The sequence below is a fragment of the Mycobacteroides franklinii genome (genome assembly GCF_001853795.1).
Taxonomy (GTDB): Bacteria; Actinomycetota; Actinomycetes; order Mycobacteriales; family Mycobacteriaceae; genus Mycobacterium; species Mycobacterium franklinii.
This window is the reverse complement of record NZ_MLIK01000019.1, coordinates 396,443-453,084: the sequence shown is the minus strand read 5'-3', so window position 1 is coordinate 453,084 and position 56,642 is coordinate 396,443. Positions and strand designations below refer to the sequence as shown.

Sequence of the window (56,642 nt, the reverse complement as noted above, 5' to 3'; positions counted from 1 at the left end):
AACGCGCCGTCCGATCCGGCCGTGCCGTACTCCAGTTGCAGTGTCTGTCCGGACAATTCGCCCTTGACATTCTTGGCGGCGATGGTTCCGGCGGCCGTCACCACGATCAGTGGATGTGCCGGGTCAGGCGCGGGCAGCCGATACCAGTCGGAGGTCACCTTGGCCTGCTGTTGCGGGCCCACGCGGTAGGAGCCCACGATCGGTACCCGCGCGGGATCGAGCCCGTAGGGCAGGCGCACCGTGGAACCGTTGATGCCCGCGGTGGTGAGGCGGTCCTTGGAATCCCAGTCGTAGTCGGTTCCGGGCCGCGAGTCGTTCATCCGGATGGATTCGGCCACAATCTTGTCGGGTACCCCGTCGGCGGTGAAGCCGGAGGGATCGGTGCCACCCAGCGGCCCCAGCGGGCCGGTGGGCCCCCCGGCGGGGGGCAACAAACCGGCATTGGCGTCGGGCTCGACGAGAACATCGTCAGCCAGCCCGCATCCGCCGGCGAGCTCGCGAATGTTGGCCCAGCCGTTGGAATACGAGGGGTATTGGCGAACCACACCGATCGCCAGCTGGCAGATTGAGGTGAGCACCATGAATCCGGCGGCCCAGGCCACCGGCGCGGAGGTGATGGACCTCGTAATGCGATTGTCCTCATGCCGAGGGGAGAAATGCAGCCATGCGGCATAGCTCACGGCGAGCGCGAAAAGCGCGAAAAATATTGTGCTGACGCTGATTCCGGCGACTTTGGGCATGCTGCTGTTGAACGGAATGCCGAAACTGGAGACGTACCACCATCCCGCGGCACTGGCCCAGCTCAGGGCCAAGACAAAGAGCACCGTCGCCACCACCGCCATCCGGTTACGGCTCCACCGCAGCACCGGAGGCGACACCAGCACCGTGGCGAGCGCGGCCACGGCGGCGCCCAGGGCGGCGAACAGTCCGAAGTGGTGCACCCACTTTGTCGGCGCGAACATCAAAAAGAAGATGGTGCCGAAGACCACGCCCAACACACGCCAGGCCGGCCCGCGTGCCACGCCGGGAACACGCTTGCGGCGCAACAGGATGAACATCGAGATGAACAGGCACGCCGCGATCAACAGGAAGCCGAAGCGCCGTGATACCGAACCGTCGACCGTCGGCAGGAACATGTAGTAGTACCGCAGGTTGTCGGTGTACCAGGCCTGTGACGGGCCGATGGCGGTGCGAATTCTGGTCGCCTCGAACACTGTTGCCAGGGTTTGATCGGAGAACACCACGGGCAGGATCACGGTTCCGGCGGCCAGCATGGGCGCGACCAGCGGCCAGGTACCCACCTGGCGATGCTTCGTGACGATAATGCGCAGAATGGGCCGCCCACCGGCGAGCAGTGCGGCGACGGCGATCAGGCCCGTGGGCTGGATCCCGAGGGTGAAGGCCGCGGTGATGGTCGCCAGTGCCGCGGGGGTCAGTCGGCGCGAGGTGATGGCGCGCTCGATGAGCACCCAGGTGATCAGCGATCCGACGGCGATCTGCCCCTCGGGGCGCAGGCCGTTGTTGAACGGGAACCACGACGCCAGTAGTACGAAGCCGGCGGCCCAGGCTGCGGGCTTGCTACGCGCCACGGCAGGGCCCAAGCGGGGCAGCACTTCCCGGCTGATCAGCAGCCAGCAGACCAGTGAGGCGATCAGATCGGGCAGCCGGATCCACAGGCTGATATCGCTGAACTTGGTCATGATGGCCAGCACGTTGTAGTACCAGCCGAACGGATCTTCTGGGCTACCGAACCAGCGGAAGTAGTTGGCCATGTACCCGGCGTGCTCAGCGGTACGCGCCATGCCCATCTGATAGCCGTCGTCGGATGATCCGGCGCCGATCACGTACCAGAGCACCAGGGCGCTCATGATGACGGTGTCCGTCATATCGAAACGGCGCCAACGGGTCGGAATGACTCGCTGCATGCGGTGGCCGTCGGTCTGGTCGATCCGCCAGAGCGCGATCAGCGCGATGATGGTGGAGATGATTGCGCCAACCATTGCGGCGAGCTTGAGAAGCGTTGGACTGGAAGAGAATCGGGTGTCGACATGGGCGGTGAGGCTCAATCCGGTGGGGGCCGGGCCGCTGAGCTGGGTGAAGATCCCGACAATCTGCGGGCGCAGGTTGGGGTCGGGGAACCCGCTCGTGAGTTCCTTGCCCGTCTTGTCGTCCTTCAGGCCCTCGAACGTCGCGAAGGTGCCCTTGTCCGACGACGTGATGACGATCTGCCGACAGTCGGGCGAGGCCACCTTGGTGCGCGGAACACTGGCGATCACCACATTGCGGTCGGTGATGTCGAGGCGTTCCTTGGAGACCCGAACAAAAAGACTTTGTAGCGCAGCCTCTTTACCCTCGGGAGGCGCGGTACCCAGGATGACTGTTGCCTCGGCCGGGGCGGCGTTGACCACGGCGCAGGGCACGGTGACCGTCATGTCCATGGGCGTCTGGGAAATCAGCGGCGCGGTGACATTGGTGAGCTGTCCCTGCTGTGGCCAGTCGAGGGTCGCGGTGGACACCTTGACCGGCAGCAGCGGGATGGAGACGCTCAGCACAAACCCAAGCAGACCGAAAACGGTTGCCGTCCATCGCGCGATATTCAGCTTGCGGGCCTCAGGGGAGGTGTCTGTCACGGAATTCTCTGTCATGGCAGGGCTCGAATCGGTCCTTTGCGGGTCCAGCCGTTCACGACGACAGTGCCCTCGGTGAGTTGTGCGGTGGGTGCCAGATTCGGAGCCACGATGGGCTCGTACTTCTCGATCGAGCCCCAGTCGCGGTACCAGTCATTGCGCAGATAGGTGGGAACCGAGGAGGTCCGCAGCAGCGCGGTGGTGAACATGAACGGTCCGCCGTCCTCTGCCGACATCCACATGTTCGACGACGTCGCTACCTGCTTGTGCTCGGGCATCACCCGGAACTTGGGCAGCTCGGCCACTCCGAGGCGCTCGCTGAACGGCCGTTGGCAGGGAAAGTTCTGTGCCACGGCCATATCCAGCAGCACCGGAGTATCGGAGCCCATCAGATCCTGCGCGGTCTTCAGGGCAGGCACCCGCGGCGGTGTGAACGCCAGCCACTGGTCGCTGGACAGGTTTGGATCGTCGGCGATGATCCGAACCACGTTGGCCCCGGGTGGTGCGGTCTTCATGGGGAACCGCAGGTTGCGCCAGACCGTTTGCGGGCCAATATCAATGGGGTAGTCCTGGCGAAGTGCCTTAAACCCACCGGGGCTCTGCGGATCGCGCACACCCCACTCCAGCTTGAGCTGCTGACCGTAGTTGATCTCGGGACTGAAGGTGCCATCCTGTTGGTACGACCAGATCGCACCCGCCGCCGACATCACCACCAGAGGGCGGTCCGGGCTTGGGGGCGGGAGCTCGTACCAGGACGACTTGAGGTGCGCGGCAATCGTATTCTGGCCGTAACTGCCCATGACCGGGGTGCGGGCCGGGTCCAGTCCGAATGGCAGTAGCGCACTGGAGCCGTTGATGCCGATGGGGCCGGTACCGCCGGTGGTCCCGGCCGCGTCGCTCACCTCCATGATGGGCGCGTTGGGTGACGCATCGGAGTTCACCAGACCCGGCTTGCCGATGACGGGTAGCGACGTCATGTCGATGCGCACCCCGTCGGGGGTGAAGGCGACGGGATCTATGCCGCCGAGCGGGCCGTACTTGCCTGCCTGCTGTCCCGGAACCGGTTGCAGCAGGCCTTCGTTGGCGTCCGGTTCGACCAGCACGTCTCGCGCCATGGCGCAGGGATCGCTGCCGGTCAGCGCCAACAGGTTGGCCTTTCCGGTGGTGTAGGTGTCGCTGCGCGCGTAGACGGCCTTGGCCATCGAGGTGACTTCGAGAATCACCATGATGGCGGCGACCACCATCAGCGGGGTGGACGCGAGCAGCCGGTTGCGTCGGGTGTTCTCGACCTCGGTGTGCCCGGCGTAGTCCAGACGGAAGTGCAGCCAACCGGCGATCAGTGCCGTGATGATGGACAGGGCCAGGAACATCGTGGTGACGGGGTGGCTGGCGATGACCGGCTGCTTGTCGAACCAGGGCACGCCATAGTTGCCGACGTAGAACCAGCCGTTGATGCCCGAGGTTGCCCACGCGAGGATGAACAGTAGTGCCGTCACATACAGCGCCAGGTTGCGCCGCGAATGCAGGCCCACCCGGGCGAAGGTGAACGCCGCGACCGCCCCGAGGGCACCGGACAGCCCGGCGAAGATGCCGAACTGGATGGCCCACTTGGTGGGGGTGAAGGTAAGTAGCAGCAGCCCGATCGCGGTACTGCCGAGAAGTCGCCACACCGGCCCGCTGGCCAAGCCCGGTAGCACCCCGCGGCGAAGCAGCACCGCGAGCGTTCCGAAGAGGCAGAGCAGCAGGATGAATACCGCGATGCGACGCGTCAGTGAGCCGTCGACATTGGATTCCACGGTGAGGAAGTAGTAGCGCAGGAACTCCTGGTACCAAGCGATTGTCGGGCCGACCACGTATTTGATGCGCGCGGATTCGGCGACGGTGGCCAAAGTCTGGTCCCGGAAGGTGAAGGCGAACACCCCCGCGACCGATGCCACCAAGACCGCGATCGGGGCGAATCGTCCGTACCGCAGGCGCCGCACGGCGACGATGCGGGCGATGGCGCGCCCGCCGGCCAGCAGCGGTCCCAGCGCGATGAGTCCCTGGGGAGCGATTGTCGCGGAGAGGAGCGCCACGATGATCGCCAGTGCGGCGGGGGACAGGCGGCGGGTGGCGATGGAGCGCTCCACCAGAGTCCAGGTGAGCACGGTGCCGAACACAATGATGGGTTCGGGCCGCAGTCCGTTGTTGAACGGCAGCCAGGCGGTGAGGAAGACCAGTGCCGCGGTCCAGACGGCGGTGCGGCTCTTGGCGAGCTGCTCGCCCAATCGGGGCAGCATCTTCTTGCGCAGGATGTACCAGGTGCCGATGCCCGCCAGGGTGGCCGGTACCCGCATCCACACACCGACGGTGCTCACCTGCGTGAGCCAGCTCAAAAGGGTTGCGTACCAATCGAATGGGGAGGCGGTGGCGCCGAAGTAGCGGTAGTACTCGGTGACGTAACCGGCCTGATGGGCGACGCGTGCCTCAACCAGGACATTGCCGTCGTCGGAGGTGATGGCGCCGATGACATGCCAAAGCAGAAGTGTGCCAACCACTCCGATGTCGGCGACGCCGTTGGTGAGCAGGGTCGCGCGATCCCGAGGACGGAGAACGTTACTGAAGGTTCTCAGCGGGAGCGTGCGGCCGCCGCGTTCCAGTACGACGAGCGCCGCGATGGCGATCGCCACTGCGGCAATACCGAGCACCATGGCCACCAGCTTCAAAGCGGTTGGGCTGCTGATGAACCGGGTGTCGACGACCACGTGGGCGGTCGGCCGGGATTGGAGGTCGCCGGCCGCGGGCACCTTGAGATCGGTGAACAGGCCGGTGACCAGGGGCTTGTTCTCGATGGCCAGAGTTCCGTGGGCGTTGGGCAGTCCGGCGAAGTTGGCGCCCACGCCGCCGGCGTTGGCCCAGATGTCCAACGAGGTACAGCCGCCCGATTCGACCGCCTTGCGCGGTGCGACGGTCGCGACGTTATCGCGGAAGGCGACAACCACCAGATCCGAGGTCGCGCGGACGAACAAGGCATGCCGGCTTGCCTCGAGGCCGCCGTCGGGGCTGGTGGACAGCACCACTCCGCCGCTCGCGGGCAGAGTCGCGATGGCGGTACACGGAATGTGTGCCTCGAAAGAGAGCGGTGCGCCCGATACCAACGGTGCCGTGATGCTGGCGATGTTCCCGTCGGCAGTGGCTCCCTGGGGCCAGTTGATGTCGACGGTGGACTGACGGACCGGCAGCAGGGGGACGAGCACGCACAACAGCACACCGACGGTGGCCGCAGCCAAAGAAATCAGACGTGCCCGCTGGGCTGTACCTGCTGTCGCGGACTTTGAAAGCGGCGAAGGCACGAGGGCGATGGTATGTGACGAAGCGTCACGCACCGGAACGCAGCGCGCTCGTTTGGCCGGATTGAGACCTCAAAAGCTTGATACCAATAGATACCTCTATGAAAGTATCGAAAAGTATCCGCGATGTCGGCGTCGCCTGATACCTATTGATACAGCGCGGAAAAGTATCAAGTAAGGATTCGGTATGCAGCCCAGCCCGTACACGCCTGGCCAGGTGGCACGTGAAGTAGTCGGTCGCGCCGAACAGCTCGCCGAGATCGGTGAGCGGCTGATGTACATGGCGGAGCTCGGACGGCTGATCGGCCGCATCCGCGTCGACACCGGGCCGCGGGGTGTGGGAAAAACCTCACTACTGCGCGAGGTCCAGCGTGAGGCCGAGGCGCGTGGCGTGGTGACGGTGTGGGTTACCGCGGGCGGGGACGAGCCGCTCGCGGCGGCGATTGCCACCCAGATCCGCGCACGCACCGCGGGGTGGAAGAAGAAGTCACGCGGACGACTGCTGCGCGCCATCGATCAGGTCAGTATTACCGCGGGCGTGCCGGGCGTGGCTCAGCTCGGTGCGACGGTCAAACCGGCTCACAGTGCGGCGCCCTCGGTGTCGGAACCCTCGTTCAAGGAACTGATCATCGAGACCGTCACGGCGGCGCGCGACGAGGGTCACCGTGGTCTGGTGCTGTTGATCGACGAAGTCCAGGACGCCGACCGGCAGGGGTTGCGCACGCTGGCCGTCACCTGGCAGGACCTGCAGGCCGAAGCCGACGCGTTACCCGCCGGAGTGTTCGCGGCAGGACTGCCGCAGACGCCGGAGATCATCAGTGCCGCAGCCACATTCAGTGAGCGGTTCGCGTACCGCACGTTGCACCGGCTGGGTCCCGACGCGTCCCGGGTGGCGTTGGTCAAACCGGCCAGTCAGGTCGGAGTCCACTGGGCCCAGGACGCGCTCGAGGCGGTCATCGCGCAGACCAGCGGATATCCCCACACGCTGCAGCTATACGCCGACTCCGCGTGGGCGCGCGCCGGCTATCCGGACCCGGGTGGCCAGATTCGGATAGCCGATGTCGAGCATGCCGCCCGCCAGGTCGCCGCGGACATGGACGCGCTTTTTCGTGCGCGCTGGAACAACGCGACCCCGGTGCAGCGGCGATTCATGTCGGCGATGGCGCGGGCGCTGACCGATGACCGGGTGGCGAGCCGGTCCGATATCGCCGCCGTCATGGGCCGCGATTCACGGGCGATCAGCGCCGCTCGCGCCGGCCTCATCGACAAGGGATTCATCGCTGTCGCAGGTCATGGTCTGCTGGAGTTCACCATTCCCGGATTCGCGGAATTCGTTCGCGTACAGGAGGACTAGCCACCCCCGCCGACACGCCGTGTTCTGCGTTTCGCTCCGGGGAAATGCGTCGGAAACCGTAGTCTCGGCAGCTGGTCAGTCGTTGTGCGGAGACTTCTCGCGGATCGCTCCGGAGCGTTCGCACTTCGGATCGATCTTGACCGGGTGGTGCGGACAGGGCTCGTCGTCCTGTGGTTTCGCGTGGCTGGGGAATGCAGTCACCAGCCACGACGCCAGGGACGCGGTCACCAGGAATTGCCAGGCGATTTGTCGCAGCATGGGCCGCACCTTCCTCTGGGATGTCTTTACTGACAACCCCATTGAAGTCGGCGGTCGCGCTACGAGCTTCCGATAAAATGCCAGCTTTTATCGTAAATCAGCCAGCCACCTGTGGCGGGTGCTAACGGCTCTTGCGTAGCGGTCCGGGTGTCCAGAGCCCGCTGTGTATGGCAGTGCCGAGCTGCAGCTGTGCCTCGGTGGCGTTCCGGTAGTACGGCGTGAACCGTTGCAGCGCACCCCAATCGCGGAACCAGTCGTTCTGCAGATAGGTCGGCACCGGGGTGGCTTTCAGTAACAGTTCGGTGATGCCCAGCGGGCCGCCGCCGAGATAGTCCATCACCGGTGAGTTGGCTTCCGCGCCGAAGCGATCGGGCAGGATGCGCCACTTCGGAATCTCGATGACACCGTTCTTGTGGTCGAACGGTCGCTGGCACGGGAAAGCAAGGCCTACAAGCCAATCCAGAAATACCGGATCGGAGCCGACGACCGACTGCAGCGGGCGCAGCGACGGGACCCGGGGCGGGGTGACCGCGACCCAGTGCTGGGGGGCCAGGTCGTCGTCGGTGACCAGCAGCCGAATGCGAGTGGCCTGAGTGGGGATGGCATCGCGGGACATCCGCAGGTTCCGCCACGCCGGGGATGGTCCCAGGTCGGCAAATGAGATGGCGCCCAGTACCTTTCCGTCCTCGGCGGCGAACTGCACCTGCAGCTCGACGGGGTCGAAACGGCCCGCGGCCGCCAGCACCACCAGCGGCTTGGTGGCGTCCTTGGGGGGCAGGCGGTACCACGCCGACTGCAAGCGGGCCGGGCGTTGCGGGCCAACCTGGTAGCTGCCCATGACGGGCGTGGTCTCGGGCTTCAGGTCGAAGGGCAACCGCGCCCGCGAGCCGTTGACGCCGGCGGCGACGGTGGTGCCGCCCTCGGTGTCCTGACTGCCGTTGGCGTTGCCGCTCTTGTCGCGCTCGACGAAGCTGTTGGAGGCCTGGGGGTTGTTCTCCTCGTCGGCCGACACATCCGACGGAATTCCGTTGGGATCGAACATGATGTTGGTATCGGCGGCCAGTGCCTGCCCGATCGGGGCGTCGATCGGCTGCAGCATCCCGGCGTTGGGGTCTTCTTCGACCAACACATCGTTGGCCAGCCCACAGCCGTTGCCGCGTAACGCGTCGAAGTTGGAACGTCCGACCGACCAGGCCGGGTACTGGTTGATCATGCCTGCGGTGAGGGAGAAGATCGACCAAATCACCACGATCCAGGTGCCGACGGCCAGCGGCGATTCGGCGATACGCGCCAGCACCGGATGTACGGGTGTGCGGCCGGGATGGTCGCGGCCGGTGAAATGCATCCACGCCGCGAGCAGAATGGCAAGCACCGAGAGTCCAAAGAACACGGTGCTGATTCCGAAGTGCCACTGTGGGAACGAATTTGACCACGGAACGCCGAAATTGGAGACGTACCACCAGCCGTTCACGCTGGAGAACGACAGCGACAGGACGAACAGCACGATCGCGGCGTACAGCGTGCGGTTGCGCGGGGAGCGCATTGCCGCGGCGGTCACGGCCACCGCGGCCAGCGCGCCGAGCGAGCCGGCGAGGCCGGCGAACACGCCAAAGTGGTGGGTCCACTTGGTGGGGGTGAACATGATCGCGACGAACGAGATCAGGGTGATGCCGATGATCCGGCGGCTGGGGCCGCCGGCGGTGCCGGGGATCTTGTTCTTGCGCAACGTCATTGCCACGGCCACGCCGAGCGCGATGATCAGGGCCAGCACCGGGAATCGGCGCGAGATGGCGCCGTCGGTGGTGGGCAGCAGCAGGCGCTCGTACCTGACGTGTTCCTCGAACCAGTTGAGCGATGGCCCGACGGCAGACTTGAGTGCGTTGGCCTGGATCTCCCCGATGAGGGTTTGATCGCGGAAGATCACCACCAGCGTGACCAGCCCGGCCGCCAGGATCGGTGCCAGCAGCGCGGCATAGCCGAAACGTTTCGCGCGCTTGGACACGATGGTGCGTAGCGGCCCGATCGCGACCAGCAGTGCGCCGATCGACGCGATACCCGTCGGTCCGGAGAACAAGGTGAGCGCGCCGACAACGCAGGCAACGGCGGCCGGCAGCAGCCGGTTGGTGGCGATAGACCGTTCGACCGAGCACCAGGTCAGCAGGATGCCCAGGGCGATGATCGGTTCGGGCCGCAGGCCGTTGTTGAACGGCAGCCAGAAGGCCAGGAACATCGCCGCGGCGGTCCACGGCACCACCAGATTGGTGCGGGCGGCGTGGCCCAGCCGGGGAATCACCTCGCGGCTGATGACCGCCCAGCACAGCAGGCCCATGGCCAGGGTGGGCAGCCGCATCCAGACACTAGCGGTGCTGACATGAGCCCAGATGGTCAGCAGGTCGTAGTACCAGCCGAACGGCGACTCGGGGGTGCCGAACCAGCGGTAGTAATTGGCCATGTAGCCCGAGTGCTCCGCAACCCGGGCCATGGTGAGGATGTAGCCGTCATCGGAGGTGTTGGCGCCGACGAAATGCCACCACACCAGCACCACTCCGACGAGTGCGTCGAGCGGGCGCGGCTTCCACCAGCCTTCGGGCATGAAGCGTTTGTGTCTGCGCCCGTCGGCCGCGTCGAGGGTGTGCAGGGCGATCAGCGAGATGGCGGTCAGCAGGACACCGAGGATCATCGCGATGAACTTGAGGGCGGTGGGCGAGCTGCTGTAGCGGGTGTCGACGGTGGCCGAGAGCTGCAGGCCCGCGGGAGCGGGGCCGGACAGGTCCGTGAAGATGCCGACGATCTGCGGCCGGAAGTCATACCCGCCGCGTTCCCCGGCGCGTGGCTGTCCGGGCCTGGCGTCCTTGGGTCCTTGAGTCAGGCCGACGAACGTGCCGGTCACCTTGTCCGAGTGCGCGGTGACTTCGAGACGCTGGCAGTTGGGGCCGAGAACTTCGGAGAGGGGCGCGGAGACCACCGGCACATTGCGCACGATCACCACGAGGTCGCCGCCGATGCGCTGGATCAGCATGCCGCGGTCTACCGCGTTCGGGGCCTGCTTGGGCACGGTGGACAGCAGCACGTTGTTGTGACCGTCGAGGGCCTTGGCGGCCGAGCACGGCACCGTGATGGTGAGGTCGGTGGGGACGTATCCGATGAGGGGAGCATCGACGCTGGCGAGGGTGTCGTTCTGCGGCCAGTTCAGCTGCGCGGTGTCCTGCCGGACCGGCAGCAGCGGAGTGGCGATGGCCAGTAGTGCGCCGAGAAATCCGGTGACGATGGCGATCAGTCGGGCCCTGCGGTAATCGCCGTCGCCTTCGCTGGCGACCTCTGGCGTCGCACGTTCCTGAACCGTCACGGAGGAAGATGTTAGTTGGCTCGCAAAAAGCCCCTTGCGCGAAGAGCGCTAAGCGTGCGCGGGGACCCGCACAACCAGCACGAAGGGCCCGATGGTGCGGACGGTGAACCGCGGGTCAGCGAACAGTTGCTTGTTCAGCGTGACGGTGTAGCGCTTCACGTTCGGCTGGTTGGGGTAGACGTCCTTGGCGAGCCGCAGGGAGTAGTTGTCGCCGGATTGGCGCAGCAATAGGACGGTGGGCGCCCGCCACGGCAGAGCGTCGAGCGCACGGATCATCTCGTCGGCGGTGTGCAGGTCTTCCCAGCTCTTGATCGCGGCCGCGCGCTTGTCGAACTGGGCCAGCGGGTTGGCGTAGTGCGGGGTGAGTCCCTGGAAGCCGTAGTACGGGTAAAACGCCAGGAAGCTGTAGTCGGCGGTCAGCACCACGGTCTCATCGCGCGGCTTGCCGGTGATCTCGGTGATCGCCTTGTCGATGGCGCCGTAATGACTTTCCGGGCCGGGTGGGCGGCGGTCGGCGCGCTGCCCGGCGCCGTCGGTATCGGCGTAGGCGATCACGATGTCGGAGCGCAGCACATTGGGAATGTCCTGGCTGAAGGCCAGTGCACCTGCCAGGCCGATGACCGTGGCCACGATCGTGGCGTGCTTGCTGCGTTGGGCCGCCCAGGCGGCGACCTCGATGAACGCGAACACACCCGCGGCGGCGAGCAGCACCGTGAGGGTGGGCACCAGCCGGAACGACAGCAGGGTGGTCTTGGCGAGGGTGGCCAGCATGGAGAGCAGCGACCACAGATATACGGATCCCACACCGATGGCGAGCGCGCCGGCGCGCACCGAGCTGCGAGCACGTGCCACCAGCCACACCGTGCCGATCAGGCACAGGCCACCCAGCATGGTGGGTTGCAGCATTGGGAAGGACAGTTCGGCACCGTCATTGGGCAGGTAGTGCTGTGCGGACGCCGCCTTCTCCAAGGAGGCATGGGAGGCGGCGATCAGGTAGGGGCCCCAGAACACCAGGGCCACGGCGATCGCGATACCCGCGATGGCGAGCCAGCGCAGCAGCGGCTCCTTGATGGCGGGCCACCAGCCGTCCCGCCGGACGCGACTGATCGCCACCACCGTGGCGGCGATGGTGATGGCCAGCGCGCCGAACGCGGTGAGGAGCGTGTAGAACAATGCCGCGAATCCCAGGAAGACACCCGTCCCGCCGATGGCCGCCCAGCCGGCGCCACGATCCGCGCGCAGCGCGCTGTAACCCAGCACCAGCACGGGCGGCAGCAACACCGTGACGATTGCGCCGTACGGTTCGGTGGAGGCGTAGGCGAGCGTGACAGCGGCGGTGGCAGTGCTCACGATGAGCGCGTGCTCGAAGCGAATCATCTTGTTCCACAAGATGAATGCCGCACAAACCGCGATGGCCAGGGAGGTGATGGCCCACGGTTTGTACATCTCCCACCCGGTGGTTCCGGTGAGCGCCGCGAGGCGCCCGCCGATCCAGAACCAGCCGGCCGGATAGAACGGCGGCATGTCCGGGTAGGTCATATCGTGCAGCGCGGGGGAGTCGGCGAACCGCGTCAGATACTCGGTGCGGAACTGTTGGTCCACCGAAATCCCGAACAGATAGAGCTTGGTGGCCCCCAGCGGCATACCGACGGTCACCACGGTGAATACCGAGAGAAACAGCAGGGAAAGCATTTTCGCGATGAGTTGGCGGCCGCGACGCCACAGAACCCCGGCCAGCACCAACCCGGCGATCGCGCCGAATTGGCCGACCGTGGTCAGCGCGTGCAGCTGATTGGATGACCCGAAGGCGGGCCACTGGACCCGCGCTATCGCCACGAGCGCGATGACGCTCACCGCGGCGGCCGTGACGACAGCGAGCGTCAGGTCCTTGGTGGTGTCCAGTACGTGCCGACGCGACTCCGATGTCATCTGGGCTGTCATCTCGACGTGGTTACACGGGCAACTTGCGGAAAATGGGGCGCGGAACGTGACGCAGCACAGACATCACGAAGCGCCACTGACCCGGTGCCCAGATCAGCTCCTTGCCCGCGGCGGCCGACCGCACCACCAGTTCGGCGATCTCTTCCTTGTCGACCGTGAACGGTGCCTCCTTGGCGCCGGTGGCCTGCCAATGCTCGATGGTCGTGGTGGTGCGCACCTGGCCGGGACGGACGACGAGCACGCGAACTCCGAACTCGCGCAACGCCTCTCCGAGGCCGAGGTAGAACCCGTCGAGACCGGCCTTGGTGGAGCCGTAGACGAAGTTGGACCGGCGCACCCGCTCGCCGGCGACCGAGGACATCGCGATGACCTGGCCGAAGCCCTGGGCCTTCATCTTCTGGCCGATCAGCACACCGACGGAGACGGCGGCGGTGTAGTTGACCTGCGCGCTCAGTACCGCCTTGGCCTGGTCCTGCCACAGTTCCTCGGCATCCCCGAGAATGCCGAAGGCAACGATGGCGACATCCACATCGCCCTGCGCCCAAGCGGATTCGATGAGCGCGGGGTGGCTTTTCGTGTCGACGGCGTCGAAGTCCAAGTACTCGACGGACTTGGCTCCGGCGGCCTTGATCTGTTCGATGGCCGCCTCACGCTTGGGTGCGTTGGGCAGGTCGGCCAGGATGACGCGCGCCTTGGCGTTCCTGAGGTAGCGCTCGACGATGGCCAGGCCGATCTCCGAGGTGCCGCCGAGCAGCAGGATGGTCTGGGGGTTACCCGTGGCATCAATCATGTTGTCTTCCTTGTGAATTCTTAAAGCAGTTCGAGTCGGCGGGCCATATCGGAGGCGAACACGCCGTGCGGGTCGGCCTTGCGTCGGGTGGCAATCCACTCGTCGACCCGCGGATACATCTTGTGGAATTTCTCCGCGCTCACCCGGGAATCCTTGGCGGTGTAGACCCGTCCGCCGAACTCCATGGCGCGGTTATCGAGCTCGTTGAGGAACTCGTTGACACCGGGCTTGTTCGGGAAGTCCATCGCGACGTTCCAGCCCTTCATCGGGAAGCTCAGCGGCGCTTTGTTTCCCGGGCCGAACAGCTTGAAGACGTTCAGGGCCGAGTACTGGCCTTGGGTCTGGATCCAGCGGATGATGCCCTTGAACTCTTCCAGCGCATCGGGCGGAACCAGGAACTGGTGCTGTGCGAAACCGGCTGGGCCGTAGGCATATTGCCAGCCGGTCGTGATGTCGAGCATGTGATAGAACTGCGTCAGATTGACGATCTTGCCCTGGTAGTTCCCGCTCATCCGGTAGAACGCCTCACCGATCGCCATGAGCGAGGGCTTGATCATGAAGTTGACCGGGAAGAGATCGGGGAACCCGGGTAGTTGGGGTGCGCTGAACTTCAGCGGGTCCTTGGCCAGCTTCGGGGGTAATTGGTCCAGTCTCGCAAGACTTCCCCGGCTGACCGCCGCGCGGCCCAGCTTGGGCGCCGGATTGATCAGGTCGAACCAGGCGCTCGAATACGTGTACTGGTCCTCGCTGCCGTCCTGGTGCACCGCGATGGTTTCGTCCAGATCGCGCGTGGCGACCCCGTCGGCGATGAAGTACGCGGTCTCGGTGCGCGTCATCGCGATGCGGGCGCGCACCACGATGCCGGTCAGGCCGTTGCCGCCGACGGTGGCCCAGAAGAGCTCGCTGTCGGGGCCGTCCGGGGTGATGGTGTGTACCTCACCGTCGGCCATCAGCAGATCCAGGGACAGCACGTGGTTGCCGAAGCTGCCCGCACTGTGGTGGTTCTTGCCGTGGATATCCGAGCCGATGGCACCGCCCACGGTGACCTGCCGGGTGCCCGGCAGTACCGGCACCCACAGTCCGAACGGCAGCGCGGCCTTCATCAGCTGATCCAGGCTCACACCCGCGTCCACATCGGCGATGGCGGTTTCGGCGCTGATGGAGTGCACCCTGTTCAGCGGCGTCATATCGACGACAATGCCGCCGCCGTTGCACGCGTGGTCGCCGTAGGAGCGGCCCAGGCCACGCGCGACGATGCCGCGGCGCAGATGGGCGGGGCTGCTGGAGCTCGCGTCGGCCACCCGGCGCACGGCCTCGGCTATGACGTCGACATCGGGGGTGGAGAGCACATGCGCCACGGTGGGTGCGGTGCGGCCGAACCCGGTGAGGGCGCGAGGAGTGAGAGGTAGCTCGGACTTCGGAGTTGTCATCGGTAATTGAGCGTAGCGGCTCAGCGGATCCGGAAGATCACCGCGCGCTGGACGATGAAGTTGATGACCGTCGCCGTCCCCTGCGCGATGACGAAGGCCACCGGCACCCGCCAGGGCTTGTCCTCAAACTGCATGTAGAAGACGTAGTTGATGCCGACCTGGACGGCGTAGGTCAGGCCGTAGAGAGCCATCACCGCGATGAACCTGGCACGGCTGGGTTCTGCCTGGAAGGTCCAGCGCCGGTTGATCAGGTAGGCGGTGGTGGTTCCCGCCACGAAACTGAGGGATTTGGCGACGTTGACCTGGAGTCCGAAGTGCAGGAACAGCACATACAGGCCGAAGTCGACGATGGCAGAAAGCCCGCCGGTGATCACGAAACGGGCCGCCTGCGTGGTCAGCGACAGCGGCGCCTGTTCGGCTGAGGCATCTGACACGGGCCAGAGCCTATGTCAGGTCTCTGTGTGGAACGCCAGTCGCCGGAGCACGGGCGCTACCTTCCGCACACAGGTAGGGTCGCAACGGATTCTGTAATGGGATTGCTGGAACATCGACGTATGAGGGGCAGCTATGACGACTCCGCAGCAGGGACGGCACGAACGGGCCGAGGGTGAGGGCATCGATCCGCTGATCGACCTGTCACGTGATCCGAACCCGGGCGTCGCCGACCACGCCAAGGAAGACGAGTAAGTCGCTGTAGCTTTCCGTCGAGTGTGAGCCATACGGTTGCCGCATGGTCCCCTCGCGGAACTTCCTGAACGCTACGGAGCGGTTCATCCCGGATGCGTTGCGCGGCCTGGTCGCGGCTGCCGCCGACCTCCGGTGGAACTCTGAACACGGGTACCTGATCCGGGATTCGCCGCTGCGGCCCGGCCACGTGGCCATCGTGTCCGGTGGAGGCTCGGGTCACGAGCCCCTGCACGCGGGATTCATCGGGCGCGGCATGCTCACCGCCGCCTGCCCCGGCCTGATCTTCACCTCCCCGAACGCCCTGCAGATCGCCGGTGCCACCATCGCGGCAGACGCCGGTGGTGGCGTGCTGCATGTAGTGAAGAACTACACCGGCGACGTGATGAACTTCTCCATCGCCCGCCAGATTGCCGAGGAATCCTCGGTACGCACCGACGTGGTTCTGGTCGACGACGACATCGCGACAGAGGTGGCTGATTCCGAAAGACCCGGCCGGCGTGGCACCGCCGCCACCGTGGTGGTCGAAAAGCTGTGTGGTGCTGCCGCTGAACGCGGCGACGACCTGGCCACGGTGGCCGCGGTTGGCCGCCGGGTCGCGGCGGCGGCACGCAGCATGGCGGTGGCGCTGGCGCCGTGCACCGTTCCGGGCGCCTCGGTCCCGTCGTTCGACCTGCCCGCCGGTCAGATGGAGATCGGCATCGGAATCCACGGGGAGCGCGGTGTCGACCGGGCACCGGTCGCCGCGGCATCGGACATCGTGGCGGCGCTACTGGCCCGCATCCTGCCGGCGGCACAGGTGAGGGACGGCGACGAGGTGATCGTCGTCGTCAACGGGCTCGGGGCCACGCACTCGCTGGAACTCAATCTGCTCTTCGGTGAGGTGGCCGCTCAGCTTGCGGCCGCGGGAATCCAGATCGCCCGCAGCCTGGTCGGCAGCTTCGTGACGGCGCTGGACATGGCGGGTGTGTCGGTGACCGTGGTGCGTGCCGATCCGGAGATGCTCGAGCTGTGGGACGCGCCCACTACGGCGCCGGCCTGGCCGGTGGTGACGGGCCCGCCCGTCGGCGAACTCACCGATGGGGCAATCGTCGAACCCGATGATCGTGCCGACGGCGGGCCGGAAAACCCTTGGCTGTCCGCATTCGTGGGACGCGTACGCGAGTCGGTGGGCGCGCTCACCGAGCTCGACCGGCGGGCCGGAGACGGTGACTTCGGCACCAATATGGCCGCGGCGTTGCGGCACTACGCGCTACCGCTGCGGGGAACGGACGCCGAGGTGCTGCTCGCCCTGTCGACCTCGTACTTCGTGCGTGCCGGGGGCACCTCCGGGGCCGTGTTCGGGACGTTCTTCCGTGCGCTGTACGCCGGGCTTGGCGACGAGCGCTGGTCCACCGAGCTGGTGGCCCGTGCGGTGCGGCAGGCGCTGGATCAGATCCAGGCCCTGGGCGGAGCACGGGTGGGGGACAAGACCGTTGTCGATGCGGTGTCACCGGCCGCGGATGCACTGGATGATGCTGCGCGACGGGACATCCCGCTCGCCGTGGCCCTTCAGTCCGCGGCGGATGCCGCGGCCGCCGGCGTACAGGCCACCAAAGACTCGAGGGCCGCACGCGGACGGGCCAGTTACGTGGGTGACGCGGCCCGCGGCGTCGAAGATCCCGGCGCCCTGGTCATGTCCTGGTTCTTCGAAGCCGCGGCCGGCCGCTGACACCCACTCACACGCGCTGGCCGACGAATGCCTCGATCTCGCGCACCATCAGCTCGGGCTGGTCCTCGCTGACGAAGGTGTAGCTGTCGGGTACCTCGACGAGTTTTGCGTCGGGTAGCAGGCGCAGCCAGCGTTCGGCGTGGGCGAACGGGAAGAACGGCAGCTTGCGCGGCCACAGCAGCAGCACCGGTCGCGGGAAGCTACGCAGTGTCTCGGCGGCGGCCAGCGTGTCGCGGTTGTCGATGCCCCGCAGGAATGCCCGCACATCGCGCCGGATGGCCTGCTGCGCGAGCACGGGGGCCACCCAGTCGCCCAGCACCTCGTCGGGAATGGAGTGTTTGGCAAGCGCATTGCCGAGAGCGGCGCGCGCCGCCCGCAACCTGAACGGGCGCAGCACGAAATCAGTGCCGGGGACCTGTGCCCAGTATTGGAAGATGCGAATCGATTTCGGCAGGAAGTTGTCGAAGGAATCACAGGGGGTCAACACCACGCGGCCGATCCGGTCGTAGCCGTCGGTCAGCAGCAGCTGGGTGATGGCACCGCCGGTGTCGGTCGCGACGACGGTGACATCCTCGAGGTCGAGGCGTTCGATGAGTTCACGGATCAGCCCGGCCACCGCGCGCGGATGAAGTTCTGCGCCCGGCTTCATCGGGATCTTGTGCGCACCGAGTGGCAGGTCCGGGGCGATGCAGCGGAAGCGTTGACTCAGCGGTTCGACGATCTTGCGCCACATGGTGCCGGTGACGAAGAGGCCGTGCACAAAGACGATGGGCGGACCGACTCCGCTATCGCGGTAGTGGATGGGACCAGCGGTGGACTCGAAGATAGGCATGCTTCGACCATCGGCCTGACCTGCTGCCACGACGAGGCATGGCACTGCCAGACGGTGCCATCGGGGTTCTACAGGCCGGTGGCGGCGAGCACCCCGCACAGGGCGTCGACGGCCGGGCCGAATCCGTGATCGGCCGGTGTGCCGAAGCTGACCACCACGCCGTCCGGATCAGGAACGTGGGGACCGGCCAGCGGGTGACGGAGCCGGGACAGTCCGGCCAGCGCCACGCCCGCCTCTGCGGCGCGGTACAGCACATCGGGTTCGGCGCCGTCGGGCAGCGTCAGCAGCAGGTGTAGTCCGGCCGACAGGCCCCGGACGCCGACGTTGTAGTCGGCGAGACGTTCCACGAGCAGGTCGCGCCGCCGCCGGTATCGGCCGCGCATGCGCCGAATGTGCCGGTCGTAGTGGCCGCCCGCGATGAAGTCCGCCATGGTCAGCTGTGAGATCGCGTCGACGTACCACTGACCGCCGCCCGCGGCCGCCACCGCGGCATCCACCAGCTCCGGAGGCAGCACCATCCAGCCCAGGCGCAGCACGGGAGCAAGACTCTTGCTTGCCGAACCGAGATACACGACGTGATCCGGATCGAGGCTCTGCAGCGCGCCGACGGGTTGACGGTCGTAGCGGAACTCGCCGTCGTAGTCGTCTTCCAGTACATAGGAGTCGGTGCGCCGTGCCCAGTCCACCACCGCGGTGCGCCGGGCGGGGTGCAGCGGCAACCCGTGCGGGAAATGGTGGGCGGGGGTGATCAGCGCGGCGCGCACGTCGAGGGCATCCAGATCGCTGACGACGGCGCCCTCGTCGTCGAAGCCGATCGGCGTGCTGGATCCGCCCGTCGCCTCGATGCAATCGCGAAAGATGAAGAGTCCGTATGCCTCTACGGCTATCGGCCGGGTCAGGCCGTACATCCGGGTCAGGATCTCCACGGCGTGGCGAGTGCCCGCACAGATGACAACCGAATCGGGTGTGGTTCGCACACCGCGCACCCGTGCTACGTATTCGGCAACGGCAGAACGTAATTCGTGGCGTCCTCGGGGATCACCGGCACGAAGCGCCTCGTGTGGGGCGTTACTGAGGGCGCGGCGAGCGGACGCGAGCCAGTCGGTCCGTGGGAACGCGGTGACGTCTCCGGAGCCGGGCATCAGGTTGTGCGGTGGGGGTGAGCCCGCTCCGCGCGGCCGCGGCGGCAGTTGGTTCTGGCCGCGGTTGACCACCCGGGTTCCCGAGCCCTGCCGCGATTCGAGCCAGCCCTCGGCCACGAGTTCGGCATAGGCCTCCGCGACGGTGTTGCGCGCTAGGCCCAGGTCGGCGGCCAGGGTGCGGGAGGGCGGCAGCATCGCCCCGACGGTGAGGCGCCCGGACCTGACGGCCTCGCGCAGGGCGGACGTCAGTAGTTCACGCACTCCCCGGGCTCCGGGAGTGATGGTCTGGTGCAGGTCGAGATGCAGGTCGTGGCTCAGCGGGCGTGGTTCGGACGTCTGCGAATTGGCCCACGAACTCATACGGAAATTGAACCATGAAAATGGGCCTATTGGGCTCTAGCGTTGTGGCATGACCAGCACACTGAATGCCCCGACACACCAGCCCCGCATCCGCATGGACAAGGTCTCGCCCGAGGTTTACGAGGCCATGATGGCGCTGAGCATCGCCTCGGCGAAGGACGTCGAGGCGAGCCTCGCCGAACTCATCAAGATCCGTGCTTCCCAGCTCAACCACTGCGCGTTCTGTCTCGATATGCACACCCACGATGCCCGCAAACAAGGCGAGACCGAGCAGCGCATCTACCTGCTGAACGCCTGGGCCGAGGCCGGCGACATCTACACCGAACGGGAGAAGGCCGCGCTGGCACTGACCGAGGAGGCCACCGTGCTTTCCGCTGGTGAGCACGTGTCCGATGCCACCTATGCCCGGGCCGCGGCGCAGTTCACCGAGCGTGAGCTGGGACAGATCATCGGGATGATCCTGACGATCAATGCCTGGAATCGCATCGCTGTCACTACCCGCAACGCACCGCCGCGGCGCGGCTAGATTTGCCACAATCTTTGCCGTCGGCGTGACAGGAGCGTGATCGTTTCGTAATCTGACCACGTGATCTTGGCGAGATGGCGTGCGAAGGACGGTGAGAAGAGGCCCGCGGTGCCGCTGTCCCGCGTCGCGGGTCTTGCCCTGTCACTCGTTGCCGGTGCCGCCGTGATGGGGATCGTGAGCGAAGTCGAGAAGCCCCACGTTCAGCTTTCGATCAAGCCCCCACAGAATGCGATCGCACTCATCGCCGAGCTGCCGCGGGCACAGCGGGACCGCCGCTATATCTCCGGTGAAGCGCTGGCCATGGAGGCCAGAGCCAGGGCCATCAAGCCGTGCTCGACGGTGCTGGCGGGGGCCCAACCGGCGGTGGCCCAGGCGGGGAACTTCTTGAAGGGGATGTTCGGCATCGGTGACATCGGCGGTGCGATCGGCCGCGGTGGCGGCGGCGACCATGGCCGCGGACTGGCGCTGGATTTCATGACCAGCTCGTATTCGACCGGTACCGCTCTCGCTAATTTCGTTCTGGCCAACCGCGATCGGTTGGGCGTCACCTACGTGATCTGGCAACAGCGATACAACGACGGCAATGGTTGGTCGGCGATGGAGAACCGCGGCAGCCCGACCGCCAATCACATGGATCACGTGCACGTGTCCTTCCGGGCCGGCGCGAATCCTCCCGCTGTCAGCTGCTGACGGATCGCCACCACCCGCGCCCTGTGCGGGATATGTTGGGCTGCATGGGTTTCTTGCCGTCACGGAATTCTCTTCGAGGTTTGCGCCAGATTGGTGATGGTCTGGGGACCCTTGACCGCGAGGTTTTCGACGCCATCGCGGAGTCGCCGAGCCCACTGCTGGATGCCGTCATGCCGCGCCTCACCCGCGCTGCCGACCACTCGAAGTTGTGGATCGGGATTGGCGCCGGTCTGGCGATGTTCGGCAAGCCCGCCGCGCAGCGGGGTGCCACGCGCGGACTGCTGACGTTGGCGGTGACAAGCGCCGTCACGAATCAGGTGGCCAAGCGGCTGCGGCGGAGGGAGCGCCCGAACTATCTCTCGGTGCCGCTGATACGCCGCAGCAGACGGGTGCCCACGTCGTCCTCATTGCCTTCGGGACATTCGGCGAGTGCGGCGGCTTTCGCGGTGGGGGTCGGTCTCGAGAATGCGCCGCTGGGCTTTGGGCTCTCGCTGTTGGCGGGCTTGGTGGGCCTGTCACGGGTGGCCACGGGCGTGCACTACCCGGGCGATGTATTCGCGGGTTTTGGGATCGGCGCTGGATTAGCGGTATTGGGCGCGCGCGTGGTGCCGCCGATTGTGACGACGGCTGTCTCCGCGGCGGACCCGCTGCGGGTGGAGACCGTCGCGCGGCCAGAGGGCGAGGGTGTGGTGCTGGTCGTCAATCCTGCGTCCGGCGACGGCACCGGGCAGCGGATCCTGGATCAGGTGCGAAAAGCGCTGCCCCGCACCGAGATTGTCGAACTGAACAAGGGTGATGACGTCGTTGAGGTAATGCGCGGTGCGGCGAGCCGCGCCGAGGTGCTCGCGGTGGGAGGTGGCGACGGCACGGTGGCATGTGCGGCGGGTGTCGCGGCCGAGAGCGATACCCCGCTGGCGGTGTTTCCCGGTGGCACTTTCAATCACTTCGCCAAGGACATCGGCTGTGTCAGCGTGGCCAAGACGGTCGATGCGATTCGCCGAGGCGCGGTCAGCCGAGTGGATCTGGTTTATCTGAACGAGAGCCAGGTGGTGATCAACACCGCGAGCATCGGCTCATACCCCAAGTTCGTACAGATCCGCGAGAAGCTCGAGCATCGGATAGGTAAGCCGCTGGCGAGTGTGTATTCGATGCTGCACACGCTGCGACGCGATCACCCGGTACGTATCCGTTTCGATAACAAGACGATCCAGACCTCATTGTTCTTCTTGGGTAATTCTGTCTATTTGCCTTCGGGTTTCGCTCCGTCCGTGCGCAGCCGTATGGACGACGGCTTGATCGATATACGGATCCTGGAGACCGGTCGCAAGTTCAGCACCGTGCGAATCTTGACCGCGTTGGCGTTGGGCCGGCTGCAACGCAGCCCGCTCTACCACGAGCTGCAGGTACCCGAATTCTCCTTTACCGCAGTGGACGGCCCCACGGTGCTGGCTCGCGACGGCGAGGCCGGCGACAAGTACACCGAGGCCAGATTCACAGTGCGGTATCGGGCATTGGCGGTGTTCCGGCCGCTGACCTGACGGGCCACGGCGGCAGTACCAGTAGGCACGCGATGAAGTACGCGTACCCCAGCGCCCACCCCGCCAGCACATCGGAGGGGTGATGGACGTTGAGCAGAACCCGCCCGATACCGATCGTGACAATCAGTGCCGCGCCGAGCACCCAGAGCCAGGGACGGAGCGCCGCAGTTACTTTCGGTGTCACCACGGCCAGTAGCGCCAGTACGCACACGACGATGCCCATGGCGTGGCCGGATGGGAAGGACGACGCATACGCGCTCACCAGCGCGGTCGGCGGTCGGGGCCGCTGCACCAGCGCCTTGGCCAGTTCGTTGACCACTCCGCTGAGTTCCACCGTCACCACGAGAAATACCGCTGGGCGCGGCCGACGCCGCCAGAAAAGCGCGACCACGAGCACCGCCACGGCGAGACGGAATGCGTTGGGGCCCAGGATGGTGCAGAACCAGTCCCAGGCACTGACCCAGCCGGAGTGGGCGGCGCCATACGCATGTGCGGGGTTTAGTGCGGCATCGTCGAGACGGGACAGCCATTCCCAGCGCTGCGCATAGCCGATCCAGAGCAATGCGTAGACGGCGAGGGCGAAGCCGGCCGAGGCCACCAACCATCCGCGAGGGCGGTGTGTTGCGTCTTCCATGACTAGACCCAGTAGGGAACCCTGGCCCGATACTGGCGCATCACCAGAATCGCCACGGTCCAACCGACGACCGTGATCACGATCGCGATGATCCAGTGGTGCAGCTGCTGATCGAGCCCTAATAGCGGGTCGCGGATGATGGCCAGGAAGTGCACAAAGGGGTTGAGCTGCACCACGGTGGCCAACTTGCCCACCCGCTGGTTGAGCATGTTCTCGTTCCAGATGATGGGCGTCATGAAGAACAGCAGCTGCACCAGGCTGCCCAGCAGTGGCGAGATATCCCGATAGCGGGTGGCGAGTACGCCGAAAACCAGTGAGACCCACACGCAATTCAATGCGATCAGCACCAGCGCGGGGATGAAACTGAGATCGGTGTAATTCCAGTGCGGCGTGTACACCGCGACGACGATCACGAAGATGATGATGTTGTGCGCGAACAGCAGCAGCTGTCGCCACACCAGTCGGTAGACATGCACGCTCAGCGGCGTCGGCAACTGTTTGATCAAGCCCTCGTTCGCGACGAAGACGTCCGAACCCTCAAGAATGGCAGCGTTGAAGAGGTTCCAGACGATCAAACCGATTGTCACGTAGGGCAGGTGTTCGGCCAGGGGAAGCTTGAACAGCTGCGAGTACAGAATGCCCATCGCCAGGGCCGTCGACCCGGTGGCGATGGTGATCCAGAACGGTCCCAGCACCGAGCGCCGGTAGCGCTGCTTGATGTCCTGCCAGCCCAGTTGCAGCCACAGCTGCCGATGCTCGAAACCTTCGGACAGGTCACGCCACGCGCGCTTGAAGGTCCGGGAGTCCGAGGACAGTTCCAGCAGTTCGTTCGTCATTTCTCAGTCTCCTGTACCGAAGGAGTCGGGTTACCCGGCCGGCCGAACTGCTCGCGTCGGCCCAAGCGCCGCAACGTAATCCATTCACGCAGCCCCGACAGGTCGCGCCGGGTGATCAGGAAATACCAACCGAAACGCACCCATTCCTGCGGCAGTAGCTTGCGCATGCCGGGCTGGGACATCAGATAGCCGCGGTTGCGGTAGGTGAAATACCGCTTGGTGGCGTCGTCGGGGTACTGCGTGTGCATACGCCCGCCCAGAATCGGTTTGAACTCGGCGGCGCCGTTGGGATGCAGGTACGTCGCGTCCAGGCAGGTGCCGAACGGCAGGCCCGAGCGCACGAGCCTGCGGTGTACGTCCACCTCGTCGCCTCGCACGAACAAGCGCAGATCGGGAACGCCCACAGCCTCAAGGGTTTCGGCGCGAAAAAGTGCGCCGTTGAAGAGCGAGGCGATGCCCGGCAGTAGATCCTGGCTCGCCTCGGTGCGTAGTTCTTCGACCCGGCGGCGCCATACCAGTCCGCGCCGCAGCGGAAAGGCCAACCGGCCCGGATCGTCGATATCGCACACCATGGGCGATACCTCCGCGAGGCGATACTTACGGGCGCAGGCCAGCAGCGTCTCCAAAACCTCGGTGCCGCCCGGGCGGCCGTCGTCGTCGGCAAGCCACACCCAGTCGGCGCCGAGGGTGAGCGCATGCAGCATGCCGAGAGCGAATCCTCCTGCACCCCCGAGGTTTCGAGTCGACCCCAGATATGTGCTGGCAATGGGTTGACCGTCGACCAGTGCCTTGACGGCGGGGTCGTTGTCGTTGTCGACCACGATAAGATGGTCCGGGGCGATGGTCTGTGCCGCCACGATTTGCAGCGACTGCGCCAACTCCGCCGCACGCCGGTAGGTGACGACGACGGCGACAACCTTGTCAGGCATGCCGGTTGTCTTCGGCGAGGATCTGGGCCACGTGATCGCCGGCCTCGTCACCTTCGTAGGCACGGACTACTTCCTCGATGCCGCCACTCATCTTGACGGTGCCGTGGTCTATCCACATCGCCGTGTTGCACAGGCGGGCCAGGAATTCGTTGGAGTGGCTGGCGAAGACGAGCATGCCGGAGCGTTCCACCAACTGCTGCAGCCGGATTCGCGCCTTCTTCATGAACTCCGCGTCGACAGCGCCGATGCCCTCGTCGAGCAGCAGGATCTCCGGATCGATGCTGGTGACCACGCCCATGGCCAGGCGCACGCGCATACCGGTGGAGTACGTGCGCAGCGGCATGGACAGGTACTCGCCCAACTCGGTGAAGTCGGCGATTTCGTCGACCTTGGCCTGCATTTGTTTACGGGTCTGCCCCAGGAACATGCCGCGGATGATGATGTTCTCGTACCCGGAGATCTCCGGGTCCATGCCCACCCCGAGGTCGAAGACGGGCGCAACCCGGCCCTGGATGTACGAGCTGCCCCGCGTGGGTTCGTAGATTCCCGAAAGAAGCCGCAGCAGAGTCGATTTACCGGCCCCGTTGTGGCCGACGAGCCCGACCCGATCGCCCTCCTTGAGAGACAAGGTGATGTCACGCAGCGCCTCGATGACTACGACATTGGAGGCGTTGCGCCCGATGGTGCCGCCGGCCTTGCCCAGGAACGCCTTCTTCAGCGAGCGTGATTTGGCATCGAATATCGGGAACTCCACCCACGCTTCGTGGGTCTGGATACTGACCATGGTGTCGCGGCCTACAGGTACTGGCCGGTGCCGCTGCCGCCGCCCTGCGCGGGTACCGAAAGGCCCGGAGGCAGCGCCCCCGTGCGCATCTGCTGAAGCTGCGCGCGCGCCGCCATCTGCTGAGCGAAGAGCGCGGTCTGGATGCCGTGGAACAGCCCCTCCAGCCAGCCCACCAGCTGCGCCTGTGCGATGCGCAGCTCGGCATCCGACGGGATGGTGTCCTCGTTGAACGGCAGCGCCAGGCGTTCCAGCTCCTCGCGGAGCTCGGGGGCCAGCCCCTCTTCCAACTCGCGGATGGAGGTGGCGTGGATCTCGCGTAGCCGGGAGCGGCTGGCGTCATCGAGCGGGGCCGCACGCACTTCCTCGAGCAGCTGCTTGATCATGGTTCCGATACGCATCACCTTGGCGGGCTGTTCGACAAGATCGGTGACCGACAGGTCATCATCGGCGGCGCTGTCCGCGTCGCGATCCTGTGCGCCCAGAATGATCACCTGGTCGTCGTCCTCGTCATGACCGGGATGGGTCATTTGTCACCTTCCGCATCTGATTTCCCGTCGCCAACCCATTCGTAGATCTGGGCGGCGCCGTTGTCGTACAGCTTTCTCCATGATCGGGATATGTCCAACGACCTTAGTCCGTCGGGAACTTTGAATCCCTGGACCACGGGCGTGCTGGTCATGACATAGCGGATGTTCAGCGCATGCACAGCTTCTGTCACACGCCTGTCGGTATCGGCGTCATCGGCATAGGCCCAGAAGATGTACCGGTGGTAGCCCGGCCCCTGCTGCTGCGGGAAGTCGTAATGCGTCCATAGCGGGTGTAGCCCCGCGACCGCGTACATCCAGCCCGAGCCGTCCACGTTTCCGTCGCCGATGATGCCGTCCTTGGCGCCGGGCAGCGTCGCCAGGTAGGCGAAGGCATCCAGCTTCTTGGGGCCGACCATCACCTGGTCGTATTTGGCGCCGACGAGGTACTTGTGCGGCAGGAAGTAGTGCCTGGCGGAGAAGCTGCAGACGACGGCCAGTGCGATCGCCGTGGCCACCAGGGCCCAGCGCGCATCGGTGTGTGCCTTGCGTGCCCGGCGCAGCGCAGCCAGCGCCGCGGCGGCCAGAGTGAACAGACCGATACCGGCGGCCGGGGCCAACAGCAGGCAGACGATGGCGGACAGGCGGCGCGGGTCGCTGTAGAAGGCGTCCGAGAAGAGTGCCACCGCGTGCCCGACGAAACCGCCAAAGGGCTTGGACGAGTGGATAATCGCGACAATCAGCAGCAGCCAGATGGCGACCGGCCAGTACACCCGCTTCACCACCAGCACGACCGCGCCGAGAAGCGCGAGCCACAGCAGCGCGGACTGCACCGGGTAGTCGGCAAGGTGGCGGGTGTGCTGTGTGAGGGCGTCCAGCAGGGCACGTTTCTTACCCCATGGCGTGGTGAACTGGTGGCCCGCGATGATCTCGGACAGCTGTATCAGCGTGCTCAGCTGTGGATAGAGCAACACCAACGAACCCACGCCGGCGATGGCCAAGGGCGCGAATCCGTTTCCGAAGCGGCGTTTGGCCTTTGGCTCCTTGCCCCGATACCGGGACAGCGGTGCGAGCGCCCACCAAGCGGCCACGAAGACAACGGCCACGATGGCGCCGGAGGTATGCACGGAGGCGATTCCCACGAACGCCAGGATGGCCACCGGTACGCGGCTGCGATCGGCGACGACGCTGGTGATCGCGATCACTGCCGGACCCACCAGGGCGAAGGACATCAGGTTGGGGATGGCCGAGACGTAGAACTCGACGTAGGGCAGCGCACTGAACGACGCCGACAGCGCGGCCGCGGTGGCAGCGGACCCCGCCTGGAAGGTGCGGGTGGTGCGGCCGCGCAGCATCTGCCATGTCAGCGCCGCGGCGCCCAACGGGAAGAGCAGAGACCCGGCGACGGAGTAGAGCGTGTAGCTCGTGGTGGGGGCGGCTCCGGTCAGTTGGCAGAGCACCGCGGCCAGCCCGTGGAGAGCCGACGGGTAATACAGGGTGGCGTGTGTCTCCACGTTGCGGAGGTCACCCATGCGGGTCGACGATGCTTGCCCGGTCTCGAGGATGTAGCGGATGGTGTTGCCGTGCCACATCGAGTCCCAGGTGCTCGGGATCGATTGCCAGTTGGTCAGCCCGCGCAGGAACGCGTAGAAGATGAGCGCCGTCCCGATTGCGATGCCGAACGCGACGGCGATGAGCGCCGCGCGGTTTTGTGGCGGGGATTGTTCGGCGTGATCTTTTGGCCGCAGCCAGCGCCACAACAGCCGTGCGGTGACGATCGCGCCGAGAAGCGCAAACCCTGCGGAGAGTGAGTTCCACGGTATGCCAATTGAGCCGAAGACGACGATGCAGAGTCCAACTAGCCCGTACGTCAATGTAGGTGCGGTGACAACGGCCGAATGTGTTGGTAGCCCAAAGGCTCGGCCAATCAGCCAGCCTGGGATGAACAGCAACAGCAGTGCCGCAGCCACCCCGAAAGCAAACGACATTGTTCTAGTATGACTACACGAGATGGCGCCGTTGACCGTCGTCCGTCGGGGCATGGTGCAACGACGGGTTCAGCGCCGTGACCTGTGGTGAGCATCTAAGGTGTCTGGCATGGCATATGACGTCGCCCGGGTGCGTGGTTTGCACCCGACCCTCGGCGACGGGTGGGTACATTTCGATACCCAGGCCGGGATGTTGATCCCGGATGCGGTTGCTACGACTGTATCCACAGCTTTCCGAGGATCCTTTTCCGACACGCGGGGTCCCCACCCCAGCGCGCGGCGCAGCGCCGCGGTTCTGGAGGCCGCCCGACACGCCGCCGCCGACCTGGTGGGTGCCGACCCACGCGGGGTGGTGTTGGGCAGCGACCGTGCGATCCTGCTCAACTCTCTGGCCGAGGGATCGTCGTCCAAGGCGGGGCTCGGCTACGAGCTGGTGGTGTCCAGGCTCGACGAAGAGGCCAATGTGCAGCCGTGGCTGCGGTCGGCCAATCGGTACGGAGCCAAGGTCAAATGGGCCGAGGTGGACATCGAGTCCGGCGATCTGCCGTCCTGGCAGTGGGAATCTTTGATCACCAAGCCGACCCGTCTGGTAGCGGTGACGGCGGCCTCGTCGACATTGGGCACGGTGCCGGATCTGCAGCAGGCCACCAAGCTTGCGCATGCGGTCGGTGGTCTGGTGGTGATGGACTGTTCCAGCCTGGTGCCCTATCGCGCCTTCGACGTCGATGATCTGGACGCCGATGTTGTGGCCTTCAACGCGACGGCGTGGGGTGGACCGCCGGTGGGCGCTTTGGTGTTCCGTGACCCGGCGCTGCTGGATTCGATCAGTTCGATTTCGCTCAATCCCTTGGCCACTGGTCCGGCGCGGCTGGAACTCGGCGGACATCAGTTCGCGATGCTGGCGGGCCTGGTGGCCAGCGTGGAGTACCTGGCCGGTTTGGACGAGTCCGCGTCCGGCACCCGGCGGGAGCGGTTGTTGACGTCCCTGAACTCTGCGGGCGCGTATCTGGACTGGTTGTTCAGGTACCTGGTGAGTGCGCTGCGGACGCTGCCGCGTGTCATGGTCATCGGTGCCCCAGAGGACCGGATTCCGGCGCTCAGCTTCACCGTGATCGGGATTCCCGCGGACCGTGTGGTGCAGCGCCTGGCCGACAACGGGGTGTGTGCGATCGCCAACACCAGCTCGCGGGTGCTCGACGCGATCGGGGTGAACGAGATCGGCGGTGCGATCACGGTGGGGTTGGGGCACTACTCGACAGCCGCCGAGGTCGATCAGCTGGTGCGCGCGGTCGCCTCGCTGGGCTGATCCGTCCGGCGCGCGCTGGGCTCAGCGCGTCAGCAGCACCTTTCCCACCACCTCGCCGTTCTCCAGCAGACGATGCGCGTCGGCGGCCCGGCTCATCGGGATCTCGGCGCCGACGACGGGCCTGACCTTGCCCTCCTCGATGAGTGGCCACAGGTTCTGCGCGACGGATTCGACGATCGCGGCTTTGCCGGAGGGCCCGTCGATGGGGCGGGCGCGCAGCGTGGTGGCAGTCAGGGAGCCGCGCTTGGCGATCAGCTTGGCGATGTTCAGTTCGGCGGCCACGCCACCCTGCATACCGATGATGACGAGGTGTCCATCGTTGCCAAGGGCATCGATGTTCCGGCCCAGATACTTCGCTCCCATGATGTCCAGAATCCGATCGACACCCTCGCCGCCGGTAAAACTGTGAACAGCCTGAACAAAATCTGTATCGCGGTAGTTGATGGTGAGATCTGCGCCAAGATCACGGCAGGCGTCAAGTTTGTCCGGTGTTCCGGCGGTGACCGCCACTCGTAGGCCGAGCGCCTTGGCGACCTGGATGGCGTGGGTGCCGATGCCGCTGGCGCCGCCATGGATCAGGATGGATTGCCCCGCAGTCATTTTCGTCTTCATCATCATGTTGGACCACACTGTGCACGCGACTTCGGGAAGCGCGGCGGCGACGTCAATTTGGACGTTTCGGGGAATCGGCAGCAACTGGCTAGCGGGCGCAACCACTTTTTCCGCGTACCCACCGCCGGAAAGTAGGGCGCAAACAGGTTGTCCCACAGACCATTGCGTAACGTTGGCGCCGAGTGAGGCAATGGTGCCGGAACACTCCAGGCCTAAAATGGAGCTTGCTCCGGGTGGCGGGTTGTACAGACCCTGACGTTGCAGCAGATCAGCACGATTAGCTGCGGCAGCGGTCACCTCGATCAAGATCTCGTCGGGGCCCGGGATTGGATCGGGAACTTCCGTCCAGCACAGCGCTTCTGGCCCACCCGGATTGTCAACGGTGATAGCGTGCATGGCATCCAGACTATGCCGAGCAATCGGCCGGTGGGTTGTTGGACGCAGCGGGCGGAGGCGCGGTCTAGACCACAGTGTGGTCGGTGGGAAGGGGGATGGCGTATGAGTACGCGTTCGGAGAGTGAAGTTCCGGGACTTGATCTCGCGGAATTTCGTTCATGGCAAAACTTTTGGGTGGCAACGAATCGGCTGAATTTTCTGCTGAATCGCAAGATGGTTGCATCGCACGGTATTTCGCTCACCGATTTTCATGTGTTGCAGCAGTTGTTGCGATCTGCCAACGGTAGTTGCCGGATGGGGGACATTGCCAACAGCCTGCTGGCCTCGCGTAGCCGGATCACACACCAGGTGCGGCGGCTGGAGGAGCAGGGCCTGGTGAAGCGGGGGTCGATGCCGCAGGACCGCCGGGCGGTGTTGGCGGCGCTCACCGAACAGGGGCGCACGCTGGGTGAGGCGGCGATGCGAACGTACTCCGAGTGTGTGCGTGAGCACTATCTGATGCGTCTGACCCGGCCGCAGCAGGCGGCCATCGCCGAAAGCTTCCGGCGGGTGGGTGAGGGGGCTGAAGAGGCCCTCCACGACTCCGAGGGACGCGGCGGGGAGTAAACCGTTGGACAGAGCCGCTAGGCTTGCCGACGGTGGCGTGGCAGAGCGGCCTAATGCACTCGCCTTGAAAGCGAGAGACGGCTAACACCGTCCGGGGGTTCAAATCCCTCCGCCACCGCTCTTATCGCCGCTGTTCCCCTACCCCGGCGGGATCGATGGGGCGCCGCCCGCTACGCCGGGTCAGCTCCGCCGCACGTCGTGGGCAATCGCGACGGCTTGGGGGGAGTCCGTAGCGGCATGGTTGAGTAGCACACGGCTGCGGGTCGGTGTCAGGGTGATCGTCAGATAGTGGTGAGGTGTGCCACCGGAGTAGGCCAGGCGGTTGATGCGAATAAGTGCCGAGGACACCGGCACCTCAAGTAGGCGAGCATTGACCGGCCCCGCGAGTTCCGCGGTGAGTTCCGAGTCGATTCGACCGAGTTCCACCCCGGTCTGGCCGAGTAGGTCGTAGAGCGCGGATTCGCGCAACGCGGCAGGGGTGATGCGGTCGGCCAGTTCGGGCGGTAGCCAGGCCTCGGTGATCATCAACGGCTCATGCGTTCGGCGTTCCCGCCGTAGTCGTACGACATGCAGTTTCTCGCCCGGCCCGAGTGCTTCGCCAATCAGCGGAGGTGCGGTACGTAGCCCGAGGTCGATGACCTCGACGGCGGTTTCGAACTGCGCCTGTCGCAGCCCGTCGAGGTGACTGCCGACGGGCCGCGACTTCGTCGGCAGATCCTCGCGGACAAACGATCCCACGCCCTGCCGGCGCTCGATCAAACCTTCCTCGGCGAGGTCGGCGAGGGCACGACGCACCGTGATCCGCGAGACGCCGAACTGTTCGCACAATGATTGTTCGGTCGGCAGGGCATCACCCGGTTGCATTGTGCCGCGCGAGATTTCGTCGTGCAGCACCAGGAAAAGCTGCCGGTGCAGCGGTACGCCGACCCCAGGAGTCACGACTGTGGGCTGCGCTGGCTGCTCTGTGGGCACGCGGTCAATGTTGGCATATCGGCGGTTGCCGATGAATACTAGTTGTTATATAACTATGACAACTAGTGAAAGGGGGTGCCATGCCTGACATTCAGCAGAGCCCGACCGACCCGGCGGGCCCAACCGGCCAGCTGGTCACCTGGGTTCACGGGTTGACGTTGGGCGACGTGCCTGCCCACGTCGTCGACCGCGCCAAGCACCTGCTGCTCGATGGGCTCGGTTGCGCACTTATAGGCGCGCAGCTCCCGTGGTCCCGGGTAGCCACTGATGCGGTACTCGCGTTGGAGCCCGCCGGATCGGCTGCGGTTATCGGGACCGGCCGCGCCACAGCGCCGGCCGCCGCGGCGGTGCTCAACGGCACGTTTATCCAGGGATTCGAGCTCGACGACTTCCATCCCGTTGCGCCGTTACACAGCTGCTCGCTGTTGTTGCCCGCCTTGCTGTCAACCGCCGCCCTGACCCCGCGATCCCGCGGTGATGCGCTGCTGTTGGCCGCCATCGTCGGATTCGAAGTGGGCCCGCGCGTCGGATACACGTTGCACGGGTCGCAGATGCTGGATCGTGGTTGGCATTCAGGTTCGGTGTTCGGTACCCACTCGGCAGCGATGGCGGCAGGCAAGCTACGCGGTCTGACGCCTGGCCAGCTCGAAGACGCACTCGGGTTGGCAGGTACTCAATCCGCGGGACTCATGGCGGCGCAGTTCGAGGCCATGTCCAAACGGATGCATCACGGGTTGGCCTCGCGGAATGGCTTCTATGCCGCGGGTCTGGCGCAGGCGGGTTACACCGGCATTAAGCGAGTCTTCGAGCGTGAATACGGCGGCTTCCTGAGTGTTTTCGGCGAGGGACATGACCCTGATGCCGCGGCACTGGTCGGCGGGCTCGGCCGGCAATGGGAGACCGAGACCATCATGGTGAAGTCATACGCGGCGATGGGCGGGCTGCACGGGGCGATCGACGCCGCACGCGAACTGCGCACGCAATGCGATACCGCCGATATCACCCGCATCGATATCACCGTCGGGGAAACCATTTACAAGCACGGCTGGTGGATACCGGAGCGTCCGCTGACTCCCATTGGTGCCCAAATGAACATCGGCTACGCCACGGCGGCGGCGTTGCTCGACGGCAACGTCTTGCCGGAACAATTCACGCCGCAACGCCTGAACGCGCCGGATATCTGGCGATTGATCGAGCGGACCAACGTGCATCTTGACGAGTCTCTCGCCACGGCCCCACTCGCACAGCGCTTCCGCACCGACGTGGTGGTGACGACAGCGGACGGTGCCGTGTATCGGTCCCGCGTCGCACTACCGCACGGCGCCCCCGGAGACCCGGTTACCAACGATGAGCTGGTCGCCAAGTTCCATGCTCTCGCCGACCGGGTCACCGACTTCGCTCGCGCCGAAGCGATCGAGCACGCCGTACTCGGGCTCGAAAACCTTGAGGACATTGGCACTCTCGTCGACCTGCTCGCGGCCCCGGTCTCCGGCGTACTGGATTGAGAGGATCCTGCTGATGGCTACCACTGCTGCCCGAAAAGCGCTGCGAGAGTTGCTTGATCGCGGCGATCTGATTGTGGCGCCCGGCGTTTTCGACGGTATTTCTGCCCAGCTGACCAAACGCACCGGACATCACGCGGCGTACCTCACCGGCGCCGGGATCGCCGCCTCGGGGTTTGGCCTGCCCGATATCGGCCTGGTCACGCAGACAGAGATGGTGGAGCGCGCGCGGATGATTGTCGAGGCGTTGGACGCTGTCCCGCTGATCGCCGACGCAGACACCGGCTATGGTGCGCCGCTGAATGTGGTGCGGACGGTGCGGCAGTACGAGCAGGCGGGTGTGGCCGCTATCCAGTTGGAAGACCAGGCTTTTCCGAAGCGCTGCGGGCACCTGCCCGACAAACATGTGGTCCCGGCCGCCGAATTCGAACGGACGTTGGCCGCCGCACTCGATACTCGATCCGACGACGGACTGTTGATCGTGGCCCGCACCGACGCCCGTGCACCACTGGGGCTTGATGCCGCCATCGACCGCGCCAACACCTATGCCGCCGCGGGAGCCGACATCGTCTTCATCGAGGCGCCGCAAGGTGCCGATGAGATCGAACGCATAGCACGAGAAGTGCACGCTCCCTTGCTGATCAATCTGGTGCTTGGCGGGCTCACACCGCTGGAGTCGGCGCAGCGGCTCACCGAGCTCGGCTATGCCATCGCGATCCACCCGAGCGACCCGTTGGGCCGCGCGGTATTCGCGATGCTGCAGGGGCTGTGCGAGCTGAACGGCACAGACCCGACCGCGTTGATCCCGGCCTCGCCGGTGGAATTCTTCAACCTCGTAGGGCTGTCGGAGTGGTCGGACATCGACCAGGCGCTCGCGAATCGAAAGGTTGCATCATGAGCATGACCATTATCGAGAGAATTCTGGCGCGAAAGTCCGGACGTGACAGCGTGTCCGTCGGTGACACCGTGGTGGTAGACGTCGATATGACCGTCTTGATCGACCTGCAGTTCGCCACGATGTGGATACCGCCGCTGAAGATCAACGATCCCGAGAAGCTGGCCATTGTTATGGACCACGCGGTTCCGGCACCCACACTGAAGGACGCAGCAGGCGGTCCGCATGCCCGCAGATTCGCGGCCGACTTCGGCATCACACGTTTCTACGACGTTGGACGCCATGGAATCTGCCATCAGGTCATCGCCGAGAACGGCCTGGCCCGACCTGGAGAAGTCTTGGCATGCACCGACTCTCACACCTGCGCGGCGGGGGCTTACAACACCGCCGCCAGAGGTCTCGGCCCTGCCGAGATCTACTCGATCATGTGCACCGGCTCCACCTGGTATCACGTGGCACCCACCGTCCGGTATGAACTCACCGGCGCTAAACCGGCCGAGGTCAGCGGCAAGGACATCTTCCTTTACCTCGCCAATGAGTACGGAGATGCGGCCAATATGAACCTCGAATTCGGTGGTCCGGGGCTGTCCTCAGTTCCCATGCACGACAGGCGCACCATCGCCACGCAATGCGCCGAAGTCTCCGCCGACTTCAGCACATTCGAGTATGACGACGTGCTGGAAGCATTTCTGTCCGACCACTGCGCCTCTGGCTATCGGGCGGCTCATCCCGATCGCGATGCGCGCTACCACGAGGTGCGGAACATCGATCTAGACCGACTGGAACCTTATGTGGCCAAGCCAGGCACGGTCTCGCGCAACGGCGTCCCGGTTTCGGAGCTGCCGCGCACTCGGATAGACCAGGCATTCATCGGCTCGTGCGCCAACGGTCAGCTTGAAGACCTCGAGATCGCCGCAAAGGTCTTGCGCGGCAAGACCGTGGCATCAGGCGTCCGGCTACTCGTGACTCCCGCGTCGCAGGCGGTGTACCGCGAGGCGATGCGCCGCGGCTACCTGCAGGACATCGCCGACGCGGGCGGGGTTGTCACCAACTCCACATGCGGCGCATGTTTCGGCTACCACATGGGCGTGATTGGCCCGGGCGAAGTCTGTTTGACATCGAGTACCCGCAACTTCACCGGCCGGATGGGCAGCACCGAGGCCGATATCTACATGGCGTCGCCGGCCACCGTCGCCGCATCGGCGATCAGTGGCTACATTTCCGATCCGAGGAGCGTGACCGCATGAAATTCAATGGCAGAGTGTGGGTTTTCGGCGACGCGCTGAATACCGATGCCATGTATCCGGCATTCGCCATGAAAATGGAGCCCTCGGAGGCTGCCAAGCACGTTTTCTACGAGGTACGACCGGGCTGGACCGACCACGTGGCACCCGGGGATATCGTGGTGGCAGGACGCAATTTTGGTGTCGGTTCCTCGCGCCCCGTCGCATCGCTGTTCGTCGAGCTCGGCGTGTCAGGACTGGTGGCTGAGGAATTCAACTCGCTGTTCTTCCGCAATGCCGTCAATGCCGGGTTGCCTGCCTTTACGTTGCCGAATGCCACGGCGATGTTCACCGAAGGTGACTGTGGCACATTCGATCTGACCTCCGGTGAATGGTGCAATGACACCACAGGTAAATCCGGTTCGGTGCCCGCGTTGCCTAGCCTGCTCTTGGAGATCCTGGCCAGCGGAGGTGTGATGCCGCGATTGGCTGCGCAAGGCTATCTGCCTTCCGAACTGGGCGATCTGCTGCGTTCAAGCACCGTAGCGATGCGCAGTGCCGGGAGCGGGGCATGACGACGCTTGTGGGCCGTGTGCTGCGCCCCCTGCGTGCAGATCCTCTGCGAAGTCCGCTTGCACGTGCGGAATTGACCGCTGGCCAAGAGATCATCCTGACCAGTCCCGACTTCTCTGACGGGACCTCCATACCCAGCGCGGCGGCGGGTCCAGGGGTCGGCGACAACATCTCCCCAACCTTGAAATGGCGGCAAGTGCCCACCACCACAGCGCAACTCGTGCTGCTGCTGGACGACATCGATGTCCCGTTACGCACACCGCTGATGCACACCGCCGCGGTGCTGCCACCGACGGCTACGGGGATTGCGGCGGGAGCGCTGCGACGCGGGGAAGCCGGTGTGTGGATTATCCCTACTCGGCTGGCCAAAGACGGGTACTCGGGTCCCCGCCCGATTCGCGGGCACGGCCCGCACCGTTACCGGTTCCACCTGCTGGCGTCGGATACCCCGATCCCGCAGGATGTCGGCACCGTGCGGACACTGCTGTCGACGCTGTCCGGGCACGTGATCGCGCGGGGCCAGCTGACGGGGACGTACGAGCGCCGATAGCGGTGCGCTAGTTCCGGGTCTGGGTGACCAGCGTGGTGTGCACCGGGGTAGAGCCGGTGGTCAGATCCAGTACCGGGCAGTGGGCGTCGACGGCCTCCTGGAGTTCGCGGTACCGCTCGTCGCTGTCCGGGCCGGCGACCGTCACGGTGACACGGATCTGCTGAAAGCCGGGCCGGATGGTGTCGTCCAGGCCGAAGAAGCCACGCACATCGAGGTCGCCCTCGGCGCTGGCGCTCAGTGAATCAACCTGAATCCCAAGCCTTTCAGCCCAGAATCGATAGGTCACTACCTGGCATGACAACAGCGAGGCGAGGTAGTACTCGACAGGGTTGGGTGCGGTGTTCTGCCCACCGAGGCTTGGCGGCTCGTCGACGTGCACGCGGTACTTACCCAGGGTGATCTCACTGCCGACCGTGCCCTCGGGTTGAGCGGATGCCTTGAAGACCACCGTCGCCGCGGCGGGTTTGTCGGCAACGGCCGCCCGGGTCGCATCGGTAATCGCATTGAGAGAGGTTGTCGAGGCAGTCACGGGTAACAACGGTAGTGGCATCGACATCGCGGGTGGAGGGTTGCGTCCGCGGTGAATTCAACCCGGCCCGGCTAGCGCGCCGAGCGCATACCTAGCGCAGAACATTTCACCGAAACTGCTGCGTGCGGTATGCGCCCGACGAGCGCTGCCCTAGGCCTTGGGGCCGCCGCTTTCCGCGAGCCGCCGCACGGCGTCGATGAAGACGTCGATCTCGTCGAAGGTGTTGTAGAACGCGAATGACGGCCGCACCGTCTGCTCCAGCCCCAGCCGGCGCAGGATCGGCTGCGCGCAGTGGTGCCCGGCACGCACCGCGATGCCGTCGGCGTTCAGTGCCTTGCCGACCTCCACCGGATCATGCCCGTCGAGGACGAACGACAGCACGGACGCCTTGTGATCGGCCGTCCCCACCAGCGTCACGCCGGGGATCGCGGCCAGCTGTGGTGTCGCGTACTCAAGCAGGGCGTGTTCGTATTCGGCGATCCGGTCGATGCCGATGCGTTCGACATACCGCAGTGCCTCACCCAGCCCGACGGCGTCGGCGATGTTGCCGGTGCCTGCCTCGAACTTGTTGGGGGGACCCTGGAACACTGCGCGCTGCAGGGTCACATCGGCGATCATGTTGCCGCCGCCCTGCCACGGCGGAGTCTCCGCCAGCGCGTCCTCGCTGCCGTACAGCACGCCGATTCCCGTGGGGCCGTAGATCTTGTGGCCCGAGAAGACGAAGAAATCGGCGCCGAGCTCCTGCAGGTTGACGGCCAGGTGCGGTACCGACTGCGCACCGTCGATGAGCACGCGTGCGCCATAGCGGTGCGCGATATCGACGATCTGCTTAGCGGGTGTCACAGTGCCCAACGCATTGGAAACCTGGGTGGCCGCAACCAGTTTGGTGCGCGGACCGACGAGGTCCTCCAGCTCGGACAGCAGCAGGTTACCGGCGTCGTCCACCGGGGCCACCTTGATGATGGCGCCGGTCTTCTGCGCAATCAATTGCCACGGAACGATATTGGCGTGATGCTCGAGGTGGGTGATGACGATCTCGTCGCCGTGTCCCAGGTTCTTGCCGCCCCAGGCGTGTGCCACCAGGTTGATGGCCTCGGTGGCCCCGCGCACGAAGATGATGTTCTCGTCCGCCTCGGCGCCCAGGAACTTACGCACCGCACCGCGGGCGTCCTCGTAGGCATCAGTGGCGCGCGCCGCCAATTCATGTGCGGCACGGTGGATATTCGAGTTCTCGTGCTGATAGAAGTGCACCAGGCGATCGATCACCGACTGCGGCTTCTGGGTGGTTGCCGCGTTGTCGAACCAGATCAGCGGCTTGCCGTTGACGGTCTCGGACAGGATCGGAAAGTCTGCCCGAATCGAGGCGACGTCGAAGGCGCGCGCGTCTTCATGGATCGGTGCCGCAGCCGGTGCGCCGCCCAGGAAGTAGTAGTTCGACTCATCGCCGCCCGTCGGTGCTGCCGGACTCGCCCAACCCAGGTCCGGCACGGCCGGTGCCTGGGAGTAGGGAGCCACCCGGGGTGACGTGGTGGCGGGGGCCACCGAGTTCACCGAGGGGGTGGCGAGCACCCCGGGGATCGTCGGTACCAGCCCGGCAGGAACCGCGAAGTCGGCCAGCCCTGTCGTCGGATGAGCCGGATAACCCGTTGCCGCGGTATGCGCCGCAGATGTGCCCGAGCTCAGGTCGCCGCCGCCACCACGCGGAGCCACCGGTACCGCACCGGGAACGCCGTCGGGCGCGGCCGAGCTGAGGGCCGCGACCGGTGGGGCGACCGTGGCGGTCGATAGTGCGTCTGCCACGGGTGCCGGTGCGTACGGACTGGCCAAGGAGCCTGCCGTGGCCGCCGCTGAGGATCCGGCCGTCGCGTCCGGGACATTGCCCCGGGGTGCGACGGGTACCGCCGGGCCCGGCGTGTCGATGCCCGGAGCGCCGGTAGGTGTTGCTTCCCAGAACAATTGGGTCGCCAACGCCGACAGCTCCGCCGCGGACGGGAAGCCAGGTGGGCTGTCGGTTACGGGGATCGCGTCACTTGTAGACATGGAACTTGTCCACCTGCACGTCGTCGAGAACGGCCAGTGCGTCATCAGTCAGCACAGCCAGCGACGAATACAGGGTGACGAGGTACGAGGCGATGGCCGACCGGTTGATTCCGGTGAACCGCACCGACAGACCCGGTGCCTGCTCGCCGACCAGGCCGGGCTGGAACAGGCCGACGACGCCCTGACGCTCCTCGCCGGTGCGCACCAGCAGGAACTTGGTCTTGGCGTCCTTCACGGGAACCTTGTCCGACGGGATGATGGGGATGCCGCGCCAGGTGATGAACTGGGCGCCGAACAGGCTGACGACCACGGGCGGCACGCCGCGGCGGGTGGCCTCACGGCCGAACGCTGCCACGCCCAGGGGGTGCGTCAAGAAGAAGCCGGGGGTCTTCCAGACCTTGGTGATCAGGGCATCCAGGTCATCCGGGGTGGGGGCGCCACCGAGGGTCTTGATGGTCTGCTCCGGGGTCGCCTGGGCCAGCAGGCCGTACTCGGCGTTGTTGATGAGCTCGCTTTCCTGGCGTTCCTTGATGGACTCGATGGTCAGGCGCAGCTGCTGGGCGATCTGGTCGTGCGGGCTGGAGTAGAGGTCAGAGACCCGGGTGTTGATATCGAGCAGCGTCGAGATGGTCCGCAGTGTGTACTCGCGCGGGTTGGTCTCGTAGTCGACGTAGGTCTGCGGCAGCGGGGCCTCACCCTCGCCCTGCTCTTCGCTGTGGATCGCGACCTTGTCGGGGTTGATCACGCGGTTTACCCGGTAGATACCGGCCTCGACGGGGACCCAGTTGAGGAGATGAAGCAGCCAGCGCGGGGTGATCGTCGAGAGCTGCGGGACGGTCTTGGTGGCATTGGCTAGCTGCCGTGCGGCGAGATCGCCGAGGGCCTGGGATTCATTCTTGGCAGCGGGCACAGCGGTTTCCTCCTCGGCTAATGGGGATCAAGACCTGACTGCTGAAATCCTAATCGCGATTGGGGCGGCGCATCAGGTAACGAACCCCCGTGCGCCAAACTCGCCCGGGCCGGCTTTTGTCGACACGCCGCCTTGCGGCGGATCGGTATCTGGCGTAGGTGCCGGGAGTCGTCGGCTTGTCGACGGACACCCGTCATACCGCGATGCGTACGTAGACTGGATGCATGCAGCACGTCGCACCGTCGCACCGACTCCGGGCGATCCGCGGGCTGCGCGCCGACATCTTCGGGGCGCGCAGCGCCGCCGTGTGTTGCTGTTGTTGTTGATTCCCTAACCCCGCCCCTGGCATCCCGGCTCGTCGTTTTTCGACGTTATCGAGCTATTGGGCTGCAATCCGCCGGCATAAGGATCAACCAACCCATGACCACTCATTCTTTGCTATCGCTCGTCGAATGGCCATCCGCCCGCATCACTGGCAGGCGCCGGGGTCATAACGTCGGGGTGCTCCCTCAGCGCCTGACGAGGTACCGCGGTGGCACCTATTCGTCCACGGTGGACGAGGTTGTGTTCACTGACGGAACTTCTGCTCGCACAGATTTAATTCGCCTCAACCCCACCATCGCGGCGTACTCGCTCGATATCGCCGGCATCGCCCCCAATCTGCCGTCCGGCTATGCGGTGGCGGATTGGCTGTCGGTGGCTAATCTGCGGGCGCGCACTCGTGAATCGCAGGTCGCATGGATCTTGGCCAACTCCTTCCCGGCGCTGTCCACGGCACAGCTGAGCCGCCGGTTGCGCGAGGCCGGATACCTGGGCGAGGCCAACATCAAGGACCACGAGGCCATCGCCGGAACTCAGGCGGCCATCTGGTTCCTCACGAACGGGGTGGAGCTGGACACCGCGGCACGCAACGTGCCCACTGCTACCCGTAAGTCGCCGTCCTTCATCGAGTTTGAATTCAAGGAACGGCCGCAGCTGGGCGGTCTGGCGGTGCGTACCGGCGCGGGGCAGCAGCCTGCCAGCGTTCGGCTGCACGCATCCGTCAACGGCGCCCTCTGGCGCGAGGTGTCGTCCTCGGAGCTGAGCTTCGCAGCAGGCGAGGCGCGATACGTCAAGACGCTCGGCGTGGGCGCGACGGTTGCCGAAACCCAGTACGGCGCACCGGATCTCGGGTACCGGTTCTATCGCCTGTATGTACAGGGCGGCACCGCTGACGTCGAGAATGTCGAATTCTGGTTGCACGATGCGCGCAACCACCGCAACGCCGACCGCGTCGTGCGGCTGTACCAGTACCTGCTGGAGCAATCGTTGCTCTCCACCGGCCAGGCGGAGCATGCCCCCACGATCGACGACTCGCAGGCGGTCATGGCGGCCGGTCTCATGGGCCCGTTCGTGGTGGATTCACAACGCCCGGTTCTGCTTTCGATCTCCGAGGGAGCCAAGGCGATGGATATCTCCGGCGCTGAGCTCACCGGGCCGGTGCAACCGGGTACCCGGTTCTATGTGCGTCCCGCGGAGTGCGTTGCGGCGGTGACGGTCTCGGTGATCGATCCAGCAGCGTCCGCGCGTGTGCTCACCGGGGTGGCCGAGGGGCCGTTGACCCCGCTGGCCTTGGTGCACCCGGGTGCACAGGACGTCGTCGAACTGACCGTCGAGTGGGCCGCGGCCGCGGAACTGTCGCGGGTGAGCTAACGCCAGGAGCGCGCGAACTTCAAGAACGCGTCATTTTCGTCCGGCGCCCCGACGGTGACCCGAACGCCATCGGTTCCGAAGGGACGCACGATGATCCGAGCCTCCGCTGAGGCCTGCGCGAATTCGGTCGAGCGTTCGCCCAGCGGGAGCCACACGAAGTTCGCCTGCGAGGGCGGCACGTCGTACCCCGCCTCCCGCAGTGCGCCGGTTACCCGGGTGCGTTCGGCGACAACGTCGTTGGTTCGTACGAGCAGCTCCTCCGCGGCACCGAGCGAGGCCACCGCGGCGGCCTGCGCCAGGCTGGACGCGCTGAACGGCACGTACACCTTGCCCAGCGTAGTGATCACGTCGGGATCGCCGACCGCATAGCCCACGCGCAGTCCCGCCAGGCCATACGCCTTCGAGAAGGTGCGCAACACAACCACATTGGCGTGTTCACGAACCAGGGCGAGGCTGTCGGTAAAGTCCTCGCGCACGTACTCGATGTAGGCCTCGTCGATCGCGATGAGGATATGGGGCGGCACCGACTCGACGAACCGTCGCAGATCGGCCGGCGCCACCACAGTGCCGGTCGGATTGTTCGGGTTGCACACAAAGATCAGCCGGGTGGCATCGGTCACCGCGGCGGCCATGGCATCGAGGTCGTAGGTGTAGTCGGTCAGCGGTACCTGTACCGGAGTGGCCCCGGCTACCCGCACCACCAACGGGTAGGTCTCGAAGGACCGCCAGCCGAATAACACCTCGTCGCCCACGGTCGCGGTGATCTGGACCAGCTGCTGGCACAGGCTCACCGACCCGCAGCCCACCGCAATGTGCTCCGGTGGCATGTCCACGTGCTTGGCCAGGTGCGAGCGCAGCTCGGTGTATCCGTTGTCGGGGTACCGGTTGATCAGCGAGGCGGCATCGGCGATGGCCGCGCGCACGCTCGGCAGGGGCTCCTGCACGGTTTCGTTACTGGCGAGTTTGATGGCGCCGGGGACGCTGCGGCCCGGGGTGTAGGCCGGTACATCGGTCAGCTCGGGGCGAAGTCGCGCAGGCACGCCACCAGACTATCGGGGCACGTGAGGCCGGATGACGACCAACGGCTTTGCCTTTCAGGCGCGAGGGCCTGTACTCTGTGCCCTCGGCGGTTCGGGATCCATTTCGATGGGTTCGGAGTACCGCTCGGGAAGTTCAGGAGGCGTGCCAGAGCGGCCGAATGGGACTCACTGCTAATGAGTTGTCCCCTTTACGGGGGACCGGAGGTTCAAATCCTCTCGCCTCCGCGTCGGTCTGCAGGCCAAACCTGTTGACCTGCAACAATTGAATAGCAAGCGCCCGTAGCTCAACGGATAGAGCATCTGACTACGGATCAGAAGGTTAGGGGTTCGAATCCCTTCGGGCGCACATATCCGCAGGACGGAGAAGATGACTCGGGTTGAGCGTTATTTCCCGCATCCTCCGCGACGTGTGTGGGACGCGATACTCAATCCGAACAGCTGGTGGGAGTCACCCGACAAACCCACCGAGATTGCCGTCGGCGTCACGTTCGAGATGAAGACGATCCCGGTGATGGGGACTCGATTCAGCGGCCTCTTCCAGATCGAGATTCTCGACGTGGCTCCCTGCGAACGACTGACGACAAGTCTGGTGGCGCTGGTCCATCACGGTGAGCCGGCCCGCTGGGAGCGCCAGACGACATTCCACGAGCACGAGGGTGGCACCCTGCTGACCATCGTCAACGCGGGCGTGGACATCAGTGATTCCGGCGAACGACTACTGCTGCGCGCCGTCAAAGATCTGCAGGAGTGGGAGCTGCACGGTGTGGCCGAGCTCCTGGACCGGACCCACCCCTAACCCTTCACGAGACTGTCCACGGGCACGGTCAGGCCAATCCGTCACGGAGCCGCTGAAAACCCTGGGCGACAAGCGCTCCGGGATCTTTCGAGAGCGTGGAACCGGAAACCGCGAGTTGGATGACCGTGGCGAGGACCGCATAGGCGGCGTTGCAGACCAGCCGCGGATACAGGTCAATATCGGGATCCAACCCGGCACGCCGGCTGACCTCCGTGAGCACGACGGTTCCTACGTCGTCGGACCGTGCGGCGTCGTGTGCCGCCAAGCTCGGATTCTGTGCCGATAGCCGGGTGACCGCCACGGTCGTGCTGAAGGACTCGGAAGTCGCCAGATCCAGCATGACGGCCTCCAGGGAATCGACGACATGCTCGTCGGTGGGGCGCTCACACAGCAGCGCGACGGCGTGGTCCTCGATGCCGCGCAGCGAGAACAGCACCGCGTCTTCCTTGCTGGTGAAGTAGTTGCGAAACGTGCGGGGAGTGACACGCACCGCGTCGGCGATGTCGTCCACCGTGACCGCGGCCAGGTCTCCCCGCTCCAGCGCGAGCTCGACGGCGGCGCGGCTCAACGCCGACTTGGTCTCTGACTTCTTCTGCTCACGCAGGCCGATGGTCGGTGGCATGTGGCCATAGTAACAACATTTCCGTTTTGGGAAACTTTTCTAAAAACGGAAACGTTCTATGGATATATCCGGCGTCACCGTGAGGCCGGAGCACCAAGAAGAGGCAATTGACATGCGGAAACGTCTAGCCACTGTGGGTGTCGCTGCGGTTCTGGCAGCTGGAAGCGTCGCACTGGCCGGACCCGCCTCGGCGGCGCCGTGCGGCAAGGTCGTGGTGTGGGGAAACGGCGGCGGTACCTGCGAGTCTGATTTCTCGTCCGACGGCAGCTTCACCCGCTGCGACACCGTCTACGTGCTGGGCATCGGTGGGACGAATTGCTACCGGGTGTACCCGTAGGCCCCGGAGAATGGGCAGACTCGGTCACAGCCGCCACAAGTGGGACGTCCTGTACCAGAACCTTCCCGGCGTCATGTCCAGTCCGCTACCGTCCACCCCATGGTTGAGGACCTGGCTGCTGACTTTGTCATTGTGGGCGCGGGATCGGCGGGGGCACCCCTGGCCACCCGGCTCTCCGAACGGACCAACGATCAGGTGTTGGTCCTGGAGGCGGGGCCCAAGGACAAGGACATGGGGATCCACATTCCGGCCGCGTTCTCGAAACTGTTCCGCAGCGACGTCGACTGGGACTATCTGACCGAGCCGCAGCCCCCGTTGAACAACCGTCAAATCTATTGGCCGCGAGGAAAGACGCTCGGCGGTTCGTCGTCCATGAACGCGATGATGTGGGTCCGAGGATTCGCGGCCGACTATGACGACTGGGCCGCGCTCGCGGGCGATCAATGGTCCTTCGCGAACGTCGCCCCCTATTTCAAGCGCATCGAAGCGGTGGAAGGCGCGACCGAAAGCGACGAGGGCACCGATGGCGCGCTGAAGATCTCCAAACAGCGCAGCCCGCGGTCCAGCACCGCGGCGTGGTTGGAGGCGGTGAAGGAAGCCGGGTTTGACGTCGAACGGGCTAATACGCCTGAACCCAAGGGCTTCTCGGAGACCATGGTGTGTCAGAGCGGCGGCCGCCGCTGGAGCACCGCGGATGGTTATCTCAAACCCGGTCTGCGGCGGCGCAACCTGAACGTCGTCACCGAGGCCCAGGCGCGCCGGGTGCTCTTCGACGGGACTCGCGCCGTGGGAGTGGAGTACGTGCGCGACGGCATCACGCACACGGTGCATGCGCGGCGCGAGGTGATTCTGTGCGGCGGCGCCATCAATTCGCCTCAGTTGTTGATGCTGTCGGGGATTGGCGATGCCAAGCGTCTTGGTGAACTGGGGATTCCGATAGTTCACAACGCTCCGCAGGTGGGCCAGAACCTGCTCGATCACCTGTGCTGCCCTGTGGGTTACGCGGTCGAGGCCGACTCGTTGTATGGCGCGGAGAAGCCGCTGCAGCTGGCCAACTATTTCCTGCGGCATCGCGGCATGCTCACCTCGAATGTTGGTGAAGCCTATGGATTCTTGCGCAGCCGCACCGATCTCGCACTTCCCGACCTGGAGTTGATCGTCGCCCCGGCCCCGTTCTTCGACGAGGGTCTGGGTGAGGCCACCGAGCATGCGATCGTGATGGGTCCGATCTTGCTCAAGCCGGAAAGCAGCGGTGAGATCACCCTGACCTCATCCGATCCACTGGCCAAGCCACGCATTGATCCCCGCTATCTGAGCGATCCCGCCGGGCAGGACCGGGCCGCCATGATGTTCGGGCTGCGCACCACCGCCCGTATCGCCGAAACGCCATCGATGCGGGCGATACTCGGCAAGATTCTGCGGCCGAGGAACCCCGGCGACGATCTCGAAGAGACGCTCGTTGCCGCGCTGGAGAACAACTCGCACACGCTCTACCACCCGGTGGCCACCTGCCGAATGGGCACAGATGAGGCCAGCGTGGTGACGCCGGATCTCACCGTCCGCGGTGTGCAGGGGCTGCGAGTGGTCGACGCGTCCGTCATCCCCAGTCTGATCCGCGGGCATACGCACGCTCCGTCGGTGTTGCTCGGCGAGAAGGCGGCAGATCTCATACTTTCTCCACAACGATGAAACCGAATCTCGCTCGCCCGCGTCTAACTCGATAAAGTTGCTGCCAGGAGTTAGCGGAGGGGAACCATGACCGATCCGTTCGGGGTCCGTACCGAGGAGCTCGCGGGCATCTCGAAGGCGTGGCTGGGTGAGACGCTGCACATCAATGACCTGCCGTGGTCGGCATTCGAGGATGCCTCGGGTGCGGGCAGCGAGGTGCTGGCGGCCATCCGCGATACCGCGTCGCCCGGCATCAAGGCGATGTCCTCGATCGCGCGCAGGTTCTCGGATATGGCGGGACTCGTCGATACTTTCGCCGCCAATGTCACTGCGCAGGATGAGAAGACGGCAACTTCCTTCGACGCGCTCAAACCACGCTGATGCGCCCCACGATCAGCCAGCTCCGGGGCTGGAATCTCGATGCGCTGGGCAAGGCAGCCGATACAGCACGGGACAACGCACGGACTCTGGATGCGTCGCTGGACTCGTGTGATCGGGTGTTCAACGACGCCACCGGCTGGTTCGGAAAGACTCATGACGCGGCGAAGATCAAGGTGGATCAGGAACTGGATCACGGTCGCGAGATCCGAAATGTCTTGAACCGCATCTCCGATGATGCCGAGGACGCGGCGCGAACGCTGAAGCACGCCAAGGAGTTCACGCTTCAGGACGTGGATGCCGCGGTCTCCGAGGGATTCACGGTGACCGATACCGGCGAGGTGAGCCACCCGGACGCCAAGAAGGCACAGGCCGCCGCCGACCACCAGCGCAGGATTCAGTCCGGGCTCGACGAGCTCGCGCGTCTCGACGACATGTATGGCAAGAAGCTTCGGGAGGCCGCCAACGATCTGGAGAGCATGCGTGACGGGCACCAAGACGTCACGTTGCCGACGGGGGAGAAGGTCGATCCCGACGCCCTGGTGGACCGCGTCGCGAAGATGAGCCCCGACGAGCGCGCTGCGTTCATGGCGACGTTGTCGCCCGAGACGGTGGACGCCATGGTGATCGCCAATCCCGAGGTCATGGGTAACAAGGACGGGATTCCGTTCGAGACCAGGATCGCGGCCAACGAGATCAACATTCGCAACGCGCTGAGCGACGAGCTGCAGAAGCAGCCGCCCGACCAGGCGCGGGTCAACCAGTTGCAAGACATGCTCAAGCCGATGCAAGACCCGTTGGTCACGCGGCCGGCGGATGCCGGGCCCCGGGACTATTCGGTGGACCGGAAGTACGTCATGTTCTCCACCGAGGGCAATGGCCGCATGATCGAGATGATCGGCGATATCAAACCGGGCATCAAGGGTGTCGGCGTGATCGTTCCCGGCACCAACACCAACCTGAACGGCAGCGGCTCCAACCACGAGTCGGCGCTCAAGCTGGCCAAGGAGAGCGGATCGCCCATCTTCCTGTATCTGGGCGGCGACTTTCCGCAGGGGCTGGACAAGGCGGCCGACCCCTCCTATGCGGCGGCGATGGCGCCCAAGCTGGTCGACTTCGGGCATGAGGTGGACCGGGCGGTGGGTCAGAGTGCCCCGGGAACACCGGTGACATACGTGGGACATTCGTATGGCGGCGCCATCGTGGGAACCGCCGAGCAGATGGGTCTGCGTGCCGACCGCATTCTGCACGCGTCGTCGGCGGGGACGGGTGTTCTGCCCGGCGGGTATACGGACCCGAACCCCAATGTGCAGCGCTATTCCATGACGGCCCCGGGCGATCCGATCGCGCTCGTGCAGTCTCTGCCGCGTGATATGCGGCTCTCGGATATCCCGGGTGTGGATCAGATTCCGGGGATTCCGCACAGCGTGGACGGACGGATCGGCAACCCGTTGGGCGGGCTGCCATCGGCGACGGACCCCGACAAGATCCCCGGTGTGACTCGGCTGGATACCGGGTACTACGGCGAATTCGGCAAGCATCCGAATCAAGTGATCGTGGGGCCCGACGGCCATGGAAGCTATTGGGATGACCCGAATTCGGATGCCTTCCACAATATTGCGGCGGTCATCGGTGGCGGCGAGGCGACGGCTTACGTCGAGCGGGGAATCGAAACGAATTACGTCGACATCAAGGTCGGCGACGATGGGAATTTCCGGGCTGAGGCGTGGGATCAAGCGCGCGCAGGTGCGGCCCCCAAGGTGCCCGACCTCCCATGGGATGACCAGGGGACGATCGACCGCCGTCATCACCCATGGGACAACCCGCGGGTGACCGATCATCCCGAACATGGCCAGAGGATTCAGGTGAAATGAAGCGTCTGACAACGATTGTGGCCCTGTTGGTGCTGGCGGCCGCGACCGCATGCGGAGGACCGGATACTCGGGCGACGAAAACGACAAGTGAGGACACGATGCAACCCACCACGCTGACGGTCACCGAAGCCGCGCGGATCACCGCCGGCTACGTTTCGCTCGTTTCCGGGCAGGACGTGGATCCTGGCCCCGATAGTGTCGAGAAGGTCGGCTGCCTGACCAACAAGGAATCATTGATGAGTGAGGGGCCGCCGTGGAAGGTGCGCCGACAGTGGTGGGTGGACAACCCTCCCGCGGAGTTGGTCGATGGTGCCATGGGCCGCTTGGATTCACTTGCTGCCCAGGGATTTAAGCGTCAACCGTGGACTCGGCCGGACCCAGAACCGTCGAACACCAAGACCTACCAGGACCCCCGGGGCTATGTGGTGGGCGCGCGGGCCTACACCACTGCCGGTGGACGGGATCTGTTCGAGGTAACGGCGATGTCGCCGTGTGCCGGCGAGGGCTAGCGGTAGGTCACCAGATCCCGATTACCGCCGTCCCCGATCAGGTGGGTGTGGTCATTGAAGGCGAGCAGACTCACCCCGCGTTTACCGTTGACCAGCGAAGTGATTGACGAGTTGATGACAACACGTTGTGCGGTAAGCCAATTCGAGACGCTTCCGCCCCACAGATCCGCGACGATCATGCCGATGACACCGGCCGAGGTGGCCACCACGGTGTCACCGTCGAGCGTGGTGGCATCGGCCATGGCGGCCAACACCCGCTGCTGAAAGCGGGTGTAGCTCTCGGCGTACTCGCCGGCAGAATCGGCGCTGGCCCATTGCGCCAGCCCGTCCTCCAGAATGGCCTGGGTATTTCCCTTGGCCAGACTCTTGACGGTGCTCACGGATGCCAGCCGTCGCATCCGTGAGTTGCCGACGATCTCTTTGTAGTCGTATTCGTCCCAGCGGTCGTCCTGCTGCGGCTCGGATCCCAGGGCCACCGCGATCGCTTCGGCAGTCTGCCGTTGCCGCTTCATCCCTCCGTGCAAGATCCGGGTACCTGCCAGCCCACGGCGGGCGATCTCGGCCGACACGGCGCTGGCCTGTCGCTCTCCGGTGCTGGTCAGTGGGCTATCGGGACTGCTCGAGTAATTGGCAGCCTGACCATGCCGGACCAGGTAGATGACGCCCATACCGAGAATCGTATCGACTAGCCGCCACCGAGGACCCGGCGCTTCTCGGCTTCGAACTCCGAATCGGTCAGTGCTCCGGACTCATGCAGGGCGGCAAGGGTTTTCAGTTGTTCGATCCGGACGCCGTCATCGGTGGGGAAGTGTGACGAGTACGTCCCGGTTTCGATCGGTGGTGGCGCGGCGAATTTCGGGGTCTTACTCGCGCGGCCCCGCCAGAAACCGGCCAGCACGGTCATGACCAAGCCCACGCCGAATAACACACCGAACGTCACCGGCCACAGTGCCGAGGCGGTGTTGTTGCCGAAGGCGAGCCGTGGCCGGATGTACCCGTTGACATCGCCTTTGGTGGTGACGGTGTATGTGCCCGCTGTGGCGATCTGCGCCACCCACACCCGCACATGGGCGTCGTTGTTGATCGTCGTCGAACTGCCCATGTTCTCGGTGACATGCGGATCCTCGACGCCATCCGGCGGAACGAGGTCCATCGTCAGCGGCGGGACGGGCAGGCTGCTGCCCTTGCCGCCCGCGACGCGCGCGTGGAAGCTGATGATTACCTCCCCCTTGGGGAGCTCGACGGTGCCAGTGCCGGGGATGGGAACCTCGCCGTACGCGGTGTACCGGTCTAACACGAATGAGTTCATGAATATCGCCGCAATGAAGCCGAGAAGGCCGACGACCAGGGCCAAGATCCCAGCCACCCTCACGATGCGCGGGGCCCGCGGGCGGGTACTCATGCAGGAAGTCTGTCACCGATGGATTGCGCTCGTCGTAGCATCGGACAGATGGACTTCGCCCCGTCTGACCGTGCCGCCGAACTCATCACCGCTGTCCGCGAGTTCATCGACGGGGAGGTCATGCCGGTGGAACGTGCGGTCCTGGCTCATCATGACGAGTTGTTGGGTGCGCGCGCGGGAACGACGGCCGAACTGTGGAAAGTGCCCCCGGAGCTGGAGGCGTTGAAGGCGAAGGCGCGTGCCGCGGGATTGTGGAACCTCTTCTTGCCTGATCCGGAGTTAGGTGGCGGACTATCGAACTCCGAGTACGCGCCGCTGGCCGAGCAGATGGGCCGCTCGTTGTTCGCACCCGCGGTATTCAATTGCAACGCACCGGATTCGGGGAACATGGAGGTGCTGCACCGGTACGGCAGCCAGGAGCAGAAAGAGGTCTGGCTCGAACCGCTGCTGGAAGGTGACATTCGTTCGGCATTCTGTATGACCGAGCCCGATGTCGCGTCCTCGGATGCCACGAACATGGCGGCCACTGCCGTCGTCGAGGGCGACGAGGTGGTGATCAACGGGCGCAAATGGTGGAGCACCGGTGTCGGCCACCCCGATTGCAAGGTGATCATCTTCATGGGGCTGACCGACCCCGATGCGCACCGGTACGCCCGCCACTCCATGGTGCTTGTCCCGATGGACACCCCCGGCGTCACCGTCGACCGCATGCTGCCCACCATGGGGTTCTATGACGAGCCGGGCGGCCACGGGGTGGTGTCCTTCGATAATGTCCGTCTTCCGGTGGATGCCTTTATCGCGGGGCCGGGCAAGGGATTCGAGATTGCGCAGGGCCGCCTCGGGCCGGGCCGGGTGCATCATGCGATGCGCCTGATCGGTCTGGCCGAGGTGGCATTGGAGCACGCGTGTCGGCGTGGCTTGGATCGCACCGCGTTCGGAAAACCGTTGGTAAACCTGGGCGGAAACCGCGAGCGCATCGCAGACGCCCGCATCGCCATCAACCAGACCCGGCTGTTGGTGCTGCATGCCGCGTGGCTGCTGGACACCGTGGGCATCCTGGGCGCGCTGTCGGCAGTGTCCGAGATCAAGGTGGCCGCGCCCAATATGGCTCAGCAGGTCATTGATATGGCGATCCAAATCCATGGTGGTGGAGGGCTTTCCAATGACTTTCCGCTGGCAGCTGCCTGGGTTAACGCACGCGCCCTGCGACTGGCCGACGGCCCCGACGAGGTGCACCGAGGTGTGGTGGCCCGCATAGAGCTGGCAAAATACGCTAGCGAGTAACGGTGAGCGCGTAGCGCATTCCCCGATGCAGACTCGCCCCCACCAGCAGCCCTAGGGCGATCGAGAAGATCGCCATACAGGTGTCGAGCAGTGCGGTGAGGTTCGCGTGCCCGGTGGCGGCGACCTCGCTGACGTTCACGAAACTCAGTGCGCCCGGCACCAGGCACCAGAAGGCGGCCAGTAGCAACACAATTGCCGACGGTGCACCCTTGAATCGGGCGGCGAACAGGGCGAAGGGAACGACGGCGACCGCGCCCACGAAACCCGTCATCGCCGGTTCCAGGAACAGGCCACCGAGGCGTTGTCCGATCATGGCGACGCCGATTGCCAGCACCAACCAGATCAGCGAGCCGCGCGGCGCGGACTTGTAGAGGTAGAAACCGATGGCGATCACCGGCACGGCCAATGCGATCGTCCAGCTGCCCAGTGGCGGGCCCAGGGGCGAGGGCTCCGGTGGCCCAGCCACTTTCACGCCGATCACCACACCCAGTGCCAGCAGCATCAATTGGGCGATGCCATACACGATGCGGGTGGAGCCGGCCATCAACTGGGTACTGGTCAGTTCCAGCGCCCCGATGGTCAGCGTGACGCCGGGCAGCACGGCGATGAGGGCGGGCGCCAGCACGCGCGCCAGCCCCTCGCTGGGGACGTTCGCGACGATAAACGTGCTGATCACCGTTACCACGAAGGCCGCCACTGCCGGCATGGTGGCGGCCAGGGTGGGCATCGGGTTGGTGGCCAGCATGAGCACCCCGACGATCAGGCCCAGCACCAGGTACGCGGGCAGCGCCGAGGAGGTGGGCGCCAGTGCCAATCCGAAGCCGAGGGTCAAGATGGTGTGTCCGATAACGGTGACGATGGTTCCGAAACGGGGCTTCAGGCACCTGATCTCGTAGATGCGTGCGATCGCATCGGCGGGCGCGATGGCACCGGCGACGGCCATGTCGGCGATGGTGTCGATATGGCCTGCCTGGTCCAACTGTGCAGTGCTGCGGGTGGATTCCTCGACTTCGAGCTGTCCGGTGACACCGTCTATCTGGATGATCAGCACCGTTGGCAGCACGACGGCGCGTAGCTCTTTGTCGGTGTATTGCGGTGCGATGTCATGCAATTTGGCGAGCACGAGGTTGGTGGGCTGGCCCACCTCGAGCATCGCGATGCCGAGCATCCGCAGCATCGTGACAACCTCGGCATCGGAGAAATGCTTCGCGTCAGCCAGCGGTACGGGCTTGTCCTTGAGCGCCTTCCTGACAAGCGCAGATAACGTAGCCATCCATCATATTTTTGGGGTACGGGCCGCCCAATGTCGGGTGAATAGGACTATTCGTCCAACTCGCGCAGTCGGCGCTCGAAATTACGCTCGCAGTCATCGATCGCTGTCAGCATCCACGGAAGACGGCTGTAGTCCGCACGGGCCCGGTCCAGCCATTCCCGCACATCGTCGTCTTCGTGGTCGTCGTAGGTGCTGGGATACCGACAGACAGTCGATCCGGGCGGCCTCCACGCCATCCCGTACGCCGCGAGAAATGAGTCGACACGGGCAAGTTCATCTATTCGCGTGGTGAGTTTGGGAATCTGACCCTCGTAGATCTGCTGCGGCGCGGAATCGCGCAGCACGTGTGAGAACCGCTCCTCGGCCGATTGCGAGGGCACCTCGTGATGACGTGCGATCGCATCCCAGACGGGCTGCGCAATCAGCGCGTGCACAATGAAGTCACCGTCGAGCAAGGTGGACGGCGCGTGACCTCCGCCGTGGGGTCCGAAGGAGGTGTTCACCTCGGAACACGTTGTGGTGCGCTCGATAAGGTCGACGATTGACTGAATATGGTCTCTCGTCGGGGGGATTCGGCACTCGAGCCGGGTGGTGTCGTCTGCGGCGATGAAGCTTCCACCGTCGTAGCGGTCCATGAAATAGTTCAGCACCAATGCGCCATGAGCATCCGCGTCGACGCTGATCGTGCCTTGCATGTTGTAGTCGCCGTGTAAGGCCAGCGTGACCGGCGTGAAAACCTCACCCACCCGCCTGAGAATCACCAGCGCAGCCTGCTGATGCAGCAGACTGACCCCGGTAACCAGGCAGTTGCAGTCGTATAACCCCAACCCGGGTCAGGCCCGCAGGTTCTTCTTCGCGGCACGCCGCAGCTGAATGATGCGCACGATGCCCACCAGCGCGGTGAGGAGCGCGCCGGCGACGGCGGCGATAAGCACCGTCACCCCCAGCGGCAGGTTGAGATGCCAGGCCAGGAAGGTCGTCGTGACCGGGTTCATGTTCTGCGTGATGAAAATCAGCAGCAGGATCAGGATGAGTAGGCCGAGGATGACGCCGGTCCACGTTGCCGCCGCACGAGTCCGCGTGACCGCGTCCTCTTTTTTCTTCTTCTGGGGTTCGCTCTTGGCAGGCAGAGGCGGCCGCTCCCCGACGGGGACATCGGTCGATGCGTCGGCAACCGGAGAGTCCGGTGTCGTACCGGGGTCACTGGTCATAGGTTCATCATTTGCTACCTAGACGCTGAATGCAAGCGTATGAGGCCGACTTTTCGCGGATGAGATCAACTAGATACCGCGAAAAGACGGCACTCAGCGCAGGTCAGCCGCGGATAGTGCCTTGGCCCGCGATCAACGGAAGATCCAGTGGCGTCAGGAATCCCGGCTTAGCGTCGATAACCGCTGGTATGGCGTTGATCGCTCGCATCCCGGTGGCCAGGCAGCCGCCGATGGCGCCGTCACCGGAGCGTTCGTCACGGAAGACGGTCTCTTGGGTGATGTTCGGGCTGCCCTTGATCTCAATGCGGTACGCGTCATTGTCGACGGACTGTGCCCGCGGCCAATGTGGAGCGGTGTCGTTGGTGATGCGATTGACATGCTCGATGATGATCTTGGGCTTCCCGCCCACCCAGCCGCGGATCTCGAAACGCACGGCAGCGCAATGCCCCGCAGCGATGGTTCCGGTGTTGGGCTCGGCCCCGTAAGCGATCTCGGTTGGAGTGGCCCACTTTTCGTAGACGGTGTCGATCTTGTCGAGTTTCACGCCGACGGCGTCGGCGATCATGGGAATGGTGTGGCCCCATGCCAGGACCAGCACCTCGGGGATCTCCAACACCGCCTGCTGGTCCATGGGTGCACCCAGGCCCATCGGTGTGCTGAAATCGCCGTTGTAGTACTGGTAGTCCAAAAGCTCTTGTACCAGTACAGAATCCACACGCCCACCCACGCCGAGCAGCGTCATCGGGAACAGGTCGTTGGCGAAGCCGGGGTCGATACCCGTGGTGAAACAGGATGTCTGGCCGTCCTCGCAGGCCTGGTTGATATCGGCGAGCATTTCTGGCGGACACACCTGCGGGTACACCCACGGGGTCATCGCCGTGGAGACGACGTTGTGCCCGCTGCGCAGTGCGCGAGACATGTTGTCGATGTTCTCCAGTGCGTATTGTGCGGTCGGCCCGAAGTACGCGACAGTGCCCTCAGTACCCAGCGCGGCGTCGATATCGGTGGTGGCCGCCAGTCCGATCGGATGACTGTCGACCAAGGTTCCTACGTCCACGCCGTTTTTGGCCGGATCGTGCACCAGGACGGCGGCCAGTTCGAAGACCGGATGATCCAGCAGTTCGCGGATCACCAACTTGCCGACAACCCCTGTGCCCCAGACGATAACGGGATACTTGTCACTCATGCGAAATATTCTCCTGCGTTGACGAATAGGGTCTGCCCGGTCACCATTCGGGCCCGGTCGGATGCGAAGAACACCACGGCATCGGCGACGTCTTCATCGGCGGGCATCTCACCCAAGGGGAACTTGGCCGTCAGTTCCGCCAGCACTTCCTCTTGGGTGATGCCGCGCTGCTGGGCGACCAGACCGATGTACAGCTGGATGGGTGGTCCGTACATCCAGGTCGGCACCACCATGTTGAGACGAATCTTGTGCGGCCCGAGCTCCTTGGCCAGCTGGTACATCGCGTTCTGTAGTGCGCCCTTGGATGTCGCGTACGCGGATTGGGGCAGCTGCGGGTGGAAGGCCGATTGCGAACCGATGAAGACCACCGATCCACCGTTCTTCTTCAGTTCCGGCACGGCCGCCTGAACGAGCTGCAGGGTGCCGACGACATTGGTGTTGAGCATCGCCTGCCACTGCGCCAGATCCGCGCCCTCGATGCCGCCGAACACGTCCTCCTTGGCCGCGACGTTGACCAGTGCGTCCACCGCGCCGAATTTCTCGACGGCGGTATCGATGAGGCGCTGGCACGCCGACGCGTCGTTGATGTCGGTGACGGTCCAGGCGGCGGTGCCGCCGGTGTCGTCCAGTTCGGTGGCCAGTTTTTCCAGGTTCTCTTGCGTGCGGGCGCCGAGCACGACGTTTGCGCCGTCCTGGTGTGCCTTCAGCGCGACCTCGCGCCCCAATCCGGTGCCGACACCGGATATCACCACCGTTTTTCCGGAAAGAAGTCCTGTCATTGGCTGCCCTTCTGTCTGTGACCCACGCCTCAACGTTACACAGTGTTACGATATTTGCAATGAGTACCGACGAGTTACCTCTGGGTAGGGGCCGGCGCCGCAGCTCCGATATCGACGTCAAGGCGCTTGCTGCCGCGCGCGAGCTTTTGGTGGGGCAGGGATGGGAGGCGACCACCATGGTTGCGATCGCCGAACGTGCCGGCGTTGGTAAGCCCGCGCTGTAT

At 65.1% G+C, this 56,642-nt stretch carries 51 protein-coding genes and 3 tRNA genes (2 of these 54 running past the window's edge); 24 read left to right on the top strand and 30 right to left on the bottom strand.

Annotation, left to right across the window (positions count from 1 at the left end; genetic code table 11):
- A protein-coding gene (locus BKG76_RS10060) for an arabinosyltransferase domain-containing protein (RefSeq protein ID WP_070937523.1) crosses the window boundary here: on the bottom strand, nt 1-2,645 show its 5' portion. Its footprint begins 562 nt before the window's first position; only the first 2,645 of its 3,207 coding nucleotides appear in the window; the start codon lies at nt 2,643-2,645; its stop codon lies off the left edge, out of view.
- On the bottom strand, nt 2,642-5,959 hold the full coding sequence (locus tag BKG76_RS10055) for an arabinosyltransferase domain-containing protein (RefSeq protein ID WP_070937522.1): 3,318 nt from the start codon (nt 5,957-5,959) through the stop codon (nt 2,642-2,644). The genes BKG76_RS10060 and BKG76_RS10055 overlap by 4 nt, the downstream gene beginning before the upstream one ends.
- A gap of 184 nt (nt 5,960-6,143) precedes the next feature.
- Between BKG76_RS10055 and BKG76_RS10050 the strand changes: the two genes are divergently transcribed.
- Nucleotides 6,144-7,310: an ATP-binding protein gene (locus BKG76_RS10050; protein ID WP_070937521.1), complete on the top strand. Its 1,167-nt coding sequence runs from the start codon at nt 6,144-6,146 to the stop codon at nt 7,308-7,310.
- Between the two features lie 75 nt (nt 7,311-7,385).
- Here the strand turns inward: BKG76_RS10050 and BKG76_RS10045 are convergent, their stop codons facing one another.
- The 6 genes from BKG76_RS10045 to BKG76_RS10020 all read right to left on the bottom strand — a co-directional run bounded on the left by BKG76_RS10045 (nt 7,386) and on the right by BKG76_RS10020 (nt 15,509).
- The gene (locus BKG76_RS10045; RefSeq protein ID WP_070937520.1) at nt 7,386-7,568 is read right to left on the bottom strand and encodes a hypothetical protein; all 183 of its coding nucleotides are present in this window, start codon (nt 7,566-7,568) and stop codon (nt 7,386-7,388) included.
- Nucleotides 7,569-7,689: 121 nt separating this feature from the next.
- Nucleotides 7,690-10,914 carry an arabinosyltransferase domain-containing protein gene (locus tag BKG76_RS10040; RefSeq protein WP_070937519.1) on the bottom strand — a complete coding sequence of 1,075 codons (3,225 nt, stop codon included), beginning with the start codon at nt 10,912-10,914 and terminating at the stop codon, nt 7,690-7,692.
- Between the two features lie 48 nt (nt 10,915-10,962).
- Nucleotides 10,963-12,855 carry a galactan 5-O-arabinofuranosyltransferase gene (locus BKG76_RS10035; protein ID WP_070937518.1) on the bottom strand — a complete coding sequence of 631 codons (1,893 nt, stop codon included), beginning with the start codon at nt 12,853-12,855 and terminating at the stop codon, nt 10,963-10,965.
- A 10-nt stretch (nt 12,856-12,865) separates the two neighbouring features.
- Nucleotides 12,866-13,645 (bottom strand): decaprenylphospho-beta-D-erythro-pentofuranosid-2-ulose 2-reductase, encoded by a 780-nt coding sequence (locus BKG76_RS10030; RefSeq protein ID WP_070937517.1) that lies wholly within the window; start codon nt 13,643-13,645, stop codon nt 12,866-12,868.
- A gap of 20 nt (nt 13,646-13,665) precedes the next feature.
- Nucleotides 13,666-15,075 carry an FAD-binding oxidoreductase gene (locus tag BKG76_RS10025; RefSeq protein ID WP_070937516.1) on the bottom strand — a complete coding sequence of 470 codons (1,410 nt, stop codon included), beginning with the start codon at nt 15,073-15,075 and terminating at the stop codon, nt 13,666-13,668.
- A 20-nt stretch (nt 15,076-15,095) separates the two neighbouring features.
- Complete coding sequence (locus BKG76_RS10020) at nt 15,096-15,509, bottom strand: GtrA family protein (RefSeq protein WP_070937515.1); 414 nt, start codon at nt 15,507-15,509, stop codon at nt 15,096-15,098.
- 296 nt (nt 15,510-15,805) lie between these two features.
- Here BKG76_RS10020 and BKG76_RS10015 point away from each other — a divergent pair, with 296 nt between their 5' ends.
- Nucleotides 15,806-17,470 (top strand): dihydroxyacetone kinase family protein, encoded by a 1,665-nt coding sequence (locus tag BKG76_RS10015; RefSeq protein ID WP_070937514.1) that lies wholly within the window; start codon nt 15,806-15,808, stop codon nt 17,468-17,470.
- Between the two features lie 7 nt (nt 17,471-17,477).
- On the opposite strand, the gene BKG76_RS10010 is transcribed toward BKG76_RS10015, so the two are convergent.
- Together BKG76_RS10010 and pdxR are read right to left on the bottom strand one after the other, a co-directional pair.
- Nucleotides 17,478-18,302, bottom strand: coding sequence for an alpha/beta fold hydrolase (locus tag BKG76_RS10010; protein WP_070937513.1), 825 nt, complete (start codon nt 18,300-18,302; stop codon nt 17,478-17,480).
- Between the two features lie 68 nt (nt 18,303-18,370).
- Nucleotides 18,371-19,804 carry a MocR-like pyridoxine biosynthesis transcription factor PdxR gene (gene pdxR, locus BKG76_RS10005; protein ID WP_070937512.1) on the bottom strand — a complete coding sequence of 478 codons (1,434 nt, stop codon included), beginning with the start codon at nt 19,802-19,804 and terminating at the stop codon, nt 18,371-18,373.
- 49 nt (nt 19,805-19,853) lie between these two features.
- Between pdxR and BKG76_RS10000 the strand changes: the two genes are divergently transcribed.
- The 3 genes from BKG76_RS10000 (at nt 19,854) to BKG76_RS09990 (ending at nt 22,558) form a co-directional block, all read left to right on the top strand.
- Complete coding sequence (locus tag BKG76_RS10000) at nt 19,854-20,330, top strand: carboxymuconolactone decarboxylase family protein (RefSeq protein ID WP_070937511.1); 477 nt, start codon at nt 19,854-19,856, stop codon at nt 20,328-20,330.
- A 108-nt stretch (nt 20,331-20,438) separates the two neighbouring features.
- Entirely contained in the window at nt 20,439-21,020 is a 582-nt protein-coding gene (locus tag BKG76_RS09995; protein WP_456237974.1) for a hypothetical protein, read from the top strand.
- 44 nt (nt 21,021-21,064) lie between these two features.
- Complete coding sequence (locus BKG76_RS09990; protein ID WP_070939099.1) at nt 21,065-22,558, top strand: bifunctional phosphatase PAP2/diacylglycerol kinase family protein; 1,494 nt, start codon at nt 21,065-21,067, stop codon at nt 22,556-22,558.
- Here BKG76_RS09990 and BKG76_RS09985 read toward each other — a convergent pair.
- From BKG76_RS09985 to BKG76_RS09960, 6 genes are read right to left on the bottom strand one after another with little or no spacing between them, the layout of a single operon-like run.
- Nucleotides 22,512-23,192, bottom strand: coding sequence for a phosphatase PAP2 family protein (locus BKG76_RS09985; RefSeq protein WP_070937510.1), 681 nt, complete (start codon nt 23,190-23,192; stop codon nt 22,512-22,514). The two genes, BKG76_RS09990 and BKG76_RS09985, sit on opposite strands and share 47 nt — an antisense overlap.
- Before the next feature lie 2 nt (nt 23,193-23,194).
- On the bottom strand, nt 23,195-24,028 hold the full coding sequence (gene wzm, locus BKG76_RS09980) for a galactan export ABC transporter permease subunit Wzm/RfbD (RefSeq protein ID WP_070937509.1): 834 nt from the start codon (nt 24,026-24,028) through the stop codon (nt 23,195-23,197).
- Nucleotides 24,025-24,957 carry a galactofuranosyltransferase GlfT1 gene (gene glfT1, locus BKG76_RS09975; RefSeq protein ID WP_070937508.1) on the bottom strand — a complete coding sequence of 311 codons (933 nt, stop codon included), beginning with the start codon at nt 24,955-24,957 and terminating at the stop codon, nt 24,025-24,027. The genes wzm and glfT1 overlap by 4 nt, the downstream gene beginning before the upstream one ends.
- Entirely contained in the window at nt 24,950-25,741 is a 792-nt protein-coding gene (gene wzt / locus BKG76_RS09970; protein WP_070937507.1) for a galactan export ABC transporter ATP-binding subunit Wzt/RfbE, read from the bottom strand. Before wzt ends, glfT1 begins: the two co-directional genes overlap by 8 nt.
- 11 nt (nt 25,742-25,752) lie before the next feature.
- Nucleotides 25,753-26,268 carry a bacterial proteasome activator family protein gene (locus tag BKG76_RS09965; protein WP_070937506.1) on the bottom strand — a complete coding sequence of 172 codons (516 nt, stop codon included), beginning with the start codon at nt 26,266-26,268 and terminating at the stop codon, nt 25,753-25,755.
- Nucleotides 26,265-28,253 (bottom strand): DUF6541 family protein, encoded by a 1,989-nt coding sequence (locus BKG76_RS09960; protein WP_070937505.1) that lies wholly within the window; start codon nt 28,251-28,253, stop codon nt 26,265-26,267. Before BKG76_RS09960 ends, BKG76_RS09965 begins: the two co-directional genes overlap by 4 nt.
- A gap of 109 nt (nt 28,254-28,362) precedes the next feature.
- On the opposite strand from BKG76_RS09960, the gene BKG76_RS09955 reads away from it, so the two are divergent.
- The gene (locus BKG76_RS09955; protein ID WP_070937504.1) at nt 28,363-29,559 is read left to right on the top strand and encodes a cysteine desulfurase-like protein; all 1,197 of its coding nucleotides are present in this window, start codon (nt 28,363-28,365) and stop codon (nt 29,557-29,559) included.
- A gap of 21 nt (nt 29,560-29,580) precedes the next feature.
- Here the strand turns inward: BKG76_RS09955 and BKG76_RS09950 are convergent, their stop codons facing one another.
- Nucleotides 29,581-30,567 (bottom strand): NAD(P)H-quinone oxidoreductase, encoded by a 987-nt coding sequence (locus tag BKG76_RS09950; protein ID WP_070937503.1) that lies wholly within the window; start codon nt 30,565-30,567, stop codon nt 29,581-29,583.
- Between the two features lie 213 nt (nt 30,568-30,780).
- Between BKG76_RS09950 and BKG76_RS09945 the strand changes: the two genes are divergently transcribed.
- A complete protein-coding gene (locus BKG76_RS09945; protein WP_078282228.1) occupies nt 30,781-31,173 on the top strand; it encodes a MarR family winged helix-turn-helix transcriptional regulator in 393 nt (130 codons plus the stop codon).
- A 31-nt stretch (nt 31,174-31,204) separates the two neighbouring features.
- Nucleotides 31,205-31,291: transfer RNA gene (locus tag BKG76_RS09940), tRNA-Ser, on the top strand.
- A 62-nt stretch (nt 31,292-31,353) separates the two neighbouring features.
- Here the strand turns inward: BKG76_RS09940 and BKG76_RS09935 are convergent.
- Nucleotides 31,354-32,145: a GntR family transcriptional regulator gene (locus BKG76_RS09935; protein ID WP_330220038.1), complete on the bottom strand. Its 792-nt coding sequence runs from the start codon at nt 32,143-32,145 to the stop codon at nt 31,354-31,356.
- A gap of 80 nt (nt 32,146-32,225) precedes the next feature.
- Here BKG76_RS09935 and BKG76_RS09930 point away from each other — a divergent pair, with 80 nt between their 5' ends.
- The 5 genes from BKG76_RS09930 to BKG76_RS09910 are packed head-to-tail and all read left to right on the top strand — an operon-like array spanning nt 32,226 to nt 36,888.
- Nucleotides 32,226-33,650: an MmgE/PrpD family protein gene (locus tag BKG76_RS09930; protein ID WP_070937501.1), complete on the top strand. Its 1,425-nt coding sequence runs from the start codon at nt 32,226-32,228 to the stop codon at nt 33,648-33,650.
- Nucleotides 33,651-33,663: 13 nt separating this feature from the next.
- A complete protein-coding gene (locus tag BKG76_RS09925; RefSeq protein WP_070937500.1) occupies nt 33,664-34,545 on the top strand; it encodes an isocitrate lyase/PEP mutase family protein in 882 nt (293 codons plus the stop codon).
- Nucleotides 34,542-35,789: a 3-isopropylmalate dehydratase large subunit gene (locus tag BKG76_RS09920; RefSeq protein WP_070937499.1), complete on the top strand. Its 1,248-nt coding sequence runs from the start codon at nt 34,542-34,544 to the stop codon at nt 35,787-35,789. Before BKG76_RS09925 ends, BKG76_RS09920 begins: the two co-directional genes overlap by 4 nt.
- Nucleotides 35,786-36,340: a LeuD/DmdB family oxidoreductase small subunit gene (locus BKG76_RS09915; protein ID WP_070937498.1), complete on the top strand. Its 555-nt coding sequence runs from the start codon at nt 35,786-35,788 to the stop codon at nt 36,338-36,340. Before BKG76_RS09920 ends, BKG76_RS09915 begins: the two co-directional genes overlap by 4 nt.
- Nucleotides 36,337-36,888, top strand: a complete 552-nt coding sequence (locus tag BKG76_RS09910) for a YbhB/YbcL family Raf kinase inhibitor-like protein (RefSeq protein ID WP_070937497.1) — start codon at nt 36,337-36,339, stop codon at nt 36,886-36,888. The genes BKG76_RS09915 and BKG76_RS09910 overlap by 4 nt, the downstream gene beginning before the upstream one ends.
- A 7-nt stretch (nt 36,889-36,895) precedes the next feature.
- Here the strand turns inward: BKG76_RS09910 and BKG76_RS09905 are convergent, their stop codons facing one another.
- The 3 genes from BKG76_RS09905 to BKG76_RS09895 all read right to left on the bottom strand — a co-directional run bounded on the left by BKG76_RS09905 (nt 36,896) and on the right by BKG76_RS09895 (nt 40,367).
- Nucleotides 36,896-37,417: an OsmC family protein gene (locus BKG76_RS09905; protein ID WP_083337995.1), complete on the bottom strand. Its 522-nt coding sequence runs from the start codon at nt 37,415-37,417 to the stop codon at nt 36,896-36,898.
- A 150-nt stretch (nt 37,418-37,567) separates the two neighbouring features.
- Nucleotides 37,568-39,457 (bottom strand): family 2A encapsulin nanocompartment cargo protein cysteine desulfurase, encoded by a 1,890-nt coding sequence (locus tag BKG76_RS09900; protein ID WP_070937496.1) that lies wholly within the window; start codon nt 39,455-39,457, stop codon nt 37,568-37,570.
- Nucleotides 39,444-40,367, bottom strand: coding sequence for a family 2A encapsulin nanocompartment shell protein (locus BKG76_RS09895; RefSeq protein ID WP_070937495.1), 924 nt, complete (start codon nt 40,365-40,367; stop codon nt 39,444-39,446). Before BKG76_RS09895 ends, BKG76_RS09900 begins: the two co-directional genes overlap by 14 nt.
- Before the next feature lie 420 nt (nt 40,368-40,787).
- On the opposite strand from BKG76_RS09895, the gene BKG76_RS09890 reads away from it, so the two are divergent.
- Complete coding sequence (locus BKG76_RS09890; RefSeq protein WP_070937494.1) at nt 40,788-42,059, top strand: thioester domain-containing protein; 1,272 nt, start codon at nt 40,788-40,790, stop codon at nt 42,057-42,059.
- On the opposite strand, the gene hisC is transcribed toward BKG76_RS09890, so the two are convergent.
- Nucleotides 42,056-43,099, bottom strand: a complete 1,044-nt coding sequence (gene hisC, locus BKG76_RS09885) for a histidinol-phosphate transaminase (RefSeq protein WP_070937493.1) — start codon at nt 43,097-43,099, stop codon at nt 42,056-42,058. The two genes, BKG76_RS09890 and hisC, sit on opposite strands and share 4 nt — an antisense overlap.
- Before the next feature lie 136 nt (nt 43,100-43,235).
- Between hisC and BKG76_RS09880 the strand changes: the two genes are divergently transcribed.
- From BKG76_RS09880 to BKG76_RS09870, 3 genes are all read left to right on the top strand, one after another.
- Nucleotides 43,236-43,324 (top strand) — tRNA-Ser (locus BKG76_RS09880).
- A gap of 48 nt (nt 43,325-43,372) precedes the next feature.
- Nucleotides 43,373-43,445 (top strand) — tRNA-Arg (locus BKG76_RS09875).
- Between the two features lie 21 nt (nt 43,446-43,466).
- The gene (locus BKG76_RS09870; RefSeq protein WP_070937492.1) at nt 43,467-43,895 is read left to right on the top strand and encodes an SRPBCC family protein; all 429 of its coding nucleotides are present in this window, start codon (nt 43,467-43,469) and stop codon (nt 43,893-43,895) included.
- A 28-nt stretch (nt 43,896-43,923) separates the two neighbouring features.
- Here BKG76_RS09870 and BKG76_RS09865 read toward each other — a convergent pair whose 3' ends face one another.
- Nucleotides 43,924-44,517: a TetR/AcrR family transcriptional regulator gene (locus BKG76_RS09865; protein ID WP_070937491.1), complete on the bottom strand. Its 594-nt coding sequence runs from the start codon at nt 44,515-44,517 to the stop codon at nt 43,924-43,926.
- A gap of 112 nt (nt 44,518-44,629) precedes the next feature.
- On the opposite strand from BKG76_RS09865, the gene BKG76_RS09860 reads away from it, so the two are divergent.
- The 5 genes from BKG76_RS09860 to BKG76_RS09840 all read left to right on the top strand — a co-directional run bounded on the left by BKG76_RS09860 (nt 44,630) and on the right by BKG76_RS09840 (nt 49,283).
- Nucleotides 44,630-44,854, top strand: a complete 225-nt coding sequence (locus BKG76_RS09860) for a hypothetical protein (protein WP_070937490.1) — start codon at nt 44,630-44,632, stop codon at nt 44,852-44,854.
- A gap of 99 nt (nt 44,855-44,953) precedes the next feature.
- The gene (locus tag BKG76_RS09855) at nt 44,954-46,543 is read left to right on the top strand and encodes a GMC family oxidoreductase (protein WP_070937489.1); all 1,590 of its coding nucleotides are present in this window, start codon (nt 44,954-44,956) and stop codon (nt 46,541-46,543) included.
- A gap of 66 nt (nt 46,544-46,609) precedes the next feature.
- Nucleotides 46,610-46,903: a hypothetical protein gene (locus tag BKG76_RS09850; protein WP_070937488.1), complete on the top strand. Its 294-nt coding sequence runs from the start codon at nt 46,610-46,612 to the stop codon at nt 46,901-46,903.
- The gene (locus tag BKG76_RS09845) at nt 46,903-48,774 is read left to right on the top strand and encodes an alpha/beta hydrolase (RefSeq protein WP_070937487.1); all 1,872 of its coding nucleotides are present in this window, start codon (nt 46,903-46,905) and stop codon (nt 48,772-48,774) included. The genes BKG76_RS09850 and BKG76_RS09845 overlap by 1 nt, the downstream gene beginning before the upstream one ends.
- On the top strand, nt 48,771-49,283 hold the full coding sequence (locus tag BKG76_RS09840) for a hypothetical protein (RefSeq protein WP_070937486.1): 513 nt from the start codon (nt 48,771-48,773) through the stop codon (nt 49,281-49,283). Before BKG76_RS09845 ends, BKG76_RS09840 begins: the two co-directional genes overlap by 4 nt.
- Here BKG76_RS09840 and BKG76_RS09835 read toward each other — a convergent pair.
- The gene (locus tag BKG76_RS09835) at nt 49,280-49,951 is read right to left on the bottom strand and encodes a histidine phosphatase family protein (protein WP_070937485.1); all 672 of its coding nucleotides are present in this window, start codon (nt 49,949-49,951) and stop codon (nt 49,280-49,282) included. The genes BKG76_RS09840 and BKG76_RS09835 overlap by 4 nt on opposite strands.
- Nucleotides 49,952-49,968: 17 nt before the next feature.
- A complete protein-coding gene (locus BKG76_RS09830; RefSeq protein WP_070937484.1) occupies nt 49,969-50,685 on the bottom strand; it encodes an SHOCT domain-containing protein in 717 nt (238 codons plus the stop codon).
- Nucleotides 50,686-50,733: 48 nt separating this feature from the next.
- Between BKG76_RS09830 and BKG76_RS09825 the strand changes: the two genes are divergently transcribed.
- Complete coding sequence (locus tag BKG76_RS09825; RefSeq protein ID WP_070937483.1) at nt 50,734-51,969, top strand: acyl-CoA dehydrogenase family protein; 1,236 nt, start codon at nt 50,734-50,736, stop codon at nt 51,967-51,969.
- Here BKG76_RS09825 and BKG76_RS09820 read toward each other — a convergent pair.
- The 5 genes from BKG76_RS09820 to BKG76_RS09800 form a co-directional block, all read right to left on the bottom strand.
- Nucleotides 51,959-53,242 (bottom strand): threonine/serine exporter family protein, encoded by a 1,284-nt coding sequence (locus tag BKG76_RS09820; RefSeq protein WP_070937482.1) that lies wholly within the window; start codon nt 53,240-53,242, stop codon nt 51,959-51,961. The genes BKG76_RS09825 and BKG76_RS09820 overlap by 11 nt on opposite strands.
- Nucleotides 53,243-53,289: 47 nt before the next feature.
- Entirely contained in the window at nt 53,290-54,003 is a 714-nt protein-coding gene (locus tag BKG76_RS09815; RefSeq protein ID WP_131815810.1) for a hypothetical protein, read from the bottom strand.
- A 72-nt stretch (nt 54,004-54,075) separates the two neighbouring features.
- On the bottom strand, nt 54,076-54,453 hold the full coding sequence (locus tag BKG76_RS09810) for a LapA family protein (RefSeq protein ID WP_070937480.1): 378 nt from the start codon (nt 54,451-54,453) through the stop codon (nt 54,076-54,078).
- A 103-nt stretch (nt 54,454-54,556) separates the two neighbouring features.
- On the bottom strand, nt 54,557-55,639 hold the full coding sequence (locus BKG76_RS09805; RefSeq protein ID WP_070937479.1) for an NAD(P)H-dependent amine dehydrogenase family protein: 1,083 nt from the start codon (nt 55,637-55,639) through the stop codon (nt 54,557-54,559).
- Entirely contained in the window at nt 55,636-56,418 is a 783-nt protein-coding gene (locus tag BKG76_RS09800) for an SDR family oxidoreductase (protein WP_070937478.1), read from the bottom strand. The genes BKG76_RS09805 and BKG76_RS09800 overlap by 4 nt, the downstream gene beginning before the upstream one ends.
- Nucleotides 56,419-56,477: 59 nt before the next feature.
- On the opposite strand from BKG76_RS09800, the gene BKG76_RS09795 reads away from it, so the two are divergent.
- Nucleotides 56,478-56,642 carry the beginning of a TetR/AcrR family transcriptional regulator gene (locus BKG76_RS09795; protein ID WP_070937477.1) on the top strand. Its footprint extends 456 nt past the window's final position, so 165 of the gene's 621 nt are visible here — the first part of the coding sequence; it begins with the start codon at nt 56,478-56,480; the stop codon falls past the right edge of the window.

Excerpts from the sequence above, each read along its gene's own strand:
- BKG76_RS10050 (WP_070937521.1), top strand. The coding sequence starts at position 6,144 with ATGCAGCCCAGCCCGTACACGCCTGGCCAGGTGGCACGTGAAGTAGTC.
- BKG76_RS10045 (WP_070937520.1), bottom strand. The coding sequence starts at position 7,568 with ATGCTGCGACAAATCGCCTGGCAATTCCTGGTGACCGCGTCCCTGGCG.
- BKG76_RS10035 (WP_070937518.1), bottom strand. The coding sequence starts at position 12,855 with ATGACAGCCCAGATGACATCGGAGTCGCGTCGGCACGTACTGGACACC.
- BKG76_RS10030 (WP_070937517.1), bottom strand. The coding sequence starts at position 13,645 with ATGATTGATGCCACGGGTAACCCCCAGACCATCCTGCTGCTCGGCGGC.
- BKG76_RS10025 (WP_070937516.1), bottom strand. The coding sequence starts at position 15,075 with ATGACAACTCCGAAGTCCGAGCTACCTCTCACTCCTCGCGCCCTCACC.
- BKG76_RS10015 (WP_070937514.1), top strand. The coding sequence starts at position 15,806 with ATGGTCCCCTCGCGGAACTTCCTGAACGCTACGGAGCGGTTCATCCCG.
- BKG76_RS10010 (WP_070937513.1), bottom strand. The coding sequence starts at position 18,302 with ATGCCTATCTTCGAGTCCACCGCTGGTCCCATCCACTACCGCGATAGC.
- pdxR (WP_070937512.1), bottom strand. The coding sequence starts at position 19,804 with ATGAGTTCGTGGGCCAATTCGCAGACGTCCGAACCACGCCCGCTGAGC.
- BKG76_RS10000 (WP_070937511.1), top strand. The coding sequence starts at position 19,854 with ATGACCAGCACACTGAATGCCCCGACACACCAGCCCCGCATCCGCATG.
- BKG76_RS09990 (WP_070939099.1), top strand. The coding sequence starts at position 21,065 with ATGGGTTTCTTGCCGTCACGGAATTCTCTTCGAGGTTTGCGCCAGATT.
- BKG76_RS09985 (WP_070937510.1), bottom strand. The coding sequence starts at position 23,192 with ATGGAAGACGCAACACACCGCCCTCGCGGATGGTTGGTGGCCTCGGCC.
- wzm (WP_070937509.1), bottom strand. The coding sequence starts at position 24,028 with ATGACGAACGAACTGCTGGAACTGTCCTCGGACTCCCGGACCTTCAAG.
- glfT1 (WP_070937508.1), bottom strand. The coding sequence starts at position 24,957 with ATGCCTGACAAGGTTGTCGCCGTCGTCGTCACCTACCGGCGTGCGGCG.
- wzt (WP_070937507.1), bottom strand. The coding sequence starts at position 25,741 with ATGGTCAGTATCCAGACCCACGAAGCGTGGGTGGAGTTCCCGATATTC.
- BKG76_RS09965 (WP_070937506.1), bottom strand. The coding sequence starts at position 26,268 with ATGACCCATCCCGGTCATGACGAGGACGACGACCAGGTGATCATTCTG.
- BKG76_RS09960 (WP_070937505.1), bottom strand. The coding sequence starts at position 28,253 with ATGTCGTTTGCTTTCGGGGTGGCTGCGGCACTGCTGTTGCTGTTCATC.
- BKG76_RS09955 (WP_070937504.1), top strand. The coding sequence starts at position 28,363 with ATGGCATATGACGTCGCCCGGGTGCGTGGTTTGCACCCGACCCTCGGC.
- BKG76_RS09950 (WP_070937503.1), bottom strand. The coding sequence starts at position 30,567 with ATGCACGCTATCACCGTTGACAATCCGGGTGGGCCAGAAGCGCTGTGC.
- BKG76_RS09945 (WP_078282228.1), top strand. The coding sequence starts at position 30,781 with ATGGTTGCATCGCACGGTATTTCGCTCACCGATTTTCATGTGTTGCAG.
- BKG76_RS09930 (WP_070937501.1), top strand. The coding sequence starts at position 32,226 with ATGCCTGACATTCAGCAGAGCCCGACCGACCCGGCGGGCCCAACCGGC.
- BKG76_RS09925 (WP_070937500.1), top strand. The coding sequence starts at position 33,664 with ATGGCTACCACTGCTGCCCGAAAAGCGCTGCGAGAGTTGCTTGATCGC.
- BKG76_RS09920 (WP_070937499.1), top strand. The coding sequence starts at position 34,542 with ATGAGCATGACCATTATCGAGAGAATTCTGGCGCGAAAGTCCGGACGT.
- BKG76_RS09915 (WP_070937498.1), top strand. The coding sequence starts at position 35,786 with ATGAAATTCAATGGCAGAGTGTGGGTTTTCGGCGACGCGCTGAATACC.
- BKG76_RS09910 (WP_070937497.1), top strand. The coding sequence starts at position 36,337 with ATGACGACGCTTGTGGGCCGTGTGCTGCGCCCCCTGCGTGCAGATCCT.
- BKG76_RS09900 (WP_070937496.1), bottom strand. The coding sequence starts at position 39,457 with ATGTCTACAAGTGACGCGATCCCCGTAACCGACAGCCCACCTGGCTTC.
- BKG76_RS09890 (WP_070937494.1), top strand. The coding sequence starts at position 40,788 with ATGACCACTCATTCTTTGCTATCGCTCGTCGAATGGCCATCCGCCCGC.
- BKG76_RS09870 (WP_070937492.1), top strand. The coding sequence starts at position 43,467 with ATGACTCGGGTTGAGCGTTATTTCCCGCATCCTCCGCGACGTGTGTGG.
- BKG76_RS09865 (WP_070937491.1), bottom strand. The coding sequence starts at position 44,517 with ATGCCACCGACCATCGGCCTGCGTGAGCAGAAGAAGTCAGAGACCAAG.
- BKG76_RS09860 (WP_070937490.1), top strand. The coding sequence starts at position 44,630 with ATGCGGAAACGTCTAGCCACTGTGGGTGTCGCTGCGGTTCTGGCAGCT.
- BKG76_RS09855 (WP_070937489.1), top strand. The coding sequence starts at position 44,954 with ATGGTTGAGGACCTGGCTGCTGACTTTGTCATTGTGGGCGCGGGATCG.
- BKG76_RS09850 (WP_070937488.1), top strand. The coding sequence starts at position 46,610 with ATGACCGATCCGTTCGGGGTCCGTACCGAGGAGCTCGCGGGCATCTCG.
- BKG76_RS09845 (WP_070937487.1), top strand. The coding sequence starts at position 46,903 with ATGCGCCCCACGATCAGCCAGCTCCGGGGCTGGAATCTCGATGCGCTG.
- BKG76_RS09840 (WP_070937486.1), top strand. The coding sequence starts at position 48,771 with ATGAAGCGTCTGACAACGATTGTGGCCCTGTTGGTGCTGGCGGCCGCG.
- BKG76_RS09835 (WP_070937485.1), bottom strand. The coding sequence starts at position 49,951 with ATGGGCGTCATCTACCTGGTCCGGCATGGTCAGGCTGCCAATTACTCG.
- BKG76_RS09830 (WP_070937484.1), bottom strand. The coding sequence starts at position 50,685 with ATGAGTACCCGCCCGCGGGCCCCGCGCATCGTGAGGGTGGCTGGGATC.
- BKG76_RS09825 (WP_070937483.1), top strand. The coding sequence starts at position 50,734 with ATGGACTTCGCCCCGTCTGACCGTGCCGCCGAACTCATCACCGCTGTC.
- BKG76_RS09820 (WP_070937482.1), bottom strand. The coding sequence starts at position 53,242 with ATGGCTACGTTATCTGCGCTTGTCAGGAAGGCGCTCAAGGACAAGCCC.
- BKG76_RS09810 (WP_070937480.1), bottom strand. The coding sequence starts at position 54,453 with ATGACCAGTGACCCCGGTACGACACCGGACTCTCCGGTTGCCGACGCA.
- BKG76_RS09805 (WP_070937479.1), bottom strand. The coding sequence starts at position 55,639 with ATGAGTGACAAGTATCCCGTTATCGTCTGGGGCACAGGGGTTGTCGGC.
- BKG76_RS09800 (WP_070937478.1), bottom strand. The coding sequence starts at position 56,418 with ATGACAGGACTTCTTTCCGGAAAAACGGTGGTGATATCCGGTGTCGGC.